Annotated in this window: 62 protein-coding genes and 2 tRNA genes (2 of these 64 cut by a window edge); 39 read left to right on the forward strand and 25 right to left on the reverse strand. The window is 40.7% G+C overall.

What is annotated here, in order from left to right; all coding sequences use genetic code 11:
* The 6 genes from AWW67_RS17845 to AWW67_RS17870 form a co-directional block, all read left to right on the forward strand.
* Positions 1-456, forward strand: partial view of a hypothetical protein gene (locus tag AWW67_RS17845; RefSeq protein WP_062303486.1) — the 3' portion only. The gene continues 258 nt to the left of window position 1, outside the view; the window shows 456 of its 714 coding nt (coding positions 259-714); its start codon lies off the left edge, out of view; it ends in the stop codon at positions 454-456.
* A 139-nt stretch (positions 457-595) separates the two neighbouring features.
* Positions 596-3,370: a MobF family relaxase gene (gene mobF / locus AWW67_RS17850; protein ID WP_082794097.1), complete on the forward strand. Its 2,775-nt coding sequence runs from the start codon at positions 596-598 to the stop codon at positions 3,368-3,370.
* Positions 3,288-3,713 (forward strand): hypothetical protein, encoded by a 426-nt coding sequence (locus AWW67_RS18930; protein ID WP_141655501.1) that lies wholly within the window; start codon positions 3,288-3,290, stop codon positions 3,711-3,713. Before mobF ends, AWW67_RS18930 begins: the two co-directional genes overlap by 83 nt.
* An 11-nt stretch (positions 3,714-3,724) precedes the next feature.
* Entirely contained in the window at positions 3,725-4,219 is a 495-nt protein-coding gene (locus AWW67_RS17860; RefSeq protein WP_062303491.1) for a hypothetical protein, read from the forward strand.
* A gap of 457 nt (positions 4,220-4,676) precedes the next feature.
* A complete protein-coding gene (locus AWW67_RS17865; RefSeq protein ID WP_176700078.1) occupies positions 4,677-5,498 on the forward strand; it encodes an SOS response-associated peptidase in 822 nt (273 codons plus the stop codon).
* Positions 5,499-5,572: 74 nt separating this feature from the next.
* A complete protein-coding gene (locus tag AWW67_RS17870) occupies positions 5,573-6,010 on the forward strand; it encodes a hypothetical protein (RefSeq protein ID WP_062303494.1) in 438 nt (145 codons plus the stop codon).
* A 13-nt stretch (positions 6,011-6,023) separates the two neighbouring features.
* Here AWW67_RS17870 and AWW67_RS17875 read toward each other — a convergent pair whose 3' ends face one another.
* Entirely contained in the window at positions 6,024-6,539 is a 516-nt protein-coding gene (locus AWW67_RS17875; RefSeq protein WP_062303496.1) for a hypothetical protein, read from the reverse strand.
* A 241-nt stretch (positions 6,540-6,780) separates the two neighbouring features.
* On the opposite strand from AWW67_RS17875, the gene AWW67_RS17880 reads away from it, so the two are divergent.
* Positions 6,781-7,575 carry a hypothetical protein gene (locus AWW67_RS17880; protein WP_062303497.1) on the forward strand — a complete coding sequence of 265 codons (795 nt, stop codon included), beginning with the start codon at positions 6,781-6,783 and terminating at the stop codon, positions 7,573-7,575.
* Here AWW67_RS17880 and AWW67_RS17885 read toward each other — a convergent pair.
* Complete coding sequence (locus AWW67_RS17885) at positions 7,572-8,129, reverse strand: hypothetical protein (protein WP_062303498.1); 558 nt, start codon at positions 8,127-8,129, stop codon at positions 7,572-7,574. The two genes, AWW67_RS17880 and AWW67_RS17885, sit on opposite strands and share 4 nt — an antisense overlap.
* Positions 8,130-8,507: 378 nt before the next feature.
* Here AWW67_RS17885 and AWW67_RS17890 point away from each other — a divergent pair, with 378 nt between their 5' ends.
* The 9 genes from AWW67_RS17890 (at position 8,508) to AWW67_RS17925 (ending at position 12,947) form a co-directional block, all read left to right on the forward strand.
* Positions 8,508-8,744, forward strand: a complete 237-nt coding sequence (locus tag AWW67_RS17890) for a helix-turn-helix domain-containing protein (protein WP_062303500.1) — start codon at positions 8,508-8,510, stop codon at positions 8,742-8,744.
* A 118-nt stretch (positions 8,745-8,862) separates the two neighbouring features.
* The gene (locus AWW67_RS17895) at positions 8,863-9,153 is read left to right on the forward strand and encodes a hypothetical protein (protein ID WP_062303501.1); all 291 of its coding nucleotides are present in this window, start codon (positions 8,863-8,865) and stop codon (positions 9,151-9,153) included.
* Entirely contained in the window at positions 9,137-9,442 is a 306-nt protein-coding gene (locus AWW67_RS17900; protein ID WP_062303503.1) for a type II toxin-antitoxin system RelE/ParE family toxin, read from the forward strand. The genes AWW67_RS17895 and AWW67_RS17900 overlap by 17 nt, the downstream gene beginning before the upstream one ends.
* A 128-nt stretch (positions 9,443-9,570) precedes the next feature.
* A complete protein-coding gene (locus AWW67_RS17905; protein ID WP_062303504.1) occupies positions 9,571-9,981 on the forward strand; it encodes a hypothetical protein in 411 nt (136 codons plus the stop codon).
* Between the two features lie 188 nt (positions 9,982-10,169).
* A complete protein-coding gene (locus AWW67_RS17910) occupies positions 10,170-10,598 on the forward strand; it encodes a single-stranded DNA-binding protein (RefSeq protein ID WP_062303506.1) in 429 nt (142 codons plus the stop codon).
* A 57-nt stretch (positions 10,599-10,655) separates the two neighbouring features.
* Positions 10,656-11,564: an ArdC family protein gene (locus AWW67_RS17915; protein WP_062303507.1), complete on the forward strand. Its 909-nt coding sequence runs from the start codon at positions 10,656-10,658 to the stop codon at positions 11,562-11,564.
* Between the two features lie 2 nt (positions 11,565-11,566).
* Entirely contained in the window at positions 11,567-12,301 is a 735-nt protein-coding gene (locus AWW67_RS17920; protein ID WP_062303508.1) for an N-6 DNA methylase, read from the forward strand.
* A 21-nt stretch (positions 12,302-12,322) separates the two neighbouring features.
* Positions 12,323-12,490 (forward strand): hypothetical protein, encoded by a 168-nt coding sequence (locus tag AWW67_RS19125; protein ID WP_176700079.1) that lies wholly within the window; start codon positions 12,323-12,325, stop codon positions 12,488-12,490.
* Positions 12,474-12,947 carry a JAB domain-containing protein gene (locus tag AWW67_RS17925; RefSeq protein WP_062303510.1) on the forward strand — a complete coding sequence of 158 codons (474 nt, stop codon included), beginning with the start codon at positions 12,474-12,476 and terminating at the stop codon, positions 12,945-12,947. Before AWW67_RS19125 ends, AWW67_RS17925 begins: the two co-directional genes overlap by 17 nt.
* Before the next feature lie 302 nt (positions 12,948-13,249).
* Here AWW67_RS17925 and AWW67_RS17930 read toward each other — a convergent pair whose 3' ends face one another.
* The 3 genes from AWW67_RS17930 to AWW67_RS17940 are packed head-to-tail and all read right to left on the reverse strand — an operon-like array spanning position 13,250 to position 16,076.
* On the reverse strand, positions 13,250-14,992 hold the full coding sequence (locus tag AWW67_RS17930; protein ID WP_062303511.1) for a DUF2326 domain-containing protein: 1,743 nt from the start codon (positions 14,990-14,992) through the stop codon (positions 13,250-13,252).
* Positions 14,979-15,230, reverse strand: a complete 252-nt coding sequence (locus AWW67_RS17935) for an ABC-three component system middle component 6 (RefSeq protein ID WP_062303513.1) — start codon at positions 15,228-15,230, stop codon at positions 14,979-14,981. The genes AWW67_RS17930 and AWW67_RS17935 overlap by 14 nt, the downstream gene beginning before the upstream one ends.
* A gap of 3 nt (positions 15,231-15,233) precedes the next feature.
* The gene (locus AWW67_RS17940; protein WP_141655502.1) at positions 15,234-16,076 is read right to left on the reverse strand and encodes an ABC-three component system protein; all 843 of its coding nucleotides are present in this window, start codon (positions 16,074-16,076) and stop codon (positions 15,234-15,236) included.
* 251 nt (positions 16,077-16,327) lie between these two features.
* Here AWW67_RS17940 and AWW67_RS17945 point away from each other — a divergent pair, with 251 nt between their 5' ends.
* Positions 16,328-16,588, forward strand: a complete 261-nt coding sequence (locus AWW67_RS17945; RefSeq protein ID WP_062303516.1) for a pyocin activator PrtN family protein — start codon at positions 16,328-16,330, stop codon at positions 16,586-16,588.
* Here the strand turns inward: AWW67_RS17945 and AWW67_RS17950 are convergent.
* Positions 16,575-17,636 (reverse strand): tyrosine-type recombinase/integrase, encoded by a 1,062-nt coding sequence (locus AWW67_RS17950; RefSeq protein ID WP_062303517.1) that lies wholly within the window; start codon positions 17,634-17,636, stop codon positions 16,575-16,577. The genes AWW67_RS17945 and AWW67_RS17950 overlap by 14 nt on opposite strands.
* A 100-nt stretch (positions 17,637-17,736) precedes the next feature.
* Here AWW67_RS17950 and AWW67_RS19235 point away from each other — a divergent pair, with 100 nt between their 5' ends.
* Together AWW67_RS19235 and AWW67_RS17955 are read left to right on the forward strand one after the other, a co-directional pair.
* Entirely contained in the window at positions 17,737-17,871 is a 135-nt protein-coding gene (locus AWW67_RS19235) for a hypothetical protein (protein ID WP_260311521.1), read from the forward strand.
* 110 nt (positions 17,872-17,981) lie between these two features.
* Positions 17,982-18,251, forward strand: a complete 270-nt coding sequence (locus AWW67_RS17955) for a hypothetical protein (RefSeq protein ID WP_062303519.1) — start codon at positions 17,982-17,984, stop codon at positions 18,249-18,251.
* 160 nt (positions 18,252-18,411) lie between these two features.
* Here the strand turns inward: AWW67_RS17955 and AWW67_RS17960 are convergent, their stop codons facing one another.
* The 6 genes from AWW67_RS17960 to AWW67_RS17985 form a co-directional block, all read right to left on the reverse strand.
* Positions 18,412-19,395, reverse strand: a complete 984-nt coding sequence (locus AWW67_RS17960; RefSeq protein WP_221405280.1) for a restriction endonuclease — start codon at positions 19,393-19,395, stop codon at positions 18,412-18,414.
* 7 nt (positions 19,396-19,402) lie between these two features.
* On the reverse strand, positions 19,403-20,131 hold the full coding sequence (locus tag AWW67_RS17965; RefSeq protein WP_062303520.1) for a M48 family metallopeptidase: 729 nt from the start codon (positions 20,129-20,131) through the stop codon (positions 19,403-19,405).
* Positions 20,121-23,198: a type I restriction endonuclease subunit R gene (locus AWW67_RS17970; protein WP_062303522.1), complete on the reverse strand. Its 3,078-nt coding sequence runs from the start codon at positions 23,196-23,198 to the stop codon at positions 20,121-20,123. Before AWW67_RS17970 ends, AWW67_RS17965 begins: the two co-directional genes overlap by 11 nt.
* Positions 23,195-24,490 carry a restriction endonuclease subunit S gene (locus AWW67_RS18645; RefSeq protein ID WP_071387177.1) on the reverse strand — a complete coding sequence of 432 codons (1,296 nt, stop codon included), beginning with the start codon at positions 24,488-24,490 and terminating at the stop codon, positions 23,195-23,197. Before AWW67_RS18645 ends, AWW67_RS17970 begins: the two co-directional genes overlap by 4 nt.
* On the reverse strand, positions 24,481-27,309 hold the full coding sequence (locus AWW67_RS17980; RefSeq protein ID WP_062303523.1) for a type I restriction-modification system subunit M: 2,829 nt from the start codon (positions 27,307-27,309) through the stop codon (positions 24,481-24,483). Before AWW67_RS17980 ends, AWW67_RS18645 begins: the two co-directional genes overlap by 10 nt.
* A gap of 100 nt (positions 27,310-27,409) precedes the next feature.
* Positions 27,410-27,988 (reverse strand): helix-turn-helix transcriptional regulator, encoded by a 579-nt coding sequence (locus AWW67_RS17985; RefSeq protein WP_062303525.1) that lies wholly within the window; start codon positions 27,986-27,988, stop codon positions 27,410-27,412.
* Between the two features lie 139 nt (positions 27,989-28,127).
* Between AWW67_RS17985 and AWW67_RS17990 the strand changes: the two genes are divergently transcribed.
* Positions 28,128-29,942, forward strand: coding sequence for an ATP-dependent nuclease (locus AWW67_RS17990; protein ID WP_062303529.1), 1,815 nt, complete (start codon positions 28,128-28,130; stop codon positions 29,940-29,942).
* A 2-nt stretch (positions 29,943-29,944) separates the two neighbouring features.
* Positions 29,945-31,681 carry a UvrD-helicase domain-containing protein gene (locus AWW67_RS17995; RefSeq protein ID WP_062303530.1) on the forward strand — a complete coding sequence of 579 codons (1,737 nt, stop codon included), beginning with the start codon at positions 29,945-29,947 and terminating at the stop codon, positions 31,679-31,681.
* A gap of 159 nt (positions 31,682-31,840) precedes the next feature.
* Here AWW67_RS17995 and AWW67_RS18000 read toward each other — a convergent pair.
* Positions 31,841-31,913 (reverse strand) — tRNA-Met (locus tag AWW67_RS18000).
* 90 nt (positions 31,914-32,003) lie between these two features.
* On the opposite strand from AWW67_RS18000, the gene era reads away from it, so the two are divergent.
* The 3 genes from era (at position 32,004) to AWW67_RS18015 (ending at position 34,995) form a co-directional block, all read left to right on the forward strand.
* Positions 32,004-32,891: a GTPase Era gene (gene era / locus AWW67_RS18005; RefSeq protein WP_062303532.1), complete on the forward strand. Its 888-nt coding sequence runs from the start codon at positions 32,004-32,006 to the stop codon at positions 32,889-32,891.
* 97 nt (positions 32,892-32,988) lie between these two features.
* On the forward strand, positions 32,989-34,296 hold the full coding sequence (gene der, locus AWW67_RS18010; protein ID WP_062303534.1) for a ribosome biogenesis GTPase Der: 1,308 nt from the start codon (positions 32,989-32,991) through the stop codon (positions 34,294-34,296).
* A gap of 9 nt (positions 34,297-34,305) precedes the next feature.
* Positions 34,306-34,995 carry a SprT family zinc-dependent metalloprotease gene (locus tag AWW67_RS18015; protein WP_176700080.1) on the forward strand — a complete coding sequence of 230 codons (690 nt, stop codon included), beginning with the start codon at positions 34,306-34,308 and terminating at the stop codon, positions 34,993-34,995.
* On the opposite strand, the gene AWW67_RS18020 is transcribed toward AWW67_RS18015, so the two are convergent.
* The 3 genes from AWW67_RS18020 to AWW67_RS18030 are packed head-to-tail and all read right to left on the reverse strand — an operon-like array spanning position 34,945 to position 36,337.
* On the reverse strand, positions 34,945-35,517 hold the full coding sequence (locus AWW67_RS18020; protein WP_062303536.1) for a hypothetical protein: 573 nt from the start codon (positions 35,515-35,517) through the stop codon (positions 34,945-34,947). The two genes, AWW67_RS18015 and AWW67_RS18020, sit on opposite strands and share 51 nt — an antisense overlap.
* Positions 35,518-35,561: 44 nt before the next feature.
* Positions 35,562-35,762: a hypothetical protein gene (locus AWW67_RS18025; protein WP_062303538.1), complete on the reverse strand. Its 201-nt coding sequence runs from the start codon at positions 35,760-35,762 to the stop codon at positions 35,562-35,564.
* Positions 35,759-36,337, reverse strand: coding sequence for a methyltransferase family protein (locus tag AWW67_RS18030; protein ID WP_062303539.1), 579 nt, complete (start codon positions 36,335-36,337; stop codon positions 35,759-35,761). Before AWW67_RS18030 ends, AWW67_RS18025 begins: the two co-directional genes overlap by 4 nt.
* 143 nt (positions 36,338-36,480) lie before the next feature.
* Between AWW67_RS18030 and AWW67_RS18035 the strand changes: the two genes are divergently transcribed.
* Together AWW67_RS18035 and AWW67_RS18040 are read left to right on the forward strand one after the other, a co-directional pair.
* The gene (locus tag AWW67_RS18035) at positions 36,481-37,434 is read left to right on the forward strand and encodes a helix-turn-helix transcriptional regulator (RefSeq protein ID WP_062303541.1); all 954 of its coding nucleotides are present in this window, start codon (positions 36,481-36,483) and stop codon (positions 37,432-37,434) included.
* 113 nt (positions 37,435-37,547) lie between these two features.
* Positions 37,548-38,147, forward strand: coding sequence for a GyrI-like domain-containing protein (locus AWW67_RS18040; RefSeq protein ID WP_071387178.1), 600 nt, complete (start codon positions 37,548-37,550; stop codon positions 38,145-38,147).
* Positions 38,148-38,215: 68 nt separating this feature from the next.
* Here the strand turns inward: AWW67_RS18040 and murQ are convergent, their stop codons facing one another.
* Together murQ and AWW67_RS18050 are read right to left on the reverse strand one after the other, a co-directional pair.
* Positions 38,216-39,025, reverse strand: coding sequence for an N-acetylmuramic acid 6-phosphate etherase (murQ, locus tag AWW67_RS18045; protein WP_062303544.1), 810 nt, complete (start codon positions 39,023-39,025; stop codon positions 38,216-38,218).
* 61 nt (positions 39,026-39,086) lie between these two features.
* Positions 39,087-39,923 carry a hypothetical protein gene (locus AWW67_RS18050; protein ID WP_062303545.1) on the reverse strand — a complete coding sequence of 279 codons (837 nt, stop codon included), beginning with the start codon at positions 39,921-39,923 and terminating at the stop codon, positions 39,087-39,089.
* 115 nt (positions 39,924-40,038) lie between these two features.
* On the opposite strand from AWW67_RS18050, the gene AWW67_RS18055 reads away from it, so the two are divergent.
* The 5 genes from AWW67_RS18055 to AWW67_RS18075 are packed head-to-tail and all read left to right on the forward strand — an operon-like array spanning position 40,039 to position 42,819.
* Complete coding sequence (locus tag AWW67_RS18055; protein WP_062303546.1) at positions 40,039-40,620, forward strand: hypothetical protein; 582 nt, start codon at positions 40,039-40,041, stop codon at positions 40,618-40,620.
* Positions 40,610-40,897 (forward strand): winged helix-turn-helix domain-containing protein, encoded by a 288-nt coding sequence (locus AWW67_RS18060; protein WP_053222473.1) that lies wholly within the window; start codon positions 40,610-40,612, stop codon positions 40,895-40,897. The genes AWW67_RS18055 and AWW67_RS18060 overlap by 11 nt, the downstream gene beginning before the upstream one ends.
* Before the next feature lie 58 nt (positions 40,898-40,955).
* Entirely contained in the window at positions 40,956-41,516 is a 561-nt protein-coding gene (locus AWW67_RS18065; RefSeq protein ID WP_062303548.1) for a hypothetical protein, read from the forward strand.
* Between the two features lie 2 nt (positions 41,517-41,518).
* Entirely contained in the window at positions 41,519-41,998 is a 480-nt protein-coding gene (locus AWW67_RS18070; protein WP_062303549.1) for a DUF2306 domain-containing protein, read from the forward strand.
* 59 nt (positions 41,999-42,057) lie between these two features.
* Entirely contained in the window at positions 42,058-42,819 is a 762-nt protein-coding gene (locus AWW67_RS18075; RefSeq protein WP_062303550.1) for a hypothetical protein, read from the forward strand.
* Between the two features lie 63 nt (positions 42,820-42,882).
* Here AWW67_RS18075 and AWW67_RS18080 read toward each other — a convergent pair whose 3' ends face one another.
* From AWW67_RS18080 to AWW67_RS18090, 3 genes are all read right to left on the reverse strand, one after another.
* Positions 42,883-43,476, reverse strand: a complete 594-nt coding sequence (locus AWW67_RS18080; RefSeq protein ID WP_053222477.1) for a hypothetical protein — start codon at positions 43,474-43,476, stop codon at positions 42,883-42,885.
* A 101-nt stretch (positions 43,477-43,577) separates the two neighbouring features.
* The gene (locus tag AWW67_RS18085) at positions 43,578-44,183 is read right to left on the reverse strand and encodes a hypothetical protein (protein WP_141655503.1); all 606 of its coding nucleotides are present in this window, start codon (positions 44,181-44,183) and stop codon (positions 43,578-43,580) included.
* A 12-nt stretch (positions 44,184-44,195) separates the two neighbouring features.
* On the reverse strand, positions 44,196-44,864 hold the full coding sequence (locus AWW67_RS18090; RefSeq protein WP_082794099.1) for a CAP domain-containing protein: 669 nt from the start codon (positions 44,862-44,864) through the stop codon (positions 44,196-44,198).
* 105 nt (positions 44,865-44,969) lie between these two features.
* Here AWW67_RS18090 and AWW67_RS18095 point away from each other — a divergent pair, with 105 nt between their 5' ends.
* The 3 genes from AWW67_RS18095 (at position 44,970) to AWW67_RS18105 (ending at position 48,330) form a co-directional block, all read left to right on the forward strand.
* A complete protein-coding gene (locus tag AWW67_RS18095) occupies positions 44,970-45,449 on the forward strand; it encodes a C40 family peptidase (protein ID WP_053222480.1) in 480 nt (159 codons plus the stop codon).
* A 36-nt stretch (positions 45,450-45,485) separates the two neighbouring features.
* Positions 45,486-45,562: transfer RNA gene (locus AWW67_RS18100), tRNA-Ala, on the forward strand.
* 368 nt (positions 45,563-45,930) lie between these two features.
* Complete coding sequence (locus tag AWW67_RS18105; RefSeq protein ID WP_062303555.1) at positions 45,931-48,330, forward strand: ABC transporter permease; 2,400 nt, start codon at positions 45,931-45,933, stop codon at positions 48,328-48,330.
* 38 nt (positions 48,331-48,368) lie between these two features.
* On the opposite strand, the gene AWW67_RS18110 is transcribed toward AWW67_RS18105, so the two are convergent.
* Positions 48,369-48,938, reverse strand: a complete 570-nt coding sequence (locus tag AWW67_RS18110; protein WP_062303557.1) for a DinB family protein — start codon at positions 48,936-48,938, stop codon at positions 48,369-48,371.
* A 66-nt stretch (positions 48,939-49,004) separates the two neighbouring features.
* Entirely contained in the window at positions 49,005-49,583 is a 579-nt protein-coding gene (locus AWW67_RS18115) for a Crp/Fnr family transcriptional regulator (protein WP_062303558.1), read from the reverse strand.
* A 55-nt stretch (positions 49,584-49,638) separates the two neighbouring features.
* Between AWW67_RS18115 and AWW67_RS18120 the strand changes: the two genes are divergently transcribed.
* A complete protein-coding gene (locus tag AWW67_RS18120; protein ID WP_062303560.1) occupies positions 49,639-49,824 on the forward strand; it encodes a hypothetical protein in 186 nt (61 codons plus the stop codon).
* Positions 49,817-50,296: a nucleotidyltransferase gene (locus AWW67_RS18125; RefSeq protein ID WP_062303561.1), complete on the forward strand. Its 480-nt coding sequence runs from the start codon at positions 49,817-49,819 to the stop codon at positions 50,294-50,296. The genes AWW67_RS18120 and AWW67_RS18125 overlap by 8 nt, the downstream gene beginning before the upstream one ends.
* Here AWW67_RS18125 and AWW67_RS18130 read toward each other — a convergent pair.
* The gene (locus AWW67_RS18130) at positions 50,282-51,031 is read right to left on the reverse strand and encodes a sulfite exporter TauE/SafE family protein (protein ID WP_062303563.1); all 750 of its coding nucleotides are present in this window, start codon (positions 51,029-51,031) and stop codon (positions 50,282-50,284) included. The genes AWW67_RS18125 and AWW67_RS18130 overlap by 15 nt on opposite strands.
* 2 nt (positions 51,032-51,033) lie before the next feature.
* Positions 51,034-52,497, reverse strand: coding sequence for a M20/M25/M40 family metallo-hydrolase (locus AWW67_RS18135; protein ID WP_062303687.1), 1,464 nt, complete (start codon positions 52,495-52,497; stop codon positions 51,034-51,036).
* A 196-nt stretch (positions 52,498-52,693) separates the two neighbouring features.
* Between AWW67_RS18135 and fbaA the strand changes: the two genes are divergently transcribed.
* The 3 genes from fbaA to rnr form a co-directional block, all read left to right on the forward strand.
* On the forward strand, positions 52,694-53,758 hold the full coding sequence (gene fbaA, locus AWW67_RS18140) for a class II fructose-bisphosphate aldolase (RefSeq protein ID WP_062303564.1): 1,065 nt from the start codon (positions 52,694-52,696) through the stop codon (positions 53,756-53,758).
* Between the two features lie 117 nt (positions 53,759-53,875).
* Entirely contained in the window at positions 53,876-54,586 is a 711-nt protein-coding gene (locus tag AWW67_RS18145) for a 3'-5' exonuclease (protein ID WP_053222497.1), read from the forward strand.
* 70 nt (positions 54,587-54,656) lie between these two features.
* Positions 54,657-56,553: the 5' portion of a ribonuclease R gene (rnr, locus tag AWW67_RS18150; RefSeq protein ID WP_062303566.1), read on the forward strand. Its footprint extends 302 nt past the window's final position; the window shows 1,897 of its 2,199 coding nt (coding positions 1-1,897); it begins with the start codon at positions 54,657-54,659; its stop codon lies off the right edge, out of view.

Genomic DNA, 56,553 nt, shown 5'->3' on the forward strand with positions numbered 1-56,553 from the left:
CAGTTATGTATTGGAAGTGGAGCCATCCCGATCATTCTGAAACCACTTGTTCCATATAGCTTTGCCCTGCTGCCCATCTGGTATGACCATAGTGAGCTTTTTGACATTTTCATTGGACGTACAAGGTCGTATGCATTGCTGTCTTATTCGGCACTCACCTTGCTCTTCGGAGCCATCCATTTGGTGAGGCTGTGGTTTGTAAAGGACATTGACTTGAACAGCTCTGGAGAAAGCTTTCTATACATAACACTTGAAAAGACCAAACTTAAGGTGAGTGAGTCCTCTGTAGCCTACATAGAGGCCCTACTCTTTCTTGTCATTGGTGTGCTTAGTTGGAGATATTGGAATGATCCCTATTTCGGCTTTTTTATGATCATGGTGGGCATTTGCTCTTGGTCATCAGAATTCGACAAAAATTCGGATATCGATCACCAAAAGTCGATTTCATCTATATGAATAAAATTATGTGAATAGGATTTTATTCTTGAATCATAACGCAGTTTCAGATAAAGCTACTAGTTGAAAATACGATAAAAGTGTCTCAAATGACTTCGGTTTTATCACCTGAATTCCAACTAAAATTTAAAGACCACCCATGCTTCGCATTACTACATTCATGGCAGAGGCCATTTTTCTATATCTAGGTTCTGATCTAACCAAAGACAATGACTATTTCATAACCAAAGATATCAAGGTTCTATTTGAGGGAGAGACTTCAAAACTGCTGAATCTCCATAGTACGCAAGTTACCAAGGAACTGTTTAGAAAAATCGCTTATAACATTGACCCCAGAGTACCAGGAGATATTACTCTCACCGCCAGAAATGTCGCCAATCGAAAAAGTGCTTTTGACTTTTGCTTTTCAGCGAGCAAGTCTGTCTCAGTCATGCATTTTGCAACTCAGGAGCCCGCAATCCTAAAGGCGCATCAGCTTGCTGTTCGAAAGGCAATACGTTTTGTCGAAGAGAACACGATTACGCAAGCCAATTCTCAGAGGAATCGTGGCTATGAACACACCGGCAATATCATGCTCATGGTATTTGATCATTTTACTTCGAGACCTGTGGAAGTGGAATTAGAGGGTAGAAAATTTATCCCGGATTGCCAAATACACAGCCATGCAATTGTGCCCAATATCACCTGGAATCCACATAAAAACAGGTTTCAAGCTTTGGAAATGGGGAAAATACACGAGATAGCCCCATATGTGGAAGAGGTGTATCATTCACACCTGAGTAAAGAATTGGTCAAGGCTGGCTATGCTCTTCGGAGGACAAAAGACCGTTATGAAATCGAGGGAGTATCCAGAGAAATTATTGATCGCTTTTCAAACCGAACAGCGCAGATTGAAAAAATCGCAAAAGAACAAAATATCACTGACCCGGTTGAAAAAGCCAAATTGGGCGCTTATTCAAGAGCCTCAAAGGCCAAAGCTGAAAAAGACCTCGATCTAGATAAAATCTGGTTGGACAGGCTTTCAAAGGAAGAGTTAGAAAAGCTTCGATCACTTAAAGGTAAGTCACAAAAGCCCAACAGGACAATTACTGCGAAGGAGGCAGTAGACCTATCCCTTTCCCACCATCTCCAACGCAATTCGACAGCAAAGGAAAAAATGGTACTCGCCCATGCCCTAAAATTAGGTTATGGACAATTGCTCCCCGAGGATGTCTCTGCAGAACTGAACAGTAGGGAAAATATTCTCAAAAATGATGTCGATATGGTGTCCCATATAACGACCAAGGAATTGGTTTTTGAAGAAAACCGGATGATCAGTCTGGCCTCGGAGGGCAAGGGGAAATTCAAACCCTTGAATCCAAACTATGTTCCTGATGTGGATTACCTCAATGACCAGCAATTGGCGGCCATCCATCAAATCCTCCATTCTAGGAGTCAAACGAATATTTTACGCGGATATGCTGGGGTCGGTAAAACCAGCCTTCTTGTTCAGGTCAAACAAGCCGTTGAACAGACAGGCATGTCTTTCTTTGGGGTAGCTACGAGCGCACAAGCTTCGCGTGGGGTAATGCGTCAAAAAGGTTTCGATGCAGATACGGTGGCAGCACTGCTTAACAATCCTCAATTGCAGAAAGAAAAACTGACCAATGGCTGCCTCCTGGTGGATGAGGCAGGGACTCTGGGTGTGAAGAATATGGCAGAAATTCTGGCTCTGGCTAAAAAATATAATGCGCGACTGATATTAAGTGGTGACACTCGACAGCATGGTCCTCCTGGTCAATATGGAGACTCTTTAAGGATTCTTGAATCCAAAGCGAAAATAGAAACTGCCACGGTACAAAAAATAGTCCGTCAGAAACAAACTGATCTTAAAAAAGCAGTTGAGAGGCTCAGTACAGGTAAGACAGATCAGGCCTACCGCATTCTTGATAAAATGGGGGCCATTCAACAAATCCCTGATCGTGACAAACGCCTGGCAACAATTGCTGAGGACTATACTAGGTCAATCAAAGCGAAAAGGAGCGCAATGATCATCAGTCCAACCAATGCTGAAGGAGACGCTATAGCACAGGTCGTACGAGCGCGCCTGAGACAGGAAAAAATTTTACAGGGTAAGGAAAGGCTTTTTGAAACTCTCAAAAGCCTTTCACTTACAGAAGCGCAGAAAAAAGATGCCGTCAACTATGATTTGGGGCATCTGGTACGCTTCTCAAAAAACCAGATAGGGGGGCTAAAAGCCGGAAGTCATTATGAGGTCAAAACCATAGACAAGAACGGAAATATCATGATTAGGGAGCCCAAGTCGGACAAAATGTTCCGCTTGCCGGTAGAGACTCCAGAGTATTTTGAGCTCTATGAAAAACGTCAGACGGCTTTGAGTAAAGGCGACATAATCCGGTTGACCAACAACCTGAAGACCATCGAGAAAACAAAGGTCAATAATGGTTCGAATTATCAGGTAAAAGGATTTACCCGAACCGGGGATATCAAGCTGAGCAATGGGAATACCTTATCCAAAGACGCCATGCATTTTAAGCAGGGCTATGTAGAAACCTCACATAGCAGCCAGGGCAAGGACTGTCAGGACATATATATCGAAATGTCTGATAAATCGATAGCTGCCGTTAATCAGCAGCAATTCTATGTGTCCGTTTCAAGGGGTATTCATTCAGCCAGAATATACACACACGATAAGGAAGAAATGAAACGTGCGGCAATGCGCAGTGCGGATCGTATGACGGCCAAGGAAGTGGCTAAAGGACATCAGGAAAGGCTGATGAGAGAAAAACAGATATCGCATTATCAGGATTTAAACCAGAGACAGCAAGACAATGGAAGAACCCAGAGAAAACAACCGACCATTGAGCTCGGCCTTCAGGCAGGGTCATACGGATCAGGAATCGACAGAAGCTGATTTCCTAATTGGAGAGGAACACGAATACTATGCTGTACATGCTAAGGAAAGTTCGCCTAAGAGACTAAAGCTGTATTTGCGCACCTCCGAACGTATCAGCCTTCCCTACTCCCTTCTACCTATCATTATGTTGGTAGACGGCTCAAAGCTATACATTAAAGCGCATGAGTTGCTGGTAACGATCCAAGGAAGAAATCTAGACCCCTTGGAAGAAGCCCTATCATTGGAACACGTCAAGTGGATTAAAGAAAGCCCTTCTGGAACAGATACCTTAGATGCCGAAACCTTTGTTGAGAGCATTACGGTTGAAGGCAAAGCAATAGAAAAATATGTTGAACCATAAACCCAAAAACCTTGAAAAAGAAAGATCAAAATGGGCTTTCCAATCAAAAGCCCGTTAAGGATGAATTCTCATCCAGCACGAAAAAAGAGTACAGTTCTAAACATAAGGAAAAAGCAGTTGAAGATCCGGATTTATCTCATCATGCGCTTATCGAAAAGCTTGATACTTACAGCAAAACCAACATTGAAGAGAATGTAGACGACTATTTTGCATTTCAGAGGATGAAAGACAAATACATGGATGAAATAAAGCAAAAGGATGCAGACAGGATAAAAGGCGCAGTTCATTACGCTCAAGGACAAAGAGCAGGACTACCGCAGGCCGACTATGACACCCTTAAGCAGGGTCATGAACTTCAGGACCAAAACCTTCGAAATAATGTGGTGCGTGAAGCTGGCGAATACTACAAGAAAAATAACAACTTGAATAAAATTTATAATCAGGAAAGTCAGAAGACAAATGAACCTGATCAATCAAAAGATAAAGGATTGGACATTGAGAAGTAGCCGATTTTGAATAACGATAATGCTCGCGGTTCATCCGATTTTCTGAAGGTGATATGAACGTTTCTCTTTTTGGCGTTCCCCTTCGGGTCGGGCTATCGCAGCTACATGGTAGCCTTCTCTATCCCTAACGCTAGATATCCATCAATGAGGAAATTATTCTAATCGTTAAGTGCTTTATAGATTCACTATCGAATTCCATTTCTTTCCGAATAGGCAAAGCTAGCCCCGCCCAAGTAAACACCAAGAGACTACGGCATAAAGCCAACGCTCAAAAAAGGCCATGCATGTTTATTCCGTTTCCTCTTGGCTTATTTCTTGGGCTTAGCAATTGACGGCCTAAGGAAAGATAATGGGGAGGTGTGAAATACTTAGGACGTCAGTGATCCAAGACAGTTTTGCGATAAACTTTTATTTTTGATAAAAAGCTTGGCTTATGTGTTATTCAATGTCTGCAAATATGTCCCATCAGGAATGGTCGGACATTCAGGAAATCTATCGAACGCTTTCCGGAAACGAGTTTCAGGAAATGTTGGAGAGCGGAACGAGAGCCTTCTATTTCCTCGATGCCTATGGCGATTGGCATCCTGAATTGCCGGTCATCGCTCAAAGCCGACCTGGTGAAGTCCAGATGATGCGGTGGGGATTGATCCCTCCTTTTGCAAAATACATTGAGAAAAACGGCAGAAAGCTTCATCCCTATGATTTCGGGAACTATTACTCCAAGACGGCTAATGCCATGGCAGAGGGATTGGCTGAGAAAACAACATGGAAGAGGCTCTACAAGAAAAACCGTTGCCTGATCCTTGCCTCAGGCTTTTACGAGTTTTATCATCTCTCAGGAAAGAAGGTTACCTATCCCCACTACATCACACTGAAAGACTATCCCGTATTTGCCTTTGCAGGCTTACATGACACCTGGACCGATCCTGAGACTGGAGAAGTAGTAGATACCTGCACAATCATTACCACACGGCCCAATCCCATGATGAAGGTCATTCATAACAACCCGGATGCACATAGCGGCCCAAGAATGCCTGTAATGCTAACGCCTGAGGAATGGTCAAACTGGCTGGATGGTGAAATGAACTATAAAGATGTCCTGAAATTTTGTGAGCCATTCCCTATGGATGGGATGAATGCAATTACTGTTAGACAAGGCCTCAAAAGTCGTAAAGTGAATTCTAATATCCCGGAAGTTCAGGAGCAGATTGCTTATGAGGAGCTTGGTACAAATTGGGCCCAATACCCCGGCACTGAAACTCAGGGCACTCTTTTTTAGGCACTGGCTGTATTTGTAGTATTTTTAGTAAACTAAATATATTAGCTAACATCTAATTTATTTAGCTTTGTCCAATGAAGTTTCAGGAAGGCAAATTCTTAGCCAAGCTCAGATCACCGGATAATATCGATGAGAAGGAATTCTTTCTGAAGATCACTTTCGATGCTGGAAAGCATTACGTTTATGTCGATGATGGAGGAAAGAAAGAAATAGATGAAAGCGTACGAGATTGGCTTTTGAATGACGTTCACCTCATCAGACCACTCCATGAGACACATCGCCCTGAGTTTCGAAAGGTGCAGTTCGTTGTTAGAGCCGAAAGCGAATTTGGAACTCATCACGAGTGGACAACAACCAGTTGGGAGAGGCTTGAACAGATATTAAAGAAGTTCCCAGGGCTCTTGAAAGCTTACGTTAATGACTCCAAACGCAGATCATGGCTTCTAGAGTTTGTACGAAATGCCAGGGAATTGAGAAACCAGAATATTTTTGGCAAGAAAGCTTCAAAATAGTCCCTCCTCTATTTCATGCCACTATATTTTTAAAAGCACCGATAATCCCTTTGATAATCTCTGGATCGGCACTCTTCGTCCTTCCACTCTTCCAGGCCTTCACCACATGTGGTTTGACATCAACCCCCGCTTCTTTGACCAAGTCTTCGGCCTTCACTCCAGTCCGCAGCTCTTCCCTTTTCAGCATGTCCAGAAACTCAATTGTAATTGGTTCATAGCCGTATGATGGTGGCTTATAAATAGCTATTGGTTCGGTTTTCCTAAATTCTGAGCTTTTAGGCTTCGCCTCTTTTATCTTCTTATCTGGTGTGTCCTGCCATAACTCTAAAGCCAGCCTGATATGGTCTTCTCTGGCAGTGTCAGCCTTCCCGTTCTGTCCAGTAATGCGGTAAATAATGCCGGAGGTCAGTCCAAGCTTACGGGCTTCTTTATGACCCTTCAAAATCCTTTGCGGCCCTATTCCCGTGCGCTTGATCTCGGAAAGGATATGGTCTCTAACAGCCTGCTTTATCTGTATATATTCGGGCATTTCTCATCCATAATGGATAATTCGTATTACCAGGAAGTATAGCAGGATAACCCCAAATATTTCAAACCAACAACGCCACAGTGAATAGATAAAATTTTAGACAAATACGGTGGTTTAATAACCTTTTGTAAACCATTGAAAAGTATATACAATTTTATCTAAAGTTAAATCCGTATTTACCCTGTTTTGCTATCCTTATTGTGTCTGAAAGGACAATTGGGGGCAATTGAAGGGGTAAACCGTGTCTGACAAAGAAATAAACAAAGTTCATTTAGAAGCTGAGCAAGATAACCGGCACCGCTTTGACCTTACCTTAAAAGGTGAGGCTGATAATGCAGGTGTTCGTTCTGTTGGATCGGCAGCAGATGGTCAAGCGGCACTTGCGGAAAGCAAGGAACAGAAAAAGCAAAAAGAATTGATGGACTTGCTTTATATCCAAGGTCTACAGGCGAAAATGGGGGATATTCTTGATGACATTAAAGACAAGATGGATGAGTACAGACAAAGCCGTGATCGTCAAAAAAGAATGAACAATTGTGTTCAAGATGGAGATTTTGCGACCTTAAGATTGATCTTCATTGAAGATTATCACATGGATGCGGACGAAGTTGATGCCATGAATCCTGAAGAATTGATTGAAGAAGCACAAAGGCGCAATCAGGGTGAATTGGATACGCAAGCCGTGCTTAGAGCTGAAATCAGAGAATTGGCATTGGAGTATAAAGAAAGAGCACAAGAATTAGGACAAGAGCGCCCAGCACTGGCTGAGGCCGAGATGGAAAAGTTGGATGCGATTAAATATAGAGCAAGCGCATTGGGCTTTGATTTTGATGGAATGCTAAAGGACGTGGCTATTGAGAATGATGCGACTGCCTTTCATTCTATAAACAATAAAGCTGAACGGACGAATCTTTTAAACGAGACATTCAATAAAGTAGCTCCAGATTTAGATAGTCAGCCGAGTCAAGAACTGGAAAACAACCAAGATGCAGGTTTGTTCGGTCAGAAGAACTCTGCGCCATCATTATTCAACTAGTTCAATCCAACGATTAGTGTTGGGCTAACACCGTCTTTTAGAACGTTTTGATCTCCGTGTCTTTCAACGAAAATATTTCCTATCGCCTGAATAGCGCCAGCACCACCTATTTGTTCAGGTGTAAATAGGTTATAACCCTCTTTGGTTTTATAGGAAAGGCCATCCATATAGATTGAGGCGAGGGTCTTACCATCTTCGTCACGCTCTTCATAGGTCACGGTGATGTACATGGGCTTGTCTGTAAATTTTCTATCAGCAAATGCATTGGCCAATAATTTGGCATATTCTTCGGCAGACATTTTACCTTCATTGCGCCCAATAATATGGATCGCCATCTTTTTGTCGTAAGACGCCAGTGTTGCATCACCGGCATCACCTTCAAAAATAACAGGGGAGTTCATGACCTGCTTTTTAGCGGCCTCAACCTTGGATTTACCAGAGGCATCATTGAAGGCTACACGATTGTCATTCGCAGTGTCTTGCGCCTTGGCATTCAGGGTGAATATCAACCCTAATGCGGCAATTCCTGTGGCTATTTTCTTTGCTGGTTTCATATCTTGATCCTATTATTACCTTTCTTTTATATCATTTAATGTTCGTATTGCGCAATCAAATGCTTAACTTCCGTTAAGATTTTAATAAATAGTATCCGTGTGCATTAGAGAGAAAGGAGGAGCGCAAACGTGCCCTCTTTTTTTTATACATAGTTGTATCCTTTGCCTCCACAGTCCGGGCAAGTAGCCATACCTGTTGAAGGGCTATGAATCCCACCCGTTCCACTGCACATCGTACATTTCACCTTTTTCATGATTTTGCGTTTAAGGGTTTATAATCAATTGCGTTCTATAAGACGCAATATAGTTAAAAATATGAAATAGCGTTTTATAAAACGCTGATTTTAAAGACGCTTTTATACTCCTTTAGCCATTCTTATGAAGGAAGGGGAAGCGATAGATGATGCATTAAAGGCAATAGGTGAACGCCTGAAAAAGCTACGTGAGGAAAGCTTTGAGGGAGGCTATGTCAAATTTGCAATCCATCATGTCAACATGCAGCCCAAGCAATATTGGAAGCTGGAAGCAGGAACGGCCAACTTTACAATCAAAACCCTTCTTCGTGTCTTGGATGTCCATAAAATCACACTCGAAGACTTCTTTAAGGGCACATAGTCTGTGTGCACCAAGTACATAATATTTGAACCTATACAAAATATCTGTAGTTTTACTACAGTAATACTGTACTATTGGTGCACTATTTGTGTATAATGAAAGAAGAAAGGAGTTACTTATGGCACGTATTGATTTGAGCGATCCTTATGAGCGTTATCTAAAAAGTCAGGTGGATGCCGGACTATTCAGGTCTATCACAGCTGCTGTAGAGCATGCTATCTTGAACCAGATGAAGGAAGAAGAAAAGCTTCGTTTGTCGGGCATTCAGGCTGCTTTGGCCAAGGGTGAGGAAGACATTGCCAATGGCCGTACTTTTTCCTACACACCTGGCCTTATTTCTGAAATCTCAAAAAAGGGCAAGCAAGCTGCTCTGTCCGGAAAGTCCGTGAAGCGTGAAGTCAAAGGCTAAATTCAATCTGGAACTCTCCCATGAAGCCTATGACGATTTGATCGATATTCAGGCCTATACCTATTCGGAATTCGGTGAAGCCCAATGGAAGAAATATGAGGGGTTATTGAACGGTGCTTTCGAGCATCTTATCCAGAACCCCTACTCCGGCCATAAACGCAGAGACGTACCTGAACCCTATCTTTCCTGGAATGTCGGAGAGCATGTGATGGTTTACCGTGTAGAAGAAGACACCATATATGTTGTGCGTGTCCTTCATGGCCGTATGAACTTCCTGTACAAGCTCTAGTCCTCCCCACACCATAGTAGGAATTTATTCCTTTTTCTCCTTGACTCCCTGTTGGCAGTCAACTAATGACTTGTTCCTGGCCTAGCAATAGGAATTTAATCTTATAACATTCAAGAAAGGAACAAAGGATGAACAATACACTGTACTATGGAGAAATGGTAGCCCGGATTTCAGGTTTTATACACCACGACCCAATTACCCTCTCAAGGCTCGAAAACAAGCTGAGAATGAGCGGTGAAATGCCTGATAAAAACAACCTATGGACAATCTGTGCCGATGCCGCCCAGGTGTTTGATAAAATCGAGGACCTTTCAGGTGAGCACTATATCGACTGGCACAAGGCCCTTGATATCTATTCCAATAAATTGCGGGAAGTTCTATTAAACGGCACTACGCCAAGCATGGCCGATCTTATAGCTTTGGCCTCCTCTTCCATTCAGGAAAGCCGGGCAGTCAATGCAGACCTAAATTCAAATTCCCTTGAAGACGACTATCCAATGCATGCTTTAGGGCGTTCCCCCTCGCGCGGGCAAGGCTAATACGAGCTGTTCAAACCGTATCCCCGCTTTTCCGCACCCTTCGGGCTTGTGCAAAGCGGGTGATCCCCCTCGGTTTGTCCAGGCCTTGTCCCTTGCTCACCCCCTGTTCGCCACATGGCAGGGGTTATGGCGACCCCATAACCCTTTTCCAAAGGGATTTTTAACCAACGACATAAAGGAGATAAAATATGTCAAACACTGAAACCAACGAAACACAATCAACTGAAACCCTTTTTGCTGATACCAATATCAGCATGAAATCTGGCCACCTTGTGAAGGATGCCGAGCTGATCGGTGATGGAAAATTTGCCAAGTTCAGAATTGCCACAAACAAGGAGTTTTTGGACACCAAAGGCGAAGTTCAAAACATGGCCAACTATTTCAACATCATTGTATCAAGCAACCTTAAAGATGCTTTCGCCATAGCCCAGAACCTCAAGAAAGGCGATTGGGTCTATATCAAAGGCGAAGACAGTTCCCGATCCATCGACACGGTCGAAGGCTACAAGGATACAGCCGTCACCACATTCGCATACAAGGTGGTTTTGAAGAAAGAGAAAACCGAGCAAGTGCCTGAAGAAGGCCAAGCCTCAGAAGCAAACCCACAACCAGCCTAAACCTAAAAGGGAAAGTCATTTCAATGGCTTTCCCTCTTTTTTTGATGGAGCGCATTCATGTCTTATGCAAAGAACAAAACAGATATCCACCAGCAGGTCACAGATCAGATCATAAGCCTGCTCGATCAGGTTGACTTGAACAATTACCAGCCACCATTCGCCAGCCTTGCAGCCAAAGGCCTGCCGGTAAACCCAACCACAAAAAACCACTATCAAGGGATCAACATTCTAAACCTTTGGTTTAACCAACAAGCCAAGCAGTTCAGCTCGAACCATTGGGCGAGCTTCAAGCAATGGAAGGACAAGGGCGCGAATGTCAAAAAAGGCGAGAAAGGCACACAGATCATTTTTTACAAAAGCCTGATAAAAACAGAAGAAAACAGCAAAGGTGAAACTGAGACCCATAAAATCCCGATGCTCAGGCTCTACACTGTTTTCAATGCCAATCAGGTCGAGAATTTTGAGCCGGAATCGACTCCAGCAGATATCCAGACAGACAATGTTGAGCGCATATCTTTGGTCGATGAGTTTTGCAACGGCACAGGGGCAGACATTCGCCATGGTGGAGATGAAGCTTATTTTAGCCCGATGGAAGACTATATCCAGATGCCCGAAACACGGCTTTTTCTGGATAGTGAACAATCCACCGCCACAGAGAACTACTATTCCACCCTCCTCCACGAATTGACCCATTGGACAGGTGCAAAGCATAGGCTTGAGCGCGACTTGGCCCACAACCAAAAGGAGCGCGAAAAATATGCGTTTGAAGAGCTGGTTGCCGAACTTGGCGCAGCATTCCTTTGTGCGCATCATGGCATTGCCCAGAGCCATCCCCCAAATCATGCGCTTTATATCAAGAGCTGGTTGAAAGCCTTGAAGGATGACAAAACCTTCATCTTCAAAGCATCTGCACAGGCAGCCAAAGCGGTTGATTATCTGGATCAATTGGTCATGGGAGAAAACTAGCCATGACCGATTACTTTAATGAACTTACCAAGCAAATGAACCAAATGGGCAGAAGGCATGATTTAGCCCGTGTATTCAACGACCTTTTGACCATGGGGATTTGCTCATATCATTCCACCAATATCAAAAGCCGGCTGCAGGAAAAAGACGAGGTGAATGAACGCCTCTACCTTGAGACGATCAAGCCCTACAAAAAGGAAGAGCTTGAAGAATTCAGCAAGGCCTTAGGCCTCTTACAGTTGAATGTCTATGAAAATCCCTATTCCGATATACTTGGCGAATTCTTCATGCAGCAGATCACAAGAGGCCAGAACGGGCAGTATTTCACGCCTGAGCCTGTGTGCGACATGATGGCACGAATGAACTTGGCAGGCATTGAGGGCGAGGGCAAAAGGATTCAAGATCCTGCCTGCGGATCAGGGCGCATGCTCTTGAGTGCAGCCAAGATCAACTACCGCAATTATTTCTATGGTGCGGACAATTCAGGCACCTGCGCAAAAATGGCAACCCTCAATTTCTTTCTTAACGGGCTAAAGGGGGAAGTCGCTTGGATGAACTCTTTAAGCATGGAGTGGTTTGGAGGCTGGCACATCAACATGGATGGGCTTGGCATTACACCCATTGAAAAGGAGCAATCTCAACTCTGGTTTGAAGCCCCGAAAATCAAGACACCTGAATTTGACAAACAAGCACGGGGCAAGACCACAGAGCCAGCCCATCAACTCACACTTTTCTAAATCAAAACGAAAGGAAAATGAATGAAAACCTATAAAGCCATAGCCGAAATGCGTACCTATCTACAAGTCAAAATCACAGCCAATTCGGAAGAGGAAGCCTATCAAAAAGCAAAGGAGTTATGTGGTAGCGAATTCATAGAAATTGAAGATGCTGGAAGTTGGGAGATTTACAATGTCGCAGAAGAATAAGGGAGGTCCGTTTGGTGTATTTGAAGAGGTGAGGCTTGTTTACAGAAACAAAACAAGAGCCGATGACCGACCCAAGATTGATTGTGCTGAGAGCGCTTACAAGATATTGAGAGCCCACTGGGATGATGATCAAATTTCCCTTGTTGAGGAAGCCAAGGTCATGTTTCTCGATACACGCTTTAGGCTCATGTCGATTTCAACCGTATCCAAAGGCGGCTTATCTGGAACGGTCATTGATCCCAGAATAGTGTTTGCAACTGCCCTCAAAAGACGATGCTCAGCTATCATCCTGTCCCACAACCACCCTTCCGGAAACCTGAAGCCCAGCCATGCCGATATATCCCTCACCAAGAAATTCCATGAAGCCGGTCGGTTATTGGAAATCACTCTGGCTGATCATTTGATCATCAGTGAAGAAGGCTATTACTCTATGGCAAATGAGGGACACATACCATAGTCCGGCCCACCCTTGACATTAGAAGCCATCAGAATAATCTAACATCAGCCTGAATTTGTTTCAGACTCCCACCACCTGAAGTTGCCATGGAGAAAAAATCTTCATGGCAATTTTTCATCCAAGGGGTCAGATAATAATGCTGTTTAAATATGGAATAGCCAACCTCAATTTTTGTCTAGTGATTGGTCTTGGTTCAAGCTCAAAATCCAAAGTTCATTGACCTCATAATGCACCTCTTGATAGGAATACAATCCTGCTTCAGTTTACTTACAGACATCACGTCTAAGGCGATCAAACATGAACTATTCCTTATCGTAATCAAGTTCAACCTGAACCCCTAACAGTTTGTGAGCTTCTGACTCATCTGTCAGTTCAAGAACAGTATTTTCTTCGATAATTTCAGAATACTTTTCCTCTCCAAGATATTGTTTAGTGGCTTCCAGTACATTTTCATTTGCCGAAATAATGTATTGAAGGTTAAATTCTTGAGTTTGCTTATGTGCTATTTCGAATAAAGTGGCTACCTGGCGAGGGTCAATTTCAGATAACAACCTTCCATCATGAAATAGAAACTTAACTGTATGATTATTTTGGCCTTTCAGCATTGTCCAATCGTAGCAGAAGATCTTAATATAGTTAACACCATCCCCCTTATCGTCATCAATTTTCGCTTTAATATCAAACCTATTTTTATTCTTACCATCATTGTTGTGAATCTCAATTCCAGCTCTTTTCTTTCCATAGAATTGATCAGCAAAAAACTTAAATAATTTGATGTTCTTTCTTATCAGGTCGGACTGATCGTTTAGGTAGTTATTCGTTTTAATATTCTCATCGCTGAATTCCTTTGTAAATTCTTCCTGTTTATTTTTGAATTCATTGATTAGGTTTTTGTATTGCTCTAATTTCTCAAGCCTTAATTTGAAACTCCTTAATTGATCATTCATGTTGGTGAATTCATCAAGAGCGCCCTTGGTGTTTAAGTAGCCAAGTTTTTCATCCTTTTTCCTGCCTAGGGTTCTTATTATTTCACTTATATCATGTAATTCCTTTTCAAAACTTTGCTTCTCCTTAAATAACCTCCGCCCCCGATTATCCGTTAATTTTTCATTGAAGCTCTGTACCTCATCCAGTCTTTTTATAACCATTTCCGGCAACTCCAGTCTTGCCTGCTTGTAAAAATTTTCAATTTTTGTTCTTGAAACATCTGGCTGGATTTCTAAGCTCTGATCAATATTGTAGATAGCTCTCTTTATCCTCTCAGCTCTGTTCTCGTATTCTTGTATTTGCCGCTTCAAATGGTCTGCTTCTTCAACTATTTCGTGATAATCTTCTGCGACTTGAAAGCCTTTAAGTCTATTCTCTAAAAGTTCAATGTTTTGCTTAAGGTCATAAATGTCTATTTCAATGTCTTCTCCTTCTTCAAAGAAGGACTTCATAATTTCATCGTTCTCAATCCCCTTTCTTCTTTTATCTATATCGTCTATTTCATCCTTTAATTCAGCCTTTCTTTGAACCAAATAAGGATCCAAACCCAGTAAGAATGCATTATTCAAGAGTTGGGGGTAATCTTGTTCTTTATTGATGAACTTATAGTAGCTGTTATACCCAAATTTATTCGGGCGAATAAATCTTGAAATTAGACTCCTAAATTTTAGGAATTTGATTGGCTCTGGAAGCTTAAAGACTTTCGATTCTAAATAGTCCTTATAGTCTTGTAGAGAATATTCTTTCTCATTTAAAAAAACCTTATTTTGTTCTTTACACTTTCTTGTTGCGATAAATTTTTTCTCACCAATTTCAAACTCAAGTGTAAATTCCCAATCATTTAACTTTTCTTCAAATTCTAAGTTAGGATTAGACCCTAGACAAAAATGAACTAAAGCGATTGAAAGCGACTTACCAACGCTATTATAGGTGTTTTTGCGGTTAACTAGGGTCTCGTTTGTTTGATGTTTTTTGCCGACAATTAAACTAATCCCAGTTCGATTAAATGGGATAGTCCTAAAAGACTTCTTATTTGACCTTAACTCAATTAATCGCATTGTAGATTCTGTCTTCTGTATCTAAATCAATAGCACCAATTGCATAGAGATAATTGAGGGTTAATACAAGATCATCAAAACCGTGATAAGCATCAAAACTCTTACTCTTATTCAGCTTAACGACTTTTTTCCAGAGTTCGTCAATATTGAGAGGTCTGATTTGTATGTAACTGAGAACATATGCCCCTAAGCCAAACAACGATTCAGAAACTCTAATATGTTTAGTGGGTAAAATCATTGTTCAAAAAAGCTCAGCTTGAGTTGGTGTTATTGGTTCTTCAAATATATCACAGTAGGAGAAATAATATGCCATTAAAACCAAGACAGCGCTCTGTATACTCTGCGTTCTAACTTTACAAGCTTTGTCGAGAATATAGAAAAAGACTTTGTCAGAATCTTGATCAGCCGGAAATTGTAAACGGCCTTCCTTATAATAAGATGAGAATATACTTCGAAGTTTTTCTTTGATAATAGGGTCCTCATATTTGAAGTATTTTTTCAGATCACCCTCTTTGAAAGATGCCGATCTCAATAATGTTTCAGTATGTTTAGAAAGGCTATTAAAGTTTATCTTTTGATCAAAGTCTGGGTTATCTGGAAAAGAAACATTCAAATTATCAACTTGAGCATTTAGCAGGTAATTAACAACATCCTGCATAACTACGTTATTGAAAAGGTCTGTATTAGGACTAGGTATGTGGCCCAGAACTGAGTAAATATCATCTACATCCAATTCAAAGCACATCTTTTGCAGTTCACTTGGGATAGTAATTTTAAAGTGAATATTCGGGTATTCTTTTTTTAATTTTTCAATCTCCAAAGCGAGATCCGGGTGAACCCCTTTATACTTGTCGTTCAATACAAAAGAAAATGTACTAATTGGCGAGGCATCATTCCACTGATCATACAATCCTTTAAAATCAGTTTTTAACTTTTTTACAGCATCACTTACTTTGGCATTAGAGTCCTCAGGTGCATAAACTTGGTAATAAGTACCGCTAGATGGGTCGAACCCATCATTCTTTCTATCACCAATTCTACCAGAAGGCTTTATGCTTCTGAAATTGGGATACTTTTTATTCATTATTAGACTAAAGAAATCCTCAAAAGCCTGGCCGTTTCTTTTATGTACTTCTAGTTCAAACCATTTTTTGGCTATATATCTCTGAGCGTCATCCATTGTTGAATTCTTACAATCTGCAAACTAATTATCAAAATCAATTATTACCAATTTTTGCATGTATTACCACATCCTACTTTAAAAGAATTGGAACAGAAACTGTTGACCGATGCATTGAATAGGACTATAGTCCTATGTGTTTTAAGGAGTGAATTATGAATAAACTGGAAATGATGCTTTTGATGAAGTTTGAGTCTCCAATTATCCCTCTAGAGGAAATATGTCGAGATTACTTTGGTTGTAGCAAAAATACGGCAAAACAAAGGGCCAAATCAGGCACTTTACCAATCCCTGCCTTTAGGCTTGGTAAATCCCAGAAATTACCCTGGATGATAAACATCCAGGACCTCGCTCACTTTATTGAAAAAAACTCTAATGAAGCGAAGAAAGAATGGGTTGGAGTTATTTCAGAATGAGGCGATCTGGATTGAGGTCTGTATAAATCCGCCACAATGTGTTTAAGTCTCTGTGTCCTGTGACTTGCGCCACCTGATCGACTGAATACCCTAACTCGAACAATCTAGATGCCCCTTCTCTTCTCAAATCATGATATCTCAAATCTGAGATTTTAAGTTCATTTCTTACTCTCTGAAATCCAGCCGTTACTGAACGAGGGTTATAAGGGAAAATTCTGTTATCCTTTTCATTTCTCTTCTGTTGCAGCACAATCTTCAGTGCATCCCCCAAGAGAGGTACTTTCATATGATTGCCAACTTTCTTTCTGGGGTCCTTTCTATTGCGCACCCAAACCCAACTTTCATCAACATTCAAGTCTTCCCAGACAATCGAACATACCTCAGATATCCTCATGCATGATAGAATTGAGAAATCCAGAATATCTGTGAAAGGTATAGTTGAATAAGTATGTTTCTGCCTTTCGGCCAATCCTTTTCTGAGCTTTTGAAGCTCATTGTTTGACGGCCTTCTTGTTCTAATGTTTGACTTCCCAATTAACCCAAGAATTCGTAGTGTCGGCATTGCCTCAACGATTGATGAGGTATTAACGTCAATCTCATATAGTGCCTTTGCAGATCGCAAAACCGCTCTTATATGGCTTATGTCACATGCAATAGTTGCCGGAGATGCACCACCCGATTTTCTTTCCTTACAAAAATCCACGATATGCTTTGGTTTAAGATTTGAAAGCTTTGTGTTCGCTATATCAAATTCTTTGATTGCTTCTAAAGAGTATCTTTTAGAACGACCCATACCAATGTGTTCATCAGATAGATATTTTTCCAATAAGTCTCTAAGAAGTAATAATGATGTATGATTGTTTGAGAAGTCTTGACCTTGGGAAATGCTCTTTTCAATCAGATCAACCTGGAGTTTTCCCCATGCTTTTGCGGATGCTTTATTTTTAAAGGTCTTGTTTTTGGATTTGCGCTCATCACTTTCTGGCTGAACCCATCTAACCTGACAACAATATTTACCATTTCGAGGAGAAACACTAAAGTACGGCACTAGCTAATTTCCCTTCCCCAATTAGCGGTTATTACATTGCCTACTGTAGGCAATATGTAGGCAAATTGTCAAGAAAATGTACTAAAATGTGTGAAAATGTATGAAAACGGATAAGAACGAAAAATCTCAAAAACCCCAGTATTCCTGCACTTTAGAAGGAAATCTCAAGCACAGGCATATTTCCGTTGCCCCTATGATGGATTGGACAAATTCTGGTAATATCCCATTGAAATAAAACAATTCTGAAAAAGCTGTAGGCAATATGTTGGCAACTTCATTTTATTGACTATTTGTTATCTTGATCAATCCTTCAAACTTTTAAGCTCTATAAACTCGACATACACTATGGAAGACGAAAAGGACAACTACGATGAAATCATGAAAATAATGCAAGTGGCAACAAATGCTTTTTGGGGAGCTAATATCCCCAAACATGAAATTCCGCACGTATTGGCTGACTATATTGTTATTTCTATAATCGGCATGTGCGAAGAAGAAGGCGAAGAACTGACTGAGAAAGCCGTCATGTCGGTAATTGAAAGAATGAAAAACACACTTAATGATTGGAAACTAGGAAAAGGTGGATTTGACTATCGAAACTGGAAAATGAATTAAAATAACACTCAATTTCACACACATAATGAAAGGCAAACGCAAATACAACAATTCAAGACGGGATCAGATGATTTTTGGGCTCATCCTTTTAGGGGTGTTCGCCTTGATTTACTTAATCAATTTTGCTTTTGACCTCGGTTGGTTTCCCGAGAATTAGCCTTTAAAAGGTGTCAAAAAATTCTTCATCAATTTTCTTGATGTGGAGGATCTGCTCATCTTCACAACCTATGTTATATTTGATCAATAGCCTAGATAACCTCTGTCCATCAATCAGAACAATTTTTTTACCCATTGCTTTTGCCGTGTTATGAGCAGAAGTGCTAAAAGTGGAAGTGGTAAAGAAAATACCCTTTTGAGTTTTCTTCATATCCAATGCACCGCTAAAGTCACGAATAGCACCTGAACCGACACTATTCCCTTCTCCATATCTTTTGGCCTGAACATATATTTGATCTACTCCTAACGCATCTTGATCAATCACACCATCCACCCCATCATCACCACTTTTCCCCAAAAGTCTGCCGGGGTTATCTGATGCCCCTCCATAGCCCATAGCCAATAATAATTGAACCACCACATGTTCAAACAATATTGGTTTGGCTTCACGAATACGACTTAGGAGTTCATCCGCAAGAGTATCAGTAATTGTTTGGTGCGAAGAACGAAGTAACTCATCCGGTGTAGATGAAGCTTCAATTACATTAGACTTTTCAATCTCATTAGAATTGTCAGTTCTTGTACCCCTTCTACTCTTAAATTCCTGGAATGCTTCAAATTGCTCAAGGAATTTATTGTCAATTTTTTGAGGTGCGTTTGCTAAAACTCTCCTGCCGTCTTCAGTAATAGTAAAATAACCTCGCTTAGTGTATTGAACCAAGTTAGCCTGCTTTAAATAACCTTTCGCCCAATGAACTCGATTCGAAAAAGTTGTTTGTCTTCCACTTGGCAAAAGCTCCTCTCGTTCCTCCTGTGTGAGTGAATATTCTTCTGCCAAATCATCTATAACCTCAGATGTTGAAATCTCTCCGTTAGCAGAGGATTTTAGAACTGGTAGCATTAGGGTTTGGTAATCTGGAATCATAATTAATTTGCTCTTTTTTTTAATTTTTGAACTTTGGTTATTGGCTACACAAATTATTCCCATGTAAGTTTTAATATCCCCAATCCGTATGCGATACGGGTAGCTTGTTTAATTCGTCTCTGTGTGCCCTCCATTTGGGCATGAACTTATTCATCAATGCAATGAAGCGGTCATTGTGGCTTCTTTCGAGTAGATGTACCAATTCATGCACGATGATGTATTCCAGGCAATTCTTAGGCTTCTTCGCTAATTCCAGATTGATCCAAATACGCTTCTCAATGGTGTTGCAGGTTCCCCATTTGGTGCGCATGTGTTTCACACCCCATGCCTGGGCTTTTACATCCATTACTTTTTCCCATTTCTCTATGATTTCAGGAATCTGAGCCTTTAGTTCTTTTCTGTACCACTCTTTGAACACCTTAGCTTTTTCTGATTTGCTTGCACCATTCTTTACAAAAAGGTTGATCTCCTTATGGTTTTTGATTTCCACTTTGTTACGGCCATCATGCTCTATCACATTGATCAGATAGCGTCTGCCCTGAAAGTAGTGGCTTTCACCTGAGACAAAATCCCTTGGAGTTTCTCTGGCCTGGGACTTGAAGTTTTTGATGTGGCGTTTGATCCATGCCAGCTTAGAGATGGCAAATAAACGTATCACTTCATCATCCGTACGGGAGGGAGCCGCAAGGCGAATCCTTCCGGTAGGAGGATATACCGCAAGGTGCATGTTTTTGATGTCTTTTCTGATGACATCAATATCAAGGTTAGCGATATGTAATTGCTCGATGCTAGTACTCATCTTGTGCCTTGATTATTTTCATTAATTCATCTGTCTGAGCCTGGTCTTTGATCAGATCCTTTACGGCCAACATGAGCTTCTTTTCACGGATGCCACCATCTCGCCAATCGTCCAGCTTGGTGCTTTGGATCAGGTTGTCCAATGCTAAGGCCAATACTTCGTTACCGTCCAAATTGTCGTAAAGTGCTCTTTTTGCTCTGGTGGTTAATGATTTTGGATAGCTGTTGGTTTCGGATGGTTTGTCGATCATACCAGCCAGTTCCTTTATCTTTTTGAGGTAGGCTTCATAAGCCATTGCTTCCCGTTTGCGTTGTTCGATGAGTTCATCCAACAACTGAGACATTTTCTCAAAATACTTGGGGTTGGTAGGCTGCTCCTCAATGATCACTTTACGCATGTTGTTTTCAATGATTTCAGCGATGGCCTCCTCACGCTTGCGATCCGCTTTTGATTTGTAGTCACCAGCAGGGTCATTCCAGGCATTACCTTCTGAGTCTCCCTCTGTGACCTTTACAATCAAGTCCACCAAACTCTGGTTGTCAAAGTCGGAGATTTTGCGGCTCGGATTGGCTGCCAAATACATGTCCATCAGCTGGCGCATACCCGGTTCAAAGCGTTTTAAATCCACTTTATCACCACTGGCTACTTTGATGGTTTCTCTCAAATTGGCGTAGAAGTCAACTTCCTCTTTGATCTTGTCTGCTTCTGCCTTGGAGTAACCTGCCTTATGCATTTCGTTGGCAAGGTTGGCATAAGCACGAATGAGTGAAACTGTGAGCTTGTAAAGCGTTAAACGCTTTTGTTCCGTGTTTTTCAGGTCATCCTTGTTTTCGGTATTACCACAGAAGAAACGAATGAAATTCGGTTCGTCTTTCGGGTGTACTGGCTCGCACAATGCACGAACAGCATCTAAGGCATCATCCAGTCTTTCCCTGCTTTTTTCGTAGCGGTCAGACAGCAAGCCATGCACATCATCCAGATCAAAGTCATCAAAAGCTGCGGAGGTATAGTCTTTAATGGACTTTCTCAGACTGTCGAATAAATCTTTGTAATCCACTACATAGCCGTAATCCTTATCATCTGTATCAACTCTGTTTACACGGCAAATGGCCTGGAATAAGCCGTGATCCTGCATTTTCTTATCAATGTAGAGGTATGTGGCGGATGGAGCATCGAAGCCTGTCAATAGTTTATCTACCACGATGAGCAATTTCATCTTTGCAGGTTCTTTGATGAAAGTGTTCTTTATCGTGTCTTCAAATTCTTCAGGGCTTTTGCCATTGAGCATTCGCTGATACACATCGTATTGCATCAGCTTATCTGTGGGTGCGCCTTCTCCGGTTTCCTCTCCTTTGAGGTCTTTGACCGAAGGCTCATATGAGGTGATAATGGCACATTCCTTAAATCCTGAGTTTTGGAACAACTCATAGTATTTACAAGCCTGGTAAATGCTGCCTGAAACCAGCATGGCGTTACCGTCACCACTGGAAAGGCGAGGCTTGATTTTGAAGTCTTTGACAATATCAAAAACGATCTTTTCTAATCTGGACTTGGAACCGAGCACTTTTTGCATGGTTCCCCATTTCTTTTTGAGTTCGATCTTGGCCAGATCGTTCATGCCTTTGGTTTCGGCATCAAACCAATCATCAATGCTCTGCTGATCGGTGATGAACTGCTCTACATCTCGGGCTTCATAAAGTAAATCCAATACCACTCCATCTTCTACAGCCTCATCGAATTTGTAGGGATTACCGATGTAAGGTCCAAAGACCTCAATGCTCTTTTGCTTGTCTTTTTTGAGTAGGGGTGTGCCAGTGAAACCTATGAAGAGTGCATTCGGCAATATGAGCTTCATGGCTTCATGGAGCTTGCCTGACTGTGTACGGTGGCACTCATCTACAAATACATAGATGTCTCCTTTAGCTTTGAAATCGCTGGAAAGGCTTTTTTTCAATTCCTCGATGTATTTGTCCAGGTCTTCATCAGTTGCCTCTGCCTGTCGGCCAAACTTGTGGATCAGGCTACAGATCAGCCAATGGTCTTTTACATTCAGCTTGTCCAATAAGTCTTTGCCGCTTTTGGTGCGGTAAATCTTTTCTTCATTGTCAATGAACTTGCCTTCAATCTGTTTATCCAGCTCGTCACGGTCTGTGATGATGAGTACACGGCTGTCCGTTACATTTTCATGAATCCACTTGGCCAGCATCACCATCATCAAGCTTTTACCACTGCCTTGTGTATGCCATAAGATACCGCCTGCACGGTCTCTTACATGTTGCTGGGCGGCTGTGATGCCAAAGAATTGATTGGGCCGTGATAGCTTCTTAGTTCCTTTATCAAATACAACAAAGTCGTGAATGATGTTGAGGAATCGGCTTTTCTCACAGAGTTGGAAGAGTTGGCGATCTACGGAATAATCAAACTCCCTTTCACAATCTTCTTTCCATGCCAGGTAGTACTTCTCAGGTGTTTCGATGGTTCCGTAGCGTAAACCCTCAGTATCATTCCCGGCCATCACAAACTGCATGGTAGTGAAGAACTTTTGGATGAACTCAGCCTTTTGGTTGTCGAGGTTCTGACGAATGCCTTGCTCAATACCTACTTTGCTACGCTTTAGTTCTAACACTCCAAGTGCAATGCCATTCACATAGATGACAATATCCGGGCGTTTGGTGTTTTTGCCTCTTACGGTCACTTCCTCGGCTATGGCAAAGTCATTGACAGATGGGTTAGACCAATCGACCAGCCAAACAGTTTCGTTGAGCTGACCCAATTCTTCTTTGACGGTAACACCGTAGCGCAAGAGACGGTAAATCTTCTTGTTGGTGGTGTACAATCCCTCTGAGAGATCGGAGGCAGTGAGCACCAGCTTTTCAATGGCTTTCTTGGCCAACACCGAAGAGTAGCCTTGCTTATCTGTTAAAAAGCGATAGAGCCGATCCTCCTCAATGGGAAGGGCACGCACTTCTTCCTGCCAATCACCTAAATAAGTGTAGCCCATTTCCTTGAATAGCTTGACTATTCTGTCTTGACTTGGCCGTTCTGTTTTGCCGATTTTTTTGCTCATACTAATCGGGTTTTACCTGTTAAAAGCTCCTGCATCATGCCCTGTTTGATGCGGAGGTATTTTGATTTTTTCGTTTCTAGTGATTCGATCTCTTTGTCCATATCAGAAAGGATTGAAGCAATTGCCTTCTGTTCATCTATTGTTGGAGGTAAAGGAATTTCAAATGTCCTAATTTGACCAATATTGAGGCCTTCACGATTTCCACCTGATTGGAAACTGTCTATTTGTTTTTGTCCGTCTTTTGAAAGAAGAAATGCACTAAGAAAAGTTGGATCTAATTGTTCCGACTTAGGTCGAATTATGCATACATGCTGATTCACGTTACCACCTGAAAGAATTTCATTGGCCATGGCACTTCTACCAATGGAAGCTCCTGATATATTTAAGAAAACATCGTTCTCAAATATTTCAGTATTCGGAAATGTTGCATGGATTTCATCTGTAATAAATACTAAATCATTCAACAGTAATTTCCCCCAACCAATATTTTGACTTCTTACAAATGGTCGACCAAACTCTTTGTAAACGGTTGAGCCACCTTTAGGTGTGATACCACTGCCAATCTTCGTAGTTAGTTCACCTAATGATTGGAATGTCCACTCACCCTCAAAACCCGGCAACCGCTGACCACCTTGAGCGGGAGATTTAAGCAGTCGTTGCATGGCTCCCTGTTTGATGGCTTTCTTTTTGGCAATGAGCTTGTCTAGATTGGTGATGAGGGTATCTACATCACTGAGGGCAGTAGCTATGGCTTTTTGTTCCTCAGGAGGTGGAACGGGAACTAAGACGGTCTTCAAATTTGCTTTTGAAACACCATACACTTTGAGACCAGTAGCCAAGCGATCCATGCTTTTCTTGACTGGTGCCATGCTGTGGATGTAAGCTTTAAATCCGTCTTCAAAATCACCATTCTTATCTCTCAATAAGAAGGTGTGTAAGCCTGAAATAGCTAGCTTATCGCCTAAGTTTTTTACCTCAACGCTTTTGCCAATACCAGAGTAATCCTCAGAAGCATCCGCCATGATAATATCCCCATCTTTAACAAATGGATATTTCTTGCCTCGATCTAAATCAATGAAAGAATTGAAGCCATTACTGAAGTCTAAGAACTGGTGATACTTGGTGTGTAAGTCACCGTAGTGTACACACCGAACATCACCTTCCTCGGAAAGCTCATCTCTTGAAAACGAAGAGGTGGTTAGAAATTGGAATAGTTCTCCGTAGGTTTTTGGAGTCCATTCATTCGGGATAATCCCAACTTCCGTTTTTTTATAGCCTTCTCTTAGTTCCATGCTATTCCCATTTTTAAGAGGTGTTGGTTTACCTTACTTTCATAGTCAGTCACGGACTTACCTAAATCGCCCAGCGTACTGTCATAGCGTTCTGCCAGTTCCCTGATCCTTCCGGTCAATCGCTGAGAGATTTCATCTATCTCGGCTTGTATGTTGGTGCTAAGGGTAGTCATCCACTTATCATCCACTACCAAGGTTTGTACTTCCACCTCAGTGAGTTCTCCGTATTTGCGGATGGTCTTATCCTCCAATGCAGCGTAGGCTTCTTTGATTTTACTGGATAGCTGATTGATTTCTTCCTGTAAGGCCATCAGCTTTTCAATGGTCTTGATTTCCGGTATGTACTCACCATCAGTTGGCATGATGCCTTTCAGCTTGGTGAGGAGTACATCACGCTGCTTTTTGGCTTCTTTGCGCAGGCTCGCCTGCTCACTCAGCAGGGATAGGTAGTGGTAGTGTACATCCAGTTCCTCGAACCAAGGGTGTTGAATGCCTTTTTCCCAAGCTAAGGACTCAAATTTGTTCTTCTTAATCGGGGCTACTTTTTCCTTGTATTGCTCGGGCAGGTCAGAAATCGTTATTTGTCTTTGCAGCTCAAGAATGCGCTCCTGAATGCTTCCTTTTACCAGCTTGCCTTTAGCATTTGTGAGCTTTTCGAAGAAGGTTCCCCAGAGTTCACCTTCCAGCATCTCTCGAATGGAAGTGGTGCATTTTTCCAGGTCTTCCTGTGTGGCCTGATATTCTTTAAAATGCTCAGGGAAGTGAGTGGCAAAAGCTAAGTCCTGGTATTCGTCCAGTTTCTCATTGAGTTCCGCTTTGGAGACTTTACCGTTTTCAACATCTTCAAAAATGGCTTCCTCACCTGTATTGTCCGCCAAGAGGGTAGTAAAGTCATTCTCCTTCGCTTCCTTTTCTGATTCCTTGGCTTGTATGGCTTTCAGGTCTACAGGAAAGTATCGGTTGACCACTAGATGCTTTGGCACAAGGTCGCAATCGTACACCGTTTCCTTTTTGGTCTGCTTCACAATGTGGAGTTTGGCTATCCAGCCATCTTCAATGATCATGTAGGTATCATCCTTCATGATGTCCAGCCAAAAGTCCATCAGGTGCTGGTACATGTCGTAGCGATCTACTAATGCTTTATCTGAGTATTCGGTTAGCAGATCCTCCGCAATAGCGTGTATGAGTTGCTTAGGAGAGGTTTCTTCATTGATGCCTTTCAGCGTGGGTGTGTTTTTGGTTTTCCAGCTCTCGAAGAGTTTATCCATTTCCTTGCGGTACGCTTTAAACTCCTGATGGCTGAAAATGGCCTCTTTGATGGCAGTTGCTTCTGCTTTCAAAGCATTGTAACCCGGTCTCACTTCTTCAAATAGCTCGGTTTTTAGGCTTGGATATACTTGCCAATATGGATTCATGCCATCCACATCTCGCTGCGGAATACCACCGTTGATATGTGCATCCAAATCCTGAATATCCTCATCTTCCTGCGTATCGATGTATCGAGGAATGTTCAAGTTGTACTCGTTGGTTTTGATTTCATCAAATGGAACAAATCGAGAATATTTAACAAGCGGCTTTTGAGAGTTAAATACATCTACAATCTTATGGATGTCCTGCTCTCTGAGCCTGTTCTTGTTTCCGTCTTTCAAATAGCCTTTGCTGGCATCTATCATAAAGATGCCTGTGCGTGTGTCGGTATTCTCTTTGTCTATGACAATGATGCATGCCGGAATACCCGTACCGTAGAACATATTTGGGGGTAAACCGATGATGCCTTTGATGTATTTGCGTTCAATAAGGTTTTGGCGAATGTCGGCTTCCGCATTGCCTCTAAACAATACACCGTGAGGCAAGATCACCGCTGCTTTACCTGTGCCTTTGAGCGAAGCGATAATATGCAGTAAGAAGGCATAGTCACCGTTTTTATCAGGTGGCACACCATAGTGAATGAATCGCTTAAACTCATCATCCAAAGGTGTGATGCCCTGACTCCAGTTCTTTACGGAGAAAGGAGGATTAGCCACTACACGGTCAAAGCGTTTGAGTGAACCGTCTTTTTCTTTGTGATCCGGTCGGGCAATGGTGTTGCCTTTTTTGATGATAGCATCCTCGTAGCCATGCATCCACATGTTCATGATGGCCAGACTTTTTACTGAGCTTTCTTTTTCCTGACCGTAAAGCGATAAGTGTCGGTCGGATTCCATAGCGACTTTTAGGAGCAGTGAGCCTGAACCACAGGTAGGGTCATAAACAGAGAAATCAGAAGATTCGGCTTTCTCAATGTCAATGATCTTGGCCAATACTCTGGAAACCTCAGCAGGAGTATAGAAATTCCCCTTACTCTTTCCAGACTCAGAGGCGAAATGTCGCATCAAAAATTCGTAAGCATCTCCAAGGATGTCATCGTCTTCTGCCCGGTTGTTTTTGAAGTTGAGGGCTGGGTTTTCGAATATCCTTATAAGGTCATCAAGAAGGTCAACCTTCTCTTTGTCGCTCCCCAGCTTATCATCATCATTGAAGTCAACCAGTTCTACAGAACCTTCCAATCCATTTTCGCGGAAAATAGGGCGGATGATTTGCTTGTTGATCTTATCACCAATGTCTTTCTGTCCTTTGAGTGCAACCATGTCTTCAAATGTTGCTCCCTCAGGAATTGTGATTAGCCCATCCTTGCCAGCGTATTTATCAGATACGTATTTGATAAAAAGCATGGTCAACACGTAATCCTTGAATTGGGCATAATCCATTCCACCGGATGCCCTCAAGGCATTACAACCTTCCCAGAGTGTGCTGTATAATTGTGATTTCTTTATTGCCATTTCAACTCTTTACACTCATTTTGTTTATGAACAGATTGCATTTTTATTTCTACCGAAACAAGTTTTTTAAACTAATTAGGCTTTGGCCCTTTTTAGCCCGTTAAGCCATCAAATCGAGATCAACCTCTATTATTAAATCTTCAATTTCAATGTCATCACCCTCTACAAAGAGAAATGTCCCTCTTCCATCGGCAACTTTAAAGCTACTATGTTTAATACCATCGCTAGTACTCATGAGATTTAGTGTAAAGTGAAACTGAGCATTCTTAAACGTAAATGATCGTTGTGGTATGTTAACAAATACGTCACCCGAGTTGAGTTCAACCTCGCTGTCAATTATACCATAGTGGCCAGGTTCTGAATTGTTCAGCTCTTCTTCCCAAGCAGGGTGAAACTGAAGGTCTTCCGCAATTTTTTCTCTTATCTTTTCTAGTGTCATAGAACTTCCAGTTAATTCAAATTCAAATATTTCATTCAGGGCTTCCAAGTTGATTGACGAAACTTTAAGGCCGTGCATGTACTTGAAGAGATTGTCTATTGTATAATTTGACTTCCCTTTCTCAATTGCAATAATCTGGTGTCTCAACAAACCGGAGTTTTCTGCAAGTAAGTCTTGTGAAATCAAGTGTTCCTCCCGGATTGACTTGAGAAAAGCTCCAAATTCAAATCTTAGTCCCATACATCAAACATAAGAAAAAGTATCAATATTAATACGTATTGTTTACGATACTTTGCGAATAATGATTACCTTCAATCTCAAGAGTACTATGGAGAGAAGAAATGGGGCATAAAAGGAGAATTGGATAGAAATATTTGTCATGAAGATAACAAAACTGAAAATTGAGAATTTCAGAGGCATTGAGAAAGCCGAATTATATTTTAATGGTAATACAGTGCTTGTTGGAGATAACAATACTGGAAAATCCACTGTTCTTGAGGCAATTGACCTAGTTTTAGGACCTGAGCGGTTATCTCGCTATCCGGTAATTGATGAACATGATTTTTATGCTGGAAAGTATATTTCTCCATCAGAATTAGAAGATGAGGATATTGAAAACCCGAAAATCAAAATTGAGGTAATTGTAAATGACCTTAATGAAGATCAAGAAACTCGTTTTAGTAACAATCTTGAATGGTGGGATTCCAATTCTAAAAGTCTACTAGAAGGCCCGCCTGCCAATGCTACGGATCAAGATAATGTCAAGGCTGCTTTAAGGATTCATTTTATTGGCTACTATGATGAAGAAGAGGACGATTTTTTTGGAGAAACATACTTTTCATCCCCGCAGCTGGAGGATGAAACATTTACAAAGTTTGGTCGAAGCGATAAGCGCATTTGTGGTTTTCTTTTTCTTCGAACTCTTCGCACAGGATCACGAGCATTAAGTTTAGAAAAAGGATCTCTATTAGATGTAATACTGCGCCTTCAAGAATTAAGACCCAAAATGTGGGAAGATATCTTAAGTGAATTAAGACAAATCCCAATTGCTGAAAACCCTGAAATTGGAATATCCCCTATCCTAGAAAAAGTTCAAAAGAGTGTGCGCTCATTTGTACCCTCTGAGTGGGCTGTTGATCCACATTTGCGTGTTTCTGACCTTACACGAGTCCATCTAAGAAAGCTTTTAACAGTATTTATGGGAACAGGGGCTATGGTTGATGATGAGACTGAATATGCAGCGCCATTTCAACACCAAGGAACGGGAACAATTAACACCCTCGTTTTATCTCTCCTAACAATGATTGCGGAACTAAAACAAAATGTAATTTTTGCTATGGAAGAGCCAGAAATTGCAATCCCACCACATACCCAAAAGCGCATTGTAAACAGTGTAACGGGTAAGTCAGCTCAAGCTATTTTCACTTCTCATTCTCCATACGTATTAGAAGAGTTCGACCCTCAAAATATCCTTGTGGTTAAGAAAACAGGCGGTGAATTAACAGGATCAATAGCAAAATATCCACCAGCAGTTAAACCAAAAAAATATAGAGAAGAGTTTAAAAGGCGATTTTGTGAAACCTTGTTAGCTCGGCGTGTTTTAATTGCTGAAGGGAGAACAGAATATGAGGCTTTCACTACCGCAGCAAGAAGACTTAATGATCTCGACTCTGATAAATACACTTCTCTAGAGGCTTTAGGCATAGCTGTGATTAATGCAGAAACAGATTCCCAAATTGAACCACTAGGAAAATTTTATAAAGACTTAGGTAAAGAGGTCTTTGGTGTATTTGATCAGCAAACCGATGAAAGTAGAGCCGCAATTGAAGCTGTAATTGATCATCCATATGAGGCTCCTGAAGATAAGTTTGAAAAGGTTGTTTTAAATCAAACTGCGGAAAGTGGATTAAGAAAATTTGCATTATCCTTAGTTGAAATTGATGAGTGGCCTCCTCATTTAACTGACCGGACTCCAACGGAAGAAATGTCATTTGAGGACTTAAAAGAAACTCTTAAAAGATATTTTAATTGGTCTAAGGGTTCGGGAACTGCAGCTGATTTGTTCAGCATATGTAGCATACATGAAATACCTGAATATGTAAAAAGCACCTTAGAAGCCATCAAAAATATTGTTGATCCCAAGGCTGAAGATGCTGCTGATCTAGATCATGACGAGGCTCAAGCGGCTGAATAAATATGCCAGAAATATTTGATCTATCTGTAGAAAAAAGAAGACTACTAGACCAGGATGGACATCTATTGGTTTTGGGTGGACCGGGTTCCGGTAAAACAACTATTGCATTGCTTAAAGCTGAAAAACTCATCACAGAAGGCTTAGGCAATCATCAAAAAATCTTGTTCTTGAGCTTTGCAAGAGCAACCATTTCTAGAGTTGAGGAAAAAGCAAAAGGAATGCTTAATCCGATTAACAAAAAATGGTTGGAGATCAATACCTATCATGGCTTTATCTGGGGGTTATTAAGAAGTCATGGTTATTTGATAAATGACTCAAGGCTAAAATTATTAACTCCTCCTGAGGCCGGAGCTATATTAGCTCCATTTACCAATGAAGATCGGGATAGAGAAAAATTGCGATTATTAAATGAGGATGGCTTGCTTCATTTTGATCTATTCGCCCATACGTGCGCCCAACTTCTAACAAGAAGTGAGAAACTTTCCTCCATTATATGCAAAAAATACCCTGTAATAATCCTTGATGAATTTCAGGATACAAACGGAGATGAATGGAGTTTTATACAAGAGCTTGGAAAAAGAAGCACCTTAATTGCTTTAGCAGACCTAGAACAACGAATTTATGGGTTTAGAGGGGCAGACCCAGCAAGAGTAGGTCAATACATAGATGTCTATGCCCCCGAACAGTTTGATTTTGGTAACGAAAATCACAGGAGTTTTGGTACTGATATTACACGCTTTGGGAATGACCTTTTAACGGGAGCTAATAGAAATAATACGTACAACAATGTTAGGTGTATCCAGTATAGATATTATAACCCCCCACATATACCTTTAAAAACTGAGGTCATAAGCCGTATTCGAAAGTTATCAGTAGAAAATAGGGAAAGCTGGTCCCTTGCTATTCTGGTTCCTACAAAAAATCTTATGACAACAGTTTCAGATTTTTTGAGTGAAGAACAGACATTTGGAAATCGAAGGCTTCCAATAATTGGACACGATGTTCTCTTGGAAATGGCTGGACCTTCTTTAGCTGCAGTTTTGATTGCACGTTTAATAGGAAAGGAAAGCCTCCACGATGGTTTAGTAAAAAATTGTCTTGCCGATTTAGATGCACATATTCGAGGTAGGGGTGGAAATACCGCACCTGCACAAGCCAAATTGCAACTTTCAGAGGCAATAAGAAATTATATTGAAACAGGAAATATCAGAGGAAAAAATCGTCAGCTTCTCATAGCTGAGGTTACTCGTATAGCGGAGGAAGTACAAGAATTTCGATTTTCTGGAATTCCAGGTGATGATTGGATTTTAGTTAGAAAATTACTTCAGAATTCCACCAGCCCAGAGATTAAACAGGTTGGCGAAGATGCCAGATATTTACGGTTGTTAAGAAAAGGTACAGTTCTAAATTCAGGTCTAAGTGATCTTTGGCGCACAAATGGTAGCTATAATGGTGCTTCCTCACTTATTAGCAATGCTTTAATCCAGGAGCATTTCTCTTCGACGATCACAACTTGGAAGGGTGTTCATGTTATGACCATGCATGCAGCTAAGGGCAAAGAATTTGATGAAGTCATTATATATGAGGGGCCTAGCAGATATAGAGATAAAATTCTTAGACAGAATGCAAATGATCGAGACACTGATCAAGCCAAATTGGCACTGAGAGTAGCTGTTACCAGAGCAATGAAGAACACGACCATACTCACCCCAAGCTACGATTCTTGCCCATTATTGTAATTGTACACCCGATTCAGAAGTATTTTTGCACTAAATCAAAATGGCCTTGAGAGAGATTAAATAGGTTTAATGTTTTTACTATGTTTTTACAAGCTTCGATCAAGCTTTTCATAAAGGCCTTAAAACAACAAAACCCTCTGATAATCAGAGGGTTTTTAGTAGCGGGAGCAGGACTCGAACCTGCGACCTTTGGGTTATGAGCCCAACGAGCTACCAACTGCTCCATCCCGCGATATATCCTTCAGCTTTTCTGAAGTGGAATACAAAAGTAGGTGATAAATCCATTCTAAACAAGTACCTTTGCGAACTAATTTAAAAATTCATGGAGAGTCGTCCGCACAAGGCTGGTTATGTGAGCATTATAGGTAAACCAAATGTTGGTAAATCTACTTTAATGAATGCGATGGTAGGTGAAAGACTCTCAATTATTACTTCAAAAGCGCAGACTACCCGTCATAGGATTATGGGAATCTTGAGTGGAGATGATTTTCAAATCATTTATTCCGACACTCCTGGGATTATTAAACCAGAATATGAACTCCACGAAACTATGATGCGTTTTGTGACCAGTTCTTTCGAAGATTCAGACCTTATTTTATTTGTTACCGACCTTTACGAGAAATATGAAGGTGAAAAAGTGATCGATTACTTGAAGGAAGTGAAGGTGCCGGTGATTTTGGTGATGAATAAAATTGACTTGGCTAAAGGATCTCAAGCTGAAGATAAAGTAGCTTATTGGAAAGAGCTCATGGACTTCCATGATATAGTAATGGTTTCGGCTTTAGAAAATATTGGAATTGAAGGCGTGTTTGAGAAAATTATTGAGCACTTGCCAGAGCACCCTGCTTACTTTCCGAAAGATACTCTAACCGATAAACCTGAACGTTTTTTCGTGGATGAAATGATTCGTGAAAAAATCTTCAAACAATACAAAAAGGAAATTCCTTATAGTTGCGAGGTGGTGACTACTTCTTTTAAAGAAGACGAAAATATTATTCGCATCTCGGCCGATATTTATGTAGAGCGCGATAGTCAAAAAGGAATCGTGATTGGGCATAAAGGCGAATCGCTTAAAAAAGTGGGTACGGCAGCACGAGAGGATTTGGAAATTTTCTTTGGGAAGAAGATATTTCTTGAAACCCATGTGAAAGTAGAGAAGGACTGGCGAAAAAAGGAAGCGAAATTAAAACGCTTTGGTTACTTAAATTAACGAGTAACAAAGTAAGAATAACAGTTTGGGGTGGTTGGCGATAAATGCATAAACCCAAGATCAATCTTAGATCGAACATTAAAAATTTGAAATCAAAATGGCAAATATAGTTGCAATTGTAGGGAGGCCTAACGTAGGTAAATCGACTTTATTCAATCGTTTGGTAGAAAGACGGCAGGCGATCATGGATAACGAAAGTGGCGTTACCCGCGACAGACACTACGGTTACGCAGATTGGATCGGTAAATATTTTACAGTGATTGACACTGGAGGTTATGTTACTGGATCAGAAGATGTGTTTGAAGGAGCCATCAGAACCCAAGTAGCTGAGGCCATGGAAGAGGCATCAGTAATTCTATTTATGACCGATTGCCATTCGGGCTTAAACCCGTTAGATAAAGAATTTGCTAGAATTGTGAGGGGGTTGAAAAAGCCTGTTTTGGTGGTGGCTAATAAGGCCGACAACACCGATTACCACTATATGTCCAATGATTTTTATGCACTCGGATTGGGAGATATTTTCCCTATTTCTGCGGCTAGTGGTGCAGGAACAGGCGAACTTCTTGATGAAGTGGTAAAACACTTTGAAGAAGATGGTATCGAAGGGCCAGATGATGGAATTCCTAGAATTGCAGTTTTGGGGCGTCCAAATGCTGGAAAATCTTCTTTCATCAACGCCTTATTAGGTAAAGAAAGAACCATCGTTACGGATGTTGCTGGTACTACGCGCGATTCCATCAATACACGTTATACTCTGTTTGGTCAGGATTTTATTCTGACTGACACTGCCGGAATTCGAAAGAAATCTAAAGTTCACGAAGACATTGAATTCTATTCTGTAATGCGTGCTTTACAGGCCTTACAAGATTCAGATGTTTGTGTAATTATGATTGATGCCGAACGTGGTTTGGAAGCGCAAGACATGAACCTTGTGAGCTTGGCAATAAAGTACCGAAAGGGCATTATGCTTATGATTAACAAGTGGGATTTGATTGAAAAAGATTCAAATACCATGAAGAAATTCACGGCCGATTTAGATGATAAACTGGGTCAGTTAACTTGGATTCCAAAGATTTTCACTTCGGTTACAGAAAAACAAAGAATATTTCAGGCCATAGAATTAGCGGTGAAGGTAAATGAAAATCGTGAGCGTAAAATCTCTACTTCTAAGCTGAATGATATCATGCTTCGCGAGATTGATCATTATCCGCCACCAGCCTTGAAAGGCAAGCACATCAAAATTAAGTATGTTACTCAACTGCCTACAAGAACACCAACGATTGCGTTTTTCTGTAACCTTCCTCAATACATTAAGGAGCCTTACGAGCGCTTTTTAGAGAATAAACTCAGAGAGCATTTCGAGTTTGATGGAGTACCTATGAAGCTTGTATTTAGGCAGAAATAGGTGAAAAATGTGAGGTCAAAGTTGGAGGGTAAGGTTCCTGAAGCCGCAATCGAGTATTGTATTAAGCTTTGGAAACTTTACCCTTTTCAATTTAAGGTAAATAGAAAAAGGCTTTCGAAATTGGGGGATTACCGCTACGACCCAAGAGCACAATCGCATACCGTTACCGTTAATACCGATCTTAATCCTTATCAGTTTCTGATTACCTACATCCATGAAGTGGCGCACAGGGTGGTGCATAAACCTCGGTCGCGACAGTTGCCGCATGGTGTGCAGTGGAAAAGCAAATATCAGGAGTTGATGTTACCCATGCTCAATCCAAGCGTTTTTCCTGACGATGTGCTTCGTGTTTTGGCTAAACATATGAAGAACCCCAAAGCGAGCACAGCAGCCGACCCGAAATTGGTGAAGGTACTCGCACAATATGATGTTCATACTGCTTCGCAGCCAATTCTTGAATCTGTGATTATAGGTGAGGAGTTTTTCTTGAGAAAAAGGAAATTCAGAAAGCTAGAGGTGAAAAGAACACGGGCTTTATGTTTGGACTTGGCCAATAATAAGCGATATCTTATTTCTCAAATTGCTGAAATCAGTCCGGTCAATAAAGAAGCAACTTCCGAATCGCCAAAAGTAGTTCCTACTAAGAAATCAAAGAAGGTCAATTCTACGGCTAATAATCAAATCAACCTTTTCGAATAAAAGTTCTGGCTTTAGGGTTCGCCAGTTTTCAATATCCAAGTCGCCACCAAAGTTTAAGTAGTTGTCTACATTATATACTCTCATTTCGTCCACTACAAAATCTCTGAAGTTGATGCCGCAAATCCATCCTTCTTCCACATCTTCAAACCACTCTTCGTAATAACTATCATCAGAGCCATGGAAGTTGAGTACGTTTTCACCAATTAAAATGTATTTATTAATCCCTAAAGGGGTAAAATGATCGATGATATTTCGTTTGAGGTGCATAATGTCGTTGTTCAGCGCATCATTCCATTCCCCAATAAATTCAATCACCATAAAACCTCTATCGTAATCGGCATAAAGCACTTTGATGTAGAGCGTTTCCGATCCCATAAAGTCCCAATGCGGATCGATATAGTAGCCATAAATGGTATCGGAATACAAATCGAAGTTGTAACTTTTTCCATCGTATGGAGAATTCTTGTCTTCCGCTACATTGTAGTATTTGAGCCAGCCGTAGTGAGGTTCAATGGTGTGCATAGGAGCAAAACAACCTTAGGAGAATTTTGTTCCAAAAGTGGTGTTTAATCCTCTCTACTATTCATTTCCATAACTACTTTCCAAAGAGTGCCTAACAGCATCATTGTGAAACCAATGATTAAAAGCGTATTTTTTTCAGAAGTTTCAATATGGAAAATTAATCGAGAAAGCAGCGTACCTATGACCAGTAGGACACCTGAAATAGCGACAGCAGAAGCTAGCTTTACAATGGTTTGTCGTTTCATGAGAATTTGATCTTTGGAAAAAGTGCAGGGGTGCTTTTCTTATATTCAAGATATTCATCCCCAAATTGTTGAATGAGTTTTTTTTCTTCCAATCGAATACCAAAAGGAAGGTAAGCCAGCAGTGCCACTAAGCTGACGAGGTTGACCAAAAGTGGATTATAAATAAAATAGCCTAGAAAAAGCAGAATTGTGCCGGTGTATAAAGGGTGGCGAATTTTTGATTGAAGCTTATCTTTTTTTAGTGTTTGGTCTGATTGACTTTCTTTTTTTAAGCCTAAAAATACACGAAGACTATAGTTTCTGAATGACCTTTTGATGACAAAAAGGCCAAAAGTTGCTAACATTAAGCCTATGTATGTAGTGATTGGGCTGGGAGGCAAAACAAAGGCGCTGTAAATGCTGGCGCCCAGTAGTAAAATAAAAGCAAAACTGAGGGTAGAAAATAGGCTGTAAATTAGCCGGTATGTTGTAGGGTTTAAAGCTACTTTGTTCTTAAAACCGTTTGAAGCCAACAGGCTATGGATTGTATAAAACAATGCCCAGCAGCCAAAAAAGATCAAATGGTTAAGTAACATACTAGGCAATGATAGTCATTATTTTTTGCCCTGAATAACCGTTTAAAACCTTGTGCGAATTATGTTATTTTTTCTAGAAAGGGTCTTATGAGCTGCATTGATTATCTTCGTTTTACTAATTTTTTTAACAGCCAAACCTACCTATGAATCGTATCGACAGACTTACTGCAATTCTTGTCCAACTTCAATCTAAGAAAGTGGTTACTGCCCAAGAGATTGCCAATCGTTTTGAAATTAGCTTACGAACCGTTTATCGTGATGTGCGTGCTTTGGAAGACGCTGGTGTGCCTATTGGTGCAGAGGCTGGAAAAGGCTATTTCATAATGGAGGGTTATCACTTGCCTCCGGTAATGTTTACGCAGCAAGAGGCCAATGCTTTGGTATTGGGGGCAAAGCTAATTGAAGGGCAGACTGACGTGTCTATTAAAAAGAATTTTACCGAGGCCATGTTGAAAATTAAATCGGTGTTGAAGAGCAGCGAGAAGGACGAAATAGAAAAGCTCGAATCCCAAATTGTTGTGCGGCACTTGCCTCAGGTAGAAAAGGAAGGTTTCCCAAATAATTTTTTAGCCACTATTCAGCAGGCCTTGATTGATAAATCGGTATTGCGCTTTCGGTATTATTCTAGCTTTTCAGGTGACTTTACCACCCGCGATATTGAGCCGATTGGCTTAGTGTTTTATGCAGGAAGATGGCATTTGCTTGCTTATTGTAGGTTAAGACAAGCGCCTCGAGATTTTCGGGTCGATCGGTTAGTGAAATTGGAAAAGCTAGATGAAACTTATGATACGGGTCATCAGCCTAGTTTTAGTCAGTTTTTAGAAGAAATTGCCTTTAGTACTGACTTGCAAGAAGTAGTAATTAACATTGATAAAACCGTGGCGCGCTATATTTCAGAACAAAAATACAGTCAGGGTTTTGTGAGTGAGGAAGTGGGTATAACGCACATTAAAATGAAATTTCTGACGCCAAGCCTAAACTACACTTCCCGATGGGTGCTTACTTTAGGTGATGCGGTCGAGATTATTTCTCCAGCAAAACTTACAGCTATGGTAAAGGAGCGGATTGAAGAATTGAGGAAGTGTTATTCGGTTTAATGAAATAAGAAAAATCAACCTTTTCTAAAATCTACTGACATAGGGTTGTCACTAGTGGCCACTTACTTTGATGCATAATCAATTTTTTAAGCCAAAAATAGAACCCTATGATCATGTCGAAATTAAACCTCACCGAAGCTTACCCAGAATATTTCAAGGCCAAGGCCAATCCTCAGTTGGTAGAATTGGAGCCCTATCAGTACATCACCATTCAAGGCAATTCTGCACCAAATGCACCCATTTTTTTAGCCGCCATTGACGATTTATATAAACTCGTTTATGGTATTAAATTCTTTCACAAGAATGAGGGAATGGACTTTGTTGTTCCGAAAATGGAAGCTTTTTGGTGGGTAGAAGGAGAGTTGCCTTTTGAAGAAACGCCTCAGGAAGAATGGTATTGGAAAATTATGTTCCGTATGCCCGATTTTGTTGGGGAAGGGGAATTCAAACTCGTTGTTGATCAATTGGTGAAAGAGGGCAAACTGGCCAACGACCACCAGCTAAAATTCGAGTCCATCCATGAAGGAAAATCAGTTCAAGCATTACACATCGGGTCTTACTATGACGAGCGCAGAACGCTGGAGAAAATCTTCGCTTTCATGAAGGAAAACGACCTAGAAGTGAATGGGTATCACCACGAAATCTATATTTCTGACCCAAGAAAAACAGCAGAAGAAAAGCTTAAAACCATTCTCAGATATGCAGTGAAATAACAATCAGTTCAAAACAACACAATTCTAATACTTCATTGGCCCAGAGCAGACGGCTTTGGGCTTTATTCTTACCCCTGATTCATTACAAAATCAATCACCTTTCTTACGGAGCCATGTGTTTTAAGTAGCTTTTCTGCAGTGGGGCTGTCGATTTGTAGCATCTCCATAATCATTCTTGTACCACGGTCTACCAGTTTATTGTTCGAAAGCTGCATATCTACCATTCTGTTACCTTGCACTTTGCCTAGTTTGATCATTACCGAGGTAGAAATCATATTCAGTACAAGCTTTTGGGCAGTGCCAGATTTCATGCGTGTGCTGCCAGTAATAAACTCCGGACCTACAATGGGTTCAATCGGGTACTCCGCTTCCCAAGCTACAGGGCTGTCTGGATTACAAACAATACAGCCCGTAAGTACTCCGTTTTTTCTGGCTTCTTTGAGCCCACCAATTACATAAGGGGTTCTACCCGAAGCTGCAATACCAATTACCGTGTCTTTATGGTTGATGATGTGTTCTTGCAAGTCTTCCCAAGCTTGATTTTCATCATCTTCAGCATTCTCTACGGCTTTACGAATGGCAGTGTCCCCACCAGCAATAATGCCCACTACAACACCGTGTTCAACCCCGTAAGTAGGAGGGCATTCCGAAGCATCAACCACACCCAAACGCCCACTGGTACCAGCACCAATGTAAAAAATCCTTCCGCCCATTTGCATACGAGGAACAATCTGATTGACCAAAGCTTCGATTTGAGGAATGACTTTTTGCACAGCCAAAGAAACCGTTTGATCTTCCTTATTAATATTAGCCAGCAAATCGGCTACCGACATTTTCTCAAGCGAGTTGTAATTAGATTCTGATTCGGTGATGTTCATGGGTTTGTTATTGAAATTTCAGATGATGCAAAGAAACCAATTTCGGGTTGGCGAATTCTATTTATTGGTGAAAAAGGGTAAGACCAGCAATAGGATGTTCGGTAATATGTTTAATATAAATGCCTTGGTCTACCGCCACTTTTCTTAAAATATTGTTGAAATAATAAGCCACCGAGCCTGTAAAGTGAACAGGTACTTCCTTGAATCCTTCATACTTCGAAACATTTTTGGTAATGAAGATGGTAAAGGCATCGTACACTAATTTATACATATAAGGCTCGCTGATGTGCTCGTTGATAAACTTCGCAAAGCTAGCCAAAAAGCGACCTGGCATGGGCTCTTGGTAAATGGCAGTAAGAAATGCATCCTTGTTCAACCCGAAACGCTCTTTAAAAATAACCCTCAAATGTTCGGGCATATCTTTTCTGTAATAATCCGTTACTAAGGTTTTTCCTAAGTAGGTTCCGCCTCCTTCATCGGCTATGGCCCAGCCCAAGGAAGGCACGTTGCTAATAATTTTACTACCATCGTAAAGGCATGAGTTTGTGCCAGTGCCTATAATACACGCTATACCTTTTTCGTCACCACACAAAGAGCGAGCAGCGGCCAATAAATCATGGTTCACATCAATCTTAGCCTCTTGATAATAGCGGTTCAAGAGCTTGGCTATTTTGTCGCGGTTAGTGCCTGAAGAGCAGCCCGTTCCGTAAAAATAGATTTCGTCTACCTTATCGGGCAACTGGCTGTGGAGGTCTTGAATCACCAATAGAATTTCTTCTTCGGTTTGGTAATAAGGGTTAATCCCTGTGGTTCGGGCCTGTTCAATACTGCCATCGGCACCAATCAGTCGCCAATCGGTTTTTGTAAAGCCGCTATCTGCTATTAATACTTTGGTCATGCTTTATTATGGAAAATCAAAAATAGCAATTCGAACGAAACCTTAGAGTGATTCAGTTCGTGTATGTATTTGGTTTATAAAATAAACTACTTTACATTTGAAAAAATAATTTAACATGGAAGAGAAAGAATTAACCCCTCATGAAAGCATGGCGCTTATTCAGTCGATGATTGGAAAGGCACGAAAGCGCTACTCAGATAACAGTTTCTTTTTTCTCTTATGGGGCTGGATTGTTCTAGTGGCTAGTGTTGGGCATTACTACTTATCTACTTTTACAGACTTTGAATACCCGTTTATTGGTTGGTCGCTTACTATCATAGGGGCGATTGTTTCTGGCGTGGTGGGAGCTAGGCGTGGTAAGAAAAGCCAGGTAAAGAATTATACCGATAAGATGTATGCTTGGCTATGGTTCAGTTTGGGTATGGCCATGTTTACCATTGTTTTTAATGGTCAGCTTATTGGCTGGAATACTGTTCCTTTCATATTACTTTTGGCGGGCGTAGGCACAGCAGTATCTGGGGCCATGATGGGCTTTAGACCTTTGCAAATTGGCGGACTGGTATTCTGGATTTTGGCGTTTATCGCCTTCAGACAACCAGAAAACTATCAAATGCTAATTTTGGCAGGCGGTATTGCTATTGGTTACTTGGTGCCGGGGTATATTATGAAAGCAAATTTCAGAAAACATGGGGTTTAATCAACTCGATCCGCTTTTACATTCGCAGCTTAGGTTGGCCGTAATGTCATTGCTGATTAGTGTAGAAACTGCGGATTTTGTATATATAAAGGAGCAAACGGAATCTACTGCAGGCAATTTGAGCGTGCAGCTAGATAAGCTTTCCACCGCAGGTTACATAGAAATTACCAAGCAGTTTGAAGGCAAAAAGCCTAAAACCACCTGTAAGATAACTCAGAAGGGAGTGGACGCATTCGACACTTACGTAAAAGAAATTCAACAGTATTTGAAGCCATAATTTTTTTGCAATTATGGTTTATAATATAAACTAGTTTGTAAAACTTAAATTTAAAATCATGGAAACAGAATCAATCAAAATGAAGACAGTAAAGGCAATTTTTATTTTTATCGTAGTGCTTTATGGTGCACTTGTAAATCACGTAGCAAAGGCCCAAGAAATGAGTACAACAAGTGTAGCGGCCATGGAAAAACTCTCTACTTGGGTTGGTAAATGGAAAGGCGAAGGTTGGTCTATAGATCAAACACAACAAAAAACAGAGTTTACTGTAGAAGAGCATATTCAACTTAAAGTAGGAGGTAACGCAATTCTTGCAGAAGGAATTGGACGCAATAAATCTGATGGACAGATAGGTTTTGAGTCTCTGGGGGTGCTATACTTTAACAATGAAAAGAAGCAATACGAAATGAAATCCCTGACTGCTGATGGAAATCAAGCCTTATCGTCAGGTAAAATTAATGAGCAAGGTCAGTTTATTTGGGGTTTCGATGTACCCGGAGGAAGTATTCGTTACACCATTACACTAGGTACGGATGCTTGGCATGAAATAGGAGAGTTTGTAATGGCCAGTGGACAGGCCTTCACCATTCTGGAAATGAACCTTACTAAACTCAAATAGCTATGGGGTTCTTAGAAAGCTTAAAGGTGTTTAGTTCTTATTTAGGGCTTTTTCATACCTGTTGTGCCGTGTTGGCCATGATTTTTGGAGCATTGGTAGTGTTAAATGCAAAGGGAACCAGTTTACATAGAAAACTAGGTTATACCTATGTAATAGCGATGGTATTCATGAACCTCAGTGGTTTTGGTATTTATAATTTCGGAAGCTTTTCACTATTCCATGCCTTTGCGCTTATCAGTTTAGTTACTGTGCTTTTAGGCGTAATTCCGGCCATAAGAAGAACTAAGGATTGGTACAAAAAACACTTCTATTTTATGAGTTGGTCGGTAGTGGGGCTTTATTGTGCTTTTTGGTCCGACGTAGGAGTGCGCTTTTTCGACATGCAGTATTTTTGGTGGGTGGTAATGCTGGCTACAATGTTAACGGGCTTGATAGGAATGTCTGTTATTAAAAAGAAGGCAAAGTCGCTTTTTGTGAATTAATCGAGAAACTTAAACCAAATCGTATTTAAACATCGTAAGTGATTACTAGTTTAGTGGTTATGAAGAAGATAAAGTCAGGTATATATTCTGTTGCCCTCTGTTTGCTTTTGGTGGCTTGCGGAGGCGATTCGGATCCGAATGGAGGTGGAAGCGGAAATTTAAATAACCGAGCTGTGGGTGAGTCGGCCAATGACCTTTTAGCGTCTTCAAATTATAATCGATTAGAAGTAGAACTGGTGTATGCAGCAGGTTTTGAACCACCATCTGCCAGTGTGGATTATATCAGAAACTTTTTAGCCGAACGATTGAATAAGCCGGGAGGGATTTCTGTGGTAACCCGTCAAATTTCTGCTCCAGGTAAATCCCGATATAGCCTTCAGGAACTGGTGGATATTGAAACGGCCAATCGCTTGAAGTTCAATAATGAGTCGACTTTGGGTGTTTATCTCTTCTTTGCCGATGGCAGTTATGCCCCTAACGAAAACGTATTGGGTGTAGCTTATAAGAATACCTCCATGGTGCTTTTCCAGAGTAGAATCGAAGAACTTTCAGGTGGAATTGGTCAGTCTTCTACATCGCTTTTAACCTCTAGTGTAATGGCACATGAATTCGGCCATATTCTGGGCTTAGTGAATACAGGTTCAGCATTACAAAGTGATCATCAAGATGTGGCGAATGGACATCACTGCGATGTAGATGATTGCTTGATGTATTTTGCAGTGGAATCTACTGCGGGTTTGAATGATTTATTGGGAATGAGTGCTCCTCCAACTTTAGATGCCCAATGCTTGGCCGATTTAAAAGCAAACGGAGGAAAATAAAGGGATGAAAGTAAAAGCCCTTCAAAAGTTTTTGTTTCAACTGTTGAAGGGCTTTTATTAAGTTTATTTTGTTTTAGTTGCAGCTTCTGAAAGTACTTTTTCAGGTATAATGCTCTTCCAAGCCTGCGGCCTTTGAGGGTCAAAATCTACTAAGTACCAATCGTTACCCAGTGCTTTTTCCTTCACCCATATTACGTTTTTGGCACCCTTGGCGGTAATTAGATATTTCGAGGCATCATAAGTTACATTTCCAGCACCAAACTCACCTTTTAATCCATTTACAATTTGATCGGCAAAGGCTTTGTTTTGCTCATTTAAAGTAAGTTTCAAATCCATGGAATAATCGGCTAGGGCATATTTGTTATTCCCTTGCGGACTCAATCCATTTAACCTTCCTACTTCTACATTTTCCATTTCCAATTTAATCCTCATTAGCTGTAGCATCTGAGCCATTTCTTTCATGCTTACAGAGGAATTACCTTCGAACTGTTTCGGGTGTAAGAAATTCAGAAGTTTATCAAACTCTTGTTTAGAAGTGTGTTCTAAAAACTTACTAAACCTTGCATTGATGGCTTCGGAATCGGTTTTGCTTAAAGGCTGTGCCATAAGCCCTGAAGAGAGCATTCCAATGGCAAACACTATAATATATTTTCTCATGTTCAATTCTTTTCTTTCTAATTAACAAGTTTCAGGCCTTTTTTGATTTATCTCTTAGGCTAAAAACGGAAGACGATCATTCAACGTGATAAGTTGCAGTTTCAGTCTTTAACTAACTCTTTTGTTTTTTTAATCACCTCTTCAGGAAACATCATGTTAAGTAGCATTGGGTTGCTTTGGTCAAATTCTGCGAAATACCAATCTTTTCCATAGTCGCTGTTTTGAATGGCCATTAAGTGCTTCTTTCCTGCAATTTGGAAAGTGTAATTTTCTTTGTCCAAGCTTACGGTTCCTGTGCTATACACCATTTTGAATGCCTCTAGCATGCTATTGGCTACTTCTGGATTTTGCATTTCTTTATTAACCAACGCAACTTTCATTTTCATATCATAAGGGCAAAGTACGTAGCTGGCAGATGTACTGATTGAAACGGGTTTCAAACTCGTAATCTTCATTTCTTCAAAAATCATATCGAACCCCTGTGCTTCTAGGCTATTAAAAACTTCGATCATTTGGTCCTTTGTTGCTACCTCAAATATTTTTGGATAGATAAGGTTCATTAAGGCATTATAGTCTTCTTTTTTTATGAGTTTGACATAAGAGTCTAGCCTTTTATTAATGGTTTTTGTTTCTTTTTTTGAAAGCTCTTGAGCAGAAAGTGATAAACAGCTGAATGTTATTAAAACAGCCAATAGAATTCTAATCATATTTGTTTGGGGTTAGTTTTTGATGTCTTTGTCTTTTGATTTTTCACTCACAATTTCGGCAAAAGACTGAAAGTTTTGAGTAGCCAGCCAGAAACCATCACCTTGTTTCCAAATGGCTTTGTTGCCTTGCCAAACGCCTTTGTAATAATAAGCTCCACAGCCTAATTGAATAGCTTTTTCACTAAAAATTGCTTTGGCATGTGGAGGAGAGTCAATCCATTTGTCAACAATATGATCGGCCAGTGCTAAGTAAGACCCAAAGTATACTCCTCCAACAGCCGATATATTTTCCGAAATGCTAGGGTTGGTAATTCCTGCCAAAGCGGCTCGCTCTTCTGGCGTCCTTCGTTTTTTATCGCTTTTATTAATGTGGTCGAAAAAATCTTCTTCACCCATTTCAACAGAATGGTTCCAAGCCATAATTTCTAGGTTGGGCTGATAGGCCAAGGGCTTCATGCCTTTTTCTATTCTGGCTTCGTTGGTAACAAAAAATAAGGCCGCATTCAGTACCTTATAGTTAATCTTATCTAAATCAATTGGTGCTTTAAAAAGTTTGAATGACCTGAAATCATTGTCATTCAATTCTTTATAATATTTATCATCCCATTTTCGCTGAGCGCTTAAGGTTGAGCAAAAGCACAACATTAAAGCCAGAAGAATATAAAATTTGTGGGATTTCATGCACGAAGATATACGTTAATTTAAGACATAGCGGGATTTCAATCCGAAAATCGTTCTACTTTAAAATCATTTTATATTAGTTTTACTCAAACAGAATATTTTTAAGTGAAGTATAACAAAGTCTTAATTTTATCAGCCCTTCTAGTTTTCTCGCTGTTTTTTCTGACCGACTGCGCAGGAACAAAGAAAGGAAGAGATCAAAAAGTCAACACCGTAATTCAAACCGCGCGGTCTTATGTAGGTACACCCTACAAATATGGAGGAACCACTAGGGTAGGTTTAGACTGCTCGGCACTTCTTTATCACGCTTATTATAGTGTCAGAATTCAATTGCCAAGAGTATCGGAAGATCAGGCGAAAATTGGTGAGAAGATTAAATTAAAGGATTTAAAACCAGGCGACATGGTGTTTTTTGCTACGGGTAAGAAGAAAAATGAAATTACCCATGCCGGCATTGTTACTGCGGTAAGAAGTAAATCCGACATCCGTTTTATCCATGCTTCTACCTCGCTTGGTGTAACAGAAAGCAACCTATTTTCACCTTATTATATACAAAGATTCAAACGAGCCAGAAGAGTGCTTTGATTTATATACTTGGCCTTGTATATTTGCCGACCTTTTGGGGGATTAGCTCAGCTGGCTAGAGCGCTACACTGGCAGTGTAGAGGTCACCGGTTCGACTCCGGTATTCTCCACCAGAAGTAAAAAGCTTCACAGAAATGTGAGGCTTTTTTGCTGTTAGCTCAGCTTGCTAGAGCGTCCCGAACTTGCTTCGGGAATGACATCGGTTCGCCCCGAGGCTTCGGGGCGGTATTCTTCACAAAACTTGAAGCCTTGCAGAAATGCGAGGCTTTTTTGGTTTCTAGTAGAGCATTTTAACCAAACAGTTCTACTTCTTTATCCTTAGTCTATCAGGTCCATGATTCAACTTCTAGTTTCTAGAATCTAACTTTTTGCCTGTGCAACTTTCGGCTATATTATTTATCTTTAACCAGTTAAGCTGTCTCAGGTCTGAAAAAAGTGGTTTAACGGATAGAAACAAATTCAAATCTCAAACAACAACACAATGCTTAAAAGCTATCTTAAAATTGCTTTGCGCAGCTTAAAGCGCCACAAGGTTTTTTCCATCATTAATGTTCTGGGTTTGTCAGTTGGGCTTGCCTGCTGTATGCTGATTGGACTTTATATTTCTGAAGAAACCAGTTATGATAAGTTTCACGCCAACTCAGATAATATTTATCGGTTTACACGTGAGTTCATTAGTCCCGATGGCTCTACATCTCTTCATCTGTCACGATTGGCACCTCCGTTTGGGCCATTGGCCAAGGAGGATTTTTCTGGAGAAATAGAGAAAATTGGCCGAATGATGTCGGTGGGCGGCCCAGTAAAATACAACAACAGGCTCTATGATGAAGACAACTTCTACTTTGCAGATGCTGAAATAGCTGAAATTCTAACCTTCGATGTAATTGAAGGAGACATAGTACAGGCATTGACTCAACCAGGTTCTGTAGTGATTTCAGACGAAATGGCTTATAAATATTTTGGAGATGAAGATCCCATTGGTAAGTCGATTAATTTTCTTTCTCAGGCGGATTTAATTGTGAAAGGCGTTTTCAAAAAGCTTCCTGAAAACTCTTCTTTTCAAGTAGATTTTCTAGCTGAAATGACTCCGCTTGAGGCATTTTATGGAGGTAGAGAAGCGATGATGCAAAACTGGGGGAGTAATAATTTCTCTACTTTCTTTACCCTAAAACCTGAGGGGCGGATCAGTGAAATCGAACGCAGATTGGGTGATTTTTTAAATAAACACATTGATGAGGAGGCTACCACTTGGACAGCCTTACACGTTCAAAAACTTACAGATATCCACTTACATTCTAACTTGGATGACGAACAAGGACAGAACAGTGATATTACTTATGTTTATATTTTTGCATCCATTGCTTTCTTGATTTTGGCCATTGCTTGTATCAATTACATGAATTTGGCCACTGCCCGTTCTGCTACGCGCGCTAAAGAAGTGGGAATGCGCAAAGTTTTTGGGGCAGGAAAAGGCAAGTTGATCAATCAGTTTTTAGTGGAGTCCATTGTATTAGTGTTCTTCGCCTTGTTTTTGGCCGTTGGAGCAACTTCTTTGATACTTCCTTATTTTAGGGCATTTACCGGCCTACAACTTGAGTTTGACTTGCTTACTAACCTTCCGATGGTAGCCGTTATTTTAACCAGTGCCGTTGTGGTGGGTGTGCTTTCGGGCAGTTACCCAGCTTTCTATTTGTCTTCTTTTCAACCTTTAAAAGTTTTAAAAGGGAAGCTAACAGGAGGAGCCAAAAGTGGCAACTTAAGAAGGTTTTTGGTAGTGGTTCAGTTTACCATTTCTGTAATCTTAATAGTTTCTACCATTGTGGTATTCAAACAGCTCGATTTTATTCAGAATAAAAAATTAGGCTACGACCGTGAGCAAATGATGATTATGGGGGTAAGTCAGCAAGTAGCCGATCAGTATGACGCCTTTAAAAATGAATTGCTTACCATTCAGGGTGTGAAAATGGTTGGCGGATCAAGCCGAGTGCCTTCAGGCCAGTTGTTAGATTCGCAAGGAGCACAGGCTGAAGTAAACGGAGAGATGTTGCCAACTCCGGTGGTAATAAAAAGTCTATCTGTTGACCCTGACTTTATTCCAACCTACCAAATGGAAATGGCCAGTGGGCGCAACTTTTCCGATAATTTTGCTACCGACTCAGCTTCATTTGTTTTAAATGAAAAATCGGTGGAGGTGATTGGTTGGGGTAACCCAGAAGATGCCATAGGGCAAAACATGATTTACGCAGGGGTGCGTGGCAAAGTAATAGGGGTAGTGAAAGATTTCCATTTCGAGTCGTTGCAAAGCGAGATTTCTCCTATAATTATGGTCAATCGCCCTAACCAAATGCGTAATCTTTCTATCAAAATTGAGGGTACTAACATTAGAGGTGCGATTCAACAAGTAGAAGAACTTTATGCAAACTTTTCACCCAATGCACCATTGAATTATAATTTCTTGGACGATCGTTTCGAGAACCTTTATACTACAGAAACGCAACGTAGTCAGTTGTTTACTTTGTTTTCAGGCTTGGCTATTTTCTTAGCTTGTTTAGGCTTGTTTGGTTTAGCATCGTTTACCGTGTCGCAACGAAGTAAAGAAATTTCCATCAGAAAAGTGCTTGGTGCTTCGGTGCAGCAAATTGTGGGCATTCTTTCAAAAGAGTTTGTTATTCTTATTGCTGTGGCCATGCTTTTGGCCTTCCCTGTGGCCTGGTATTTTATGAACGACTGGTTGGCAGGTTATGCTTACAGAACTACGCTAGGGGTTTCGCCATTTTTACTGGCCGCGCTTATAGCAGGTGCCATTGCTTTTGTCACCATAAGTTTCCAAACCTTTAAGGCTGCGGTTTCAAATCCTTCGGAACGATTGAGAGACGAATAGAAATCTTAAGTTAGGGGAAAGAGTGCCTTTCCCCTAACTTATTTTGTTACCGTATTTTTGATGCGTTCCAGCTGCACCAAATGTCGCTGCGTATGGGCAACGATAAAACGAAGCGCTTCGCCCAATCTCAGTTTCACCATTGAGCCTAAAGCGGTAGGTATTTTTATACGGTCAATATTCACCCCACGACTTTTATCTACCAAGGCGATCATCTGTTCATGAACCTGTTTGAATTCGGCCATTACAGTATTTGAATTGAGTTGACTTTTGGGCTCTAGAAATTTGAAGGTTTTCAACTTCATGGGGATTTCTCCCTCGGGTTTTGGAGCGTTCATTTTGGCAAACATTTTACCCTTCCAATGACCTTTATAATTATCTGCTGCTGCCGGAAGCTGCTGACCATTTAGCTTCTCATTGAAGTTTTTCACATAGACCGCTGTGGCCAAAGTAATGTGCTCAATACATTGTAGCATACTCCATTTGCCATCTGATTCGGGTTGGTTTAGGGTTTTCTCATCTAAATTTGCTGTGAGTTTTTCTACTCGGCTAATTGCTTGCTCAAGTTCGCTTATAACCCCATCTAGATATTTCTGAGTGCTTATTGCCATGCCTTTAATTTTTTACAAAGTTAAACTGGGTGCTCGAACGAAAACTTGATTTAAATCAAGAAAGAATTACATCGTCTTTTTTCTCATTCGGCTAAAGGTTTCGGCAGACATGCCTAAGTAGGAAGCCAAATGTTTTTGCGGAACCAGCTGAAAAATGTGAGGGCTTTGCTGCATTAATCGGTTAAAGCGCTCTTCGGCTGAATCGGCCAAAATAGACTGAATGAAAATACCAAAACCTACTAATACACTTTGGTTGAAAAGACGTCCCCAACGCTCAAAGACTTTATATTGATCAAATAAGGGCATTAAATCACGGTATTTAATTCGTATTCCAGAAGTTTCGGTGAGCGTTTCAAGCACATATTGAGATGGTTTTTGTAGCATGAAAGAGTCGTAAACACCACTGTATTCGCCATGGTAAGAGAAGCCGATGTTAAATTCTTCTCCATTTTTTATAAAGTAGCCACGAATGACTCCCTCTGAAATAAAATAAAAGTAAGGCTCAACCTGGCCCAGGTTGGTCACTCTATGGTTTTTATCGAAGGAAAAGGGTTTCCATTTTTGAGTGAAAGCTTGCCATTCTTGATCATTGGGCTGGGCAATGCTTCGGACTTTCTTTTCTAATTGCTGCAATACTTCTTCCATGAATCTAAAATAGCACAAGCGTTTTAAATCGGAGTCATTTTTGATAGCTTTAGGTATGGGTAAGTCAATCCGTATTTTTAAGTCTCATGAGGAATCAGAACGTTATATGTTGGAGCAGTCGTTAAACCGAACTCCAGAAGAGCGTATTCTTTGGTTGTTGAACCAAGTCAAAATCATGAACAAATTTCAGCCTAATAAAAAAGAAGCTAGGGGCTTTCAATTGAAGAAGAGAAATGGATGATTTTTATCTAAATGTGATCAAAGCCTTTAATGTCAGTGGTGTGCGGTACATGGTCATTGGAGGATTTGCCGTGAACTTTTATGGCTACAACCGTTCCACCGGAGATTTAGATTTATGGGTATCGAATGAAGAAAGTAACTTGATTAAGCTTGGAGATGCTTTTTACAGAATGGGTTATGAGTTTTCAGAAGAAGCGGAAAATGAGCTGAAGCAAAATAACATTGTGAGTTTTTCAGAAGGAAATTACACCGTGGAATTACTTACAAGAATCAATATCAGTAAGGAAATAAGCTTTAATGAAGCGCTAGAAAAAGCCGAAACCCGAATAATTGAAGAAACGGAGATAAAAGTCATTTCTTTCCAAGACTTGAAAAATGAAAAATCCCGATCGAAGCGATATAAAGACTTAGATGATCTTTCAAAATTGGAAGAAGCTGAAGCTTATTATGCCAAAAAACTAAAAGAAGAATAGCTTAATCGCAAAGGCTGAAGCAGTGACCATCACAAAATAGCGAATCCAATTGTCGCCTAATTTTACACTCCATCGGCTCGATAACCAACCACCAACCGCTTGGCCAATGGCCAAAGGAATACCAAATTCCCAATTGATGATGTCATAATAAATGAAGATAGCCAAGGCTACCGAAGTATAAGTAAGGGCCACAAATACTTTAATACTGTTGGTTTTTACCAAACTAAAACCATTTACCAGAGTGAGCGCCATAATCATTAGGTAGCCTACTCCAGCCTGAATAAAGCCTCCGTAAATACCTATAAAGAAGAAAATGAAGATAGAAGTTAAGGTTGCCTTTTTGCTCGTGTTTTCTTCCTTTTTGAAATATTTGAGCGGATTGATGGCCATGTAAACTACAACCCCTACAATTACGAAGGCGAGTATTTTATTAAAGAGCTCTTCATTGATATCGACCGCCAAGAAAGCACCTACAATTGATCCAAAAAAAGCAGAAATACCCAGCCAAACATTAAATGGATACACGGAAACGCCCTTACTCTTAAAGCCGAGTACGGCAAAAATATTCTGCAAAACTATGGCTACTCTATTGGTGGCATTTGCTACGTTATGCGGTAGCCCTAAAAAAATCATGAGTACGGGTAATGCAAGCAAAGAACCACCGCCAGCTAGGGTATTCAAGCAGCCGGCTATTAAACCGACTGCTAGTAATACCAAGATAATTTGATAGTCCAATGTTAGTTATCCCATCTCCAATCGCCACCAATTTGTAGTTTCAGCTTAAGGTCATGACCTTCTAAAAAAGCTTTGGTTTCGGCATCGTTTAGTTTTTTGGCAGGAAGCGTTTCGGCATTGGCCAAAGCGTAAAGCATCATTGAGCTAAAACGCACATTGTTTACCATATGCTCTTTGTTTACTAAGTCGAAGGAATCACAATCGGCATGGTAGCAACCATAAATGGCACGGTCCAATCTAGAGCTTGGTGCAGTGTAAGGAATTCCTTGCAGCATAAACGGCTGATGATCGCTGTGCAGTCCAGCACCATTACTAACTGCGTTAGTGTAGGTAGTAGAATCAATCGCCATGATTTCTTTTCCAACAGCCTTAAAGAAAGCTTCGGCTTCTGGTCTTCCGCCTGTGCCAAATCCAGCAGGATTACCCGACATGTCTTGATTCATTACATACTTAATTTGATCGATGGTGCCATCTTTAATGGCTTCGTCTACCATAAATCTAGAACCCAGTAAACCTTCTTCTTCGCCCATAAACATTACAAATTGAACAGTTCTTTTTGGTTTCAAATTCAAGGCTTGGAAAGTTCTAGCCATGTCTAATACAGCAAATGAACCAATACCATTATCGATTGCACCGGTTGATAGGTCCCAAGAATCTAAATGTCCGCCTACAATAATTTTCTCCTCAGGAAACTCTGAGCCCTTGATAGTGGCAATCACATTTCTCGCTTTAATTAATCCCGATTGGTTGGTCATTTTAATAGAAGCAAATTGGCTTTTTGAAGCCAAAGTTTCTTTCAAGGCCATACCGTCTTCTTTTCCAATACACACCGCAGGGATTGGAATAAGGCTACCCGTTACCGAAGCTGTTCCGGTAAGTAAAACGCCTCCGTCTACTTGGTTAATGATAATGATACCAATAGCGCCATATTTAGTGGCTAAAGCAGTTTTTTCAGAACGGTGTAAACCAGGAGTTCCTTTTGGACTATCTGGCAAAGTACCAATATACACCAAAGCGATTTTCCCCATTACGGCATCAGGTCTTGCTTCGTAGTCAGCATCAACGCCATTGCCCATGTCTACAATTTCAGCAGTAACATCTGCCGAAACAGGAGAGTGTGCCAAAGTAACAGCAGGCACAGTTTCCAATTTACCTTTGGCGCCAATCTGCACATCAATATCTCCTCTCGACCATGATTCTACTTCAAATGGTTGAAACTGAACGTCCGTCATGCCATAGCCTTTCAGTAGGTCATAAGTGTATTGTTCGGCCTGAGCGCCATTTTCAGAACCTGTAAGTCTGTGGCCAATGGTTTCAATGGCATCTCCTAAAGTTTCGTAGGCTTTAGAGTTGGCCAAAACTTCTTCATTAATTTTTTTGAAAACCGTGGCTTGGTCATCGGCTTTTGGTGAGCAGGCCGTAAAGACTAGCGCAGCGCTAAAGAGTATGCAGAGTGTTTTTTTCATAGTCATAAAAATTTGGAGGCGGAAGTTAAAAAAGAAATCGGAGCAGTGTAGCCACTTTTACACGATCGTTCAGAATTAAATGATGCAATCTATAACTGGCTAGTGCTCAAATCCTTTATTCCTTCCCCTTTGAGTTCCTTTAGATAGATTAATTTTGTTTCTTTGCCCAAAAATTAACCAGCATAAATTTAAAGAAATGTCAAGATTCAGAAGTGGTGTACTTTATGGCCAAGAGCTTAAGGATTGTTTAGCTTATGCCAAAGCGAATGAGTTTGCGTTACCAGCAGTAAACGTTACTGGTACAAACACAATCAATTCAGTTTTAGAGGTTGCGGCCAAAGTGAATTCACCAGTAATGATCCAGTTTTCAGTAAGTGGTGCCGCTTTTTATGCTGGCAAGTCACTTGCAAATGACGACTACAACGCATCTATTCAAGGTGCTATTTCTGGTGCTATGCACGTGCATCAAATGGCCAAGCATTATGGTGTTCCTGTAATTCTTCATACCGACCACGCTGCCAAAAAATTATTGCCATGGATTGACGGCCTTTTAGAAGCCGGTGAAAAATATTACAAAACTCATGGTCAGCCATTGTACAGCACGCACATGCTCGACCTTTCTGAGGAAACACTTGAGGAGAACATTTCTATCAGTGTTGAATATTACAAAAGAATGCATGCCCTTGAAATGGGTATTGAAATAGAGTTAGGAATTACGGGTGGAGAAGAAGACGGTGTAGACAACACTGATGTAGATTCTTCAAGACTGTACACTCAGCCAGAAGAAGTTGCTCAAGCTTGGGACGCTTTAAGACAAGTGGGTGATATATTCACAATTGCCGCTTCTTTCGGAAACGTACACGGTGTTTATAAGCCAGGTAATGTTTCTTTGAAACCTGAAATCTTGAAAAATTCTCAGGATTATATCAAAGCTAAATTCAATACGGAAGACAAACCCGTATTCTTCGTTTTCCACGGTGGGTCTGGTTCAGCACCATCAGAAATTAAAGAAGCTACATCTTACGGTTCAATCAAAATGAACATTGATACAGACATTCAGTGGGCATTCTGGGATGGCGTTCATAACTATTACAACGATAAGAAGGATTACCTTCAGGGCCAGATTGGCAACCCAACAGGCGATGATTCTCCAAACAAAAAATTCTACGATCCACGTGTTTGGTTAAGAAAAGGAGAAGAAAGCATTGTGAAAAGATTAGAGGAAGCCTTCAGCGATTTAAATTGCATGAACAGAAACTAAACTTTATTTCAAAAACTAAGGTTAAGAGAGCAACTACAGGTGGTAGTTGCTTTTTTTATGCCCTAATTATCGGGTGCGCAGTATTATAATTGTTAGAATACTTGTTATCTTAAAAGGATGAAACAGTTTTCCGACCTTTTGTTTCTGGATATAGAAACAGCCGCAGCCTATAAAAGCTTTGATGAATTACCCGAAAGAATGCAGAAGCTTTGGACCAAAAAAGCTGCGTTCTTACGAAATCCAAATGAACTATCTCCAGCCGAGTTGTATGGCCAAGCAGGGATTTATTCAGAATTTGGAAAAATAATTTCCATTGCGGTGGGCTATTTTAAAGAAGAAGAAAATGGATTTTCGCTTAGGGTGAAGGACATATCGAGCCACGATGAAATTGAAATTTTAACCGAGTTTAAAACCTTGGTAGAAGAAAAATTTAAATCGAAGAAATTAAGGCTTTGTGCACACAATGGTAAGGAGTTCGATTTTCCATATATCGCCCGAAGAATGATCATAAACGGTATTGAGGTGCCTAAAACACTTCAAATGTCGGGTAAAAAGCCATGGGAAATTCCGCATTTAGATACCATGGAAATGTGGAAGTTTGGAGACTATAAACACTTTACTTCATTGGATTTGTTGGCAGCCATTTTAAACATTCCCACCAGTAAAGACGATATTGATGGAAGTCAAGTAAATAGAGTGTATTACGAAGAAAACGATTTGGAGAGAATTGCGAAATACTGTAAAAAGGACGTTATTGTGCTCGCGCAGGTATTTTTAAAGCTCAATCAATTTCCTGCAATAAAAAATGATGACATTTTCATCATCTAGAAAGATTCGTGTTCTCCCCACCTTTGCTTAATTTCTAGCATATTTTTAAACATTATTAAATAACCCCTTTATGGGTAATAGAAGAAAAAAACAAACAAATACAAATGGCTCCGATCGCGGAGCTAAACAAGTACAGCCCCTCATCCTCGATTTCCTCGGTGAACATCCGGGTAGAGGATATCAGATCAAGCAGATATTAACGGCCCTTGGGGTCAGAGATAAGAACTCGAAGAAAATTGTAACTGAAGCCATTTTCCGATTGGAAGATATAGGCGCGATTAAAAAACTACGTAACGGCTCTTTTTCCCTCGATAAGAGTGAAAAGGAAACCATTACAGGAACAGTCGATTTTGTGAACGCAAGGTTTGCCTACGTAACCCCCGATGGTGGTGATGAAGATACCGCTGATATTTGGGTGTCGATAGACGATACCAATGGCGCCATGGATGACGATAAAGTCAAAGTGGTATTGAAGAACAAAAAGCATGGAAAGCATGCTGAAGGCAAAATTGTTGAGGTACTGGAAAGAAACCGCGATGAGTTTGTGGGCCGACTGGAAATGTCGAGCCGATACGCTTTCGTGATTTCCGATTTCAGAAAAATGTTTTACGACATCTTTATCAATTTAAAAGACTTAAACGGTGCGAAACACAATGATAAAGTCATTGTGAAAATCACCCAGTGGCCCGAAAGGAATAAAAAACCTGAGGGAGTGGTTACCAGAGTGCTTGGAAAAGCAGGTGAACACAATGCCGAAATTCACTCTATTATTGCCGAGTTTGGCTTGCCTTTGGAGTTTCCAGAAGGGCTAGAAACCGCTGCCGAAAGCATTTCAGATAAAATTACCAAAGCAGAAATTGCTAAACGTAGGGATTTTAGAAATGTGACTACCGTAACGATTGACCCTTTCGATGCAAAAGATTTTGACGATGCGTTATCGGTTCAAAAACTGCCAAACGGTAATACGGAAGTCGGAATTCATATTGCCGATGTAACGCATTACGTAACGCCAAATTCGGAACTCGAAAAAGAAGCCGTAAACAGGGCTACTTCGGTGTATTTGGTAGATCGCACCATTCCGATGTTGCCTGAAAGGCTCTCGAACGGGCTTTGTTCACTTCGACCTAATGAAGACAAACTTACGTTTTCGGCTGTGTTTGAATTGGATGAAAACGCCAATATCAAAAACGAATGGTTTGGCCGAACCATCATCCATTCCGATCGAAGGTTTACTTATGAAGAAGCCCAAGAAAGAATTGAATCTGGCGAGGGTGACTTTGCTGAAGATATCAATCACTTGAATAAGTTGGCACTTCATTTAAAGGACAAACGCTTTAAAAATGGCGCGGTGAATTTTGAAACCGTGGAAGTAAAGTTCGTACTTGATGAAAACGGTAAGCCGCTCGGAATTACTCCGAAAGAAAGAAAAGATGCACATAAGCTGATTGAAGAGTTTATGCTCATGGCGAATAAGCGTGTGGCTGAATTTGTGTTTAAAAAAGGAACAAGAGACAAACCAAAAACTTTCGTTTACAGAACCCACGACAACCCAGATCCTGAAAAGTTGAACACCTTTTCAAACTTTGCCGTACGCTTTGGGCATAAATTGGATGTAGAACGTCAAGGGATTTCTAAATCACTCAATGCATTAATCAGTGAAATTGAAGGAAAGCCTGAGCAGAACGTGTTGCAACAACTGGCCATCCGTACTATGGCGAAAGCAAAATATACCACGGCTGAAAATGGTCACTTTGGTTTGGCTTTCGATCATTATACGCATTTCACTTCGCCCATTAGGCGCTACCCCGACATGATGGTGCATCGTCTGCTCCAGCATTATTTGGATGGCGGTAAATCGGTAGACAAAGAAGAAACTGAAGAGCTCTGTATTCACGCTTCGGAACGAGAAAAACGCGCTGCCGATGCGGAACGTGCTTCTATTAAATTCAAACAAGTTGAATTTATGG

The sequence above is a fragment of the Roseivirga seohaensis genome (assembly GCF_001592945.1).
Lineage (GTDB): Bacteria > Bacteroidota > Bacteroidia > Cytophagales > Cyclobacteriaceae > Roseivirga > Roseivirga seohaensis.

Coding starts and splice junctions, on each gene's coding strand:
- mobF (WP_082794097.1), top strand. CDS start 596: ATGCTTCGCATTACTACATTCATGGCAGAGGCCATTTTTCTATATCTA.
- AWW67_RS18930 (WP_141655501.1), top strand. CDS start 3,288: ATGGAAGAACCCAGAGAAAACAACCGACCATTGAGCTCGGCCTTCAGG.
- AWW67_RS17865 (WP_176700078.1), top strand. CDS start 4,677: ATGTCCCATCAGGAATGGTCGGACATTCAGGAAATCTATCGAACGCTT.
- AWW67_RS17870 (WP_062303494.1), top strand. CDS start 5,573: ATGAAGTTTCAGGAAGGCAAATTCTTAGCCAAGCTCAGATCACCGGAT.
- AWW67_RS17875 (WP_062303496.1), bottom strand. CDS start 6,539: ATGCCCGAATATATACAGATAAAGCAGGCTGTTAGAGACCATATCCTT.
- AWW67_RS17885 (WP_062303498.1), bottom strand. CDS start 8,129: ATGAAACCAGCAAAGAAAATAGCCACAGGAATTGCCGCATTAGGGTTG.
- AWW67_RS17890 (WP_062303500.1), top strand. CDS start 8,508: ATGAAGGAAGGGGAAGCGATAGATGATGCATTAAAGGCAATAGGTGAA.
- AWW67_RS17895 (WP_062303501.1), top strand. CDS start 8,863: ATGGCACGTATTGATTTGAGCGATCCTTATGAGCGTTATCTAAAAAGT.
- AWW67_RS17905 (WP_062303504.1), top strand. CDS start 9,571: ATGAACAATACACTGTACTATGGAGAAATGGTAGCCCGGATTTCAGGT.
- AWW67_RS17910 (WP_062303506.1), top strand. CDS start 10,170: ATGTCAAACACTGAAACCAACGAAACACAATCAACTGAAACCCTTTTT.
- AWW67_RS17915 (WP_062303507.1), top strand. CDS start 10,656: ATGTCTTATGCAAAGAACAAAACAGATATCCACCAGCAGGTCACAGAT.
- AWW67_RS17920 (WP_062303508.1), top strand. CDS start 11,567: ATGACCGATTACTTTAATGAACTTACCAAGCAAATGAACCAAATGGGC.
- AWW67_RS19125 (WP_176700079.1), top strand. CDS start 12,323: ATGAAAACCTATAAAGCCATAGCCGAAATGCGTACCTATCTACAAGTC.
- AWW67_RS17925 (WP_062303510.1), top strand. CDS start 12,474: ATGTCGCAGAAGAATAAGGGAGGTCCGTTTGGTGTATTTGAAGAGGTG.
- AWW67_RS17930 (WP_062303511.1), bottom strand. CDS start 14,992: ATGCGATTAATTGAGTTAAGGTCAAATAAGAAGTCTTTTAGGACTATC.
- AWW67_RS17935 (WP_062303513.1), bottom strand. CDS start 15,230: ATGATTTTACCCACTAAACATATTAGAGTTTCTGAATCGTTGTTTGGC.
- AWW67_RS17940 (WP_141655502.1), bottom strand. CDS start 16,076: ATGAATAAAAAGTATCCCAATTTCAGAAGCATAAAGCCTTCTGGTAGA.
- AWW67_RS17945 (WP_062303516.1), top strand. CDS start 16,328: ATGAATAAACTGGAAATGATGCTTTTGATGAAGTTTGAGTCTCCAATT.
- AWW67_RS19235 (WP_260311521.1), top strand. CDS start 17,737: ATGAAAACGGATAAGAACGAAAAATCTCAAAAACCCCAGTATTCCTGC.
- AWW67_RS17955 (WP_062303519.1), top strand. CDS start 17,982: ATGGAAGACGAAAAGGACAACTACGATGAAATCATGAAAATAATGCAA.
- AWW67_RS17960 (WP_221405280.1), bottom strand. CDS start 19,395: ATGGGAATAATTTGTGTAGCCAATAACCAAAGTTCAAAAATTAAAAAA.
- AWW67_RS17965 (WP_062303520.1), bottom strand. CDS start 20,131: ATGAGTACTAGCATCGAGCAATTACATATCGCTAACCTTGATATTGAT.
- AWW67_RS17970 (WP_062303522.1), bottom strand. CDS start 23,198: ATGAGCAAAAAAATCGGCAAAACAGAACGGCCAAGTCAAGACAGAATA.
- AWW67_RS18645 (WP_071387177.1), bottom strand. CDS start 24,490: ATGGAACTAAGAGAAGGCTATAAAAAAACGGAAGTTGGGATTATCCCG.
- AWW67_RS17980 (WP_062303523.1), bottom strand. CDS start 27,309: ATGGCAATAAAGAAATCACAATTATACAGCACACTCTGGGAAGGTTGT.
- AWW67_RS17985 (WP_062303525.1), bottom strand. CDS start 27,988: ATGGGACTAAGATTTGAATTTGGAGCTTTTCTCAAGTCAATCCGGGAG.
- AWW67_RS17990 (WP_062303529.1), top strand. CDS start 28,128: ATGAAGATAACAAAACTGAAAATTGAGAATTTCAGAGGCATTGAGAAA.
- AWW67_RS17995 (WP_062303530.1), top strand. CDS start 29,945: ATGCCAGAAATATTTGATCTATCTGTAGAAAAAAGAAGACTACTAGAC.
- era (WP_062303532.1), top strand. CDS start 32,004: ATGGAGAGTCGTCCGCACAAGGCTGGTTATGTGAGCATTATAGGTAAA.
- der (WP_062303534.1), top strand. CDS start 32,989: ATGGCAAATATAGTTGCAATTGTAGGGAGGCCTAACGTAGGTAAATCG.
- AWW67_RS18020 (WP_062303536.1), bottom strand. CDS start 35,517: ATGCACACCATTGAACCTCACTACGGCTGGCTCAAATACTACAATGTA.
- AWW67_RS18025 (WP_062303538.1), bottom strand. CDS start 35,762: ATGAAACGACAAACCATTGTAAAGCTAGCTTCTGCTGTCGCTATTTCA.
- AWW67_RS18030 (WP_062303539.1), bottom strand. CDS start 36,337: ATGTTACTTAACCATTTGATCTTTTTTGGCTGCTGGGCATTGTTTTAT.
- AWW67_RS18035 (WP_062303541.1), top strand. CDS start 36,481: ATGAATCGTATCGACAGACTTACTGCAATTCTTGTCCAACTTCAATCT.
- AWW67_RS18040 (WP_071387178.1), top strand. CDS start 37,548: ATGTCGAAATTAAACCTCACCGAAGCTTACCCAGAATATTTCAAGGCC.
- murQ (WP_062303544.1), bottom strand. CDS start 39,025: ATGAACATCACCGAATCAGAATCTAATTACAACTCGCTTGAGAAAATG.
- AWW67_RS18050 (WP_062303545.1), bottom strand. CDS start 39,923: ATGACCAAAGTATTAATAGCAGATAGCGGCTTTACAAAAACCGATTGG.
- AWW67_RS18055 (WP_062303546.1), top strand. CDS start 40,039: ATGGAAGAGAAAGAATTAACCCCTCATGAAAGCATGGCGCTTATTCAG.
- AWW67_RS18060 (WP_053222473.1), top strand. CDS start 40,610: ATGGGGTTTAATCAACTCGATCCGCTTTTACATTCGCAGCTTAGGTTG.
- AWW67_RS18065 (WP_062303548.1), top strand. CDS start 40,956: ATGGAAACAGAATCAATCAAAATGAAGACAGTAAAGGCAATTTTTATT.
- AWW67_RS18070 (WP_062303549.1), top strand. CDS start 41,519: ATGGGGTTCTTAGAAAGCTTAAAGGTGTTTAGTTCTTATTTAGGGCTT.
- AWW67_RS18075 (WP_062303550.1), top strand. CDS start 42,058: ATGAAGAAGATAAAGTCAGGTATATATTCTGTTGCCCTCTGTTTGCTT.
- AWW67_RS18080 (WP_053222477.1), bottom strand. CDS start 43,476: ATGAGAAAATATATTATAGTGTTTGCCATTGGAATGCTCTCTTCAGGG.
- AWW67_RS18085 (WP_141655503.1), bottom strand. CDS start 44,183: ATGATTAGAATTCTATTGGCTGTTTTAATAACATTCAGCTGTTTATCA.
- AWW67_RS18090 (WP_082794099.1), bottom strand. CDS start 44,864: ATGAAATCCCACAAATTTTATATTCTTCTGGCTTTAATGTTGTGCTTT.
- AWW67_RS18105 (WP_062303555.1), top strand. CDS start 45,931: ATGCTTAAAAGCTATCTTAAAATTGCTTTGCGCAGCTTAAAGCGCCAC.
- AWW67_RS18110 (WP_062303557.1), bottom strand. CDS start 48,938: ATGGCAATAAGCACTCAGAAATATCTAGATGGGGTTATAAGCGAACTT.
- AWW67_RS18115 (WP_062303558.1), bottom strand. CDS start 49,583: ATGGAAGAAGTATTGCAGCAATTAGAAAAGAAAGTCCGAAGCATTGCC.
- AWW67_RS18120 (WP_062303560.1), top strand. CDS start 49,639: ATGGGTAAGTCAATCCGTATTTTTAAGTCTCATGAGGAATCAGAACGT.
- AWW67_RS18125 (WP_062303561.1), top strand. CDS start 49,817: ATGGATGATTTTTATCTAAATGTGATCAAAGCCTTTAATGTCAGTGGT.
- AWW67_RS18135 (WP_062303687.1), bottom strand. CDS start 52,497: ATGAAAAAAACACTCTGCATACTCTTTAGCGCTGCGCTAGTCTTTACG.
- fbaA (WP_062303564.1), top strand. CDS start 52,694: ATGTCAAGATTCAGAAGTGGTGTACTTTATGGCCAAGAGCTTAAGGAT.
- AWW67_RS18145 (WP_053222497.1), top strand. CDS start 53,876: ATGAAACAGTTTTCCGACCTTTTGTTTCTGGATATAGAAACAGCCGCA.